51 protein-coding genes and 1 pseudogene (2 of these 52 only partly in view) are annotated in these 57671 nt (G+C 68.9%); 25 read left to right on the plus strand and 27 right to left on the minus strand.

The genetic code is table 11. The annotated features are described in order from the left end of the window. Positions 1–673, plus strand: the final stretch of a protein-coding gene (locus H074_RS28545) for a CehA/McbA family metallohydrolase domain-containing protein (RefSeq protein WP_039923630.1). It extends 941 nt beyond the left edge of the window; only the last 673 of its 1614 coding nucleotides appear in the window; the start codon falls outside the window, past its left edge; it ends in the stop codon at positions 671–673. Positions 674–721: 48 nt separating this feature from the next. Here H074_RS28545 and H074_RS28550 read toward each other — a convergent pair whose 3' ends face one another. From H074_RS28550 to H074_RS28565, 4 genes are all read right to left on the minus strand, one after another. Next, positions 722–1546 carry an aldo/keto reductase gene (locus H074_RS28550; RefSeq protein ID WP_007033548.1) on the minus strand — a complete coding sequence of 275 codons (825 nt, stop codon included), beginning with the start codon at positions 1544–1546 and terminating at the stop codon, positions 722–724. Between the two features lie 26 nt (positions 1547–1572). Next, positions 1573–2700 (minus strand): sensor histidine kinase, encoded by a 1128-nt coding sequence (locus tag H074_RS28555; RefSeq protein ID WP_007033549.1) that lies wholly within the window; start codon positions 2698–2700, stop codon positions 1573–1575. Beyond that, positions 2697–3374 (minus strand): response regulator transcription factor, encoded by a 678-nt coding sequence (locus H074_RS28560; RefSeq protein WP_007033550.1) that lies wholly within the window; start codon positions 3372–3374, stop codon positions 2697–2699. Before H074_RS28560 ends, H074_RS28555 begins: the two co-directional genes overlap by 4 nt. Before the next feature lie 120 nt (positions 3375–3494). Next, the gene (locus H074_RS28565; protein ID WP_007033551.1) at positions 3495–4979 is read right to left on the minus strand and encodes a PucR family transcriptional regulator; all 1485 of its coding nucleotides are present in this window, start codon (positions 4977–4979) and stop codon (positions 3495–3497) included. Between the two features lie 110 nt (positions 4980–5089). On the opposite strand from H074_RS28565, the gene H074_RS28570 reads away from it, so the two are divergent. The 4 genes from H074_RS28570 (at position 5090) to H074_RS28585 (ending at position 10701) form a co-directional block, all read left to right on the plus strand. Further along, positions 5090–6559 (plus strand): sodium:solute symporter family protein, encoded by a 1470-nt coding sequence (locus tag H074_RS28570; protein ID WP_007033552.1) that lies wholly within the window; start codon positions 5090–5092, stop codon positions 6557–6559. Positions 6560–6692: 133 nt separating this feature from the next. Continuing rightward, positions 6693–7646 (plus strand): agmatinase, encoded by a 954-nt coding sequence (gene speB / locus H074_RS28575; RefSeq protein WP_007033553.1) that lies wholly within the window; start codon positions 6693–6695, stop codon positions 7644–7646. Then, a complete protein-coding gene (locus H074_RS28580) occupies positions 7643–9298 on the plus strand; it encodes a thiamine pyrophosphate-binding protein (RefSeq protein WP_007033554.1) in 1656 nt (551 codons plus the stop codon). Before speB ends, H074_RS28580 begins: the two co-directional genes overlap by 4 nt. Continuing rightward, positions 9295–10701 carry an aminobutyraldehyde dehydrogenase gene (locus tag H074_RS28585; protein WP_007033555.1) on the plus strand — a complete coding sequence of 469 codons (1407 nt, stop codon included), beginning with the start codon at positions 9295–9297 and terminating at the stop codon, positions 10699–10701. The genes H074_RS28580 and H074_RS28585 overlap by 4 nt, the downstream gene beginning before the upstream one ends. 136 nt (positions 10702–10837) lie before the next feature. Here the strand turns inward: H074_RS28585 and H074_RS28590 are convergent, their stop codons facing one another. After that, entirely contained in the window at positions 10838–11653 is an 816-nt protein-coding gene (locus tag H074_RS28590; RefSeq protein WP_007033556.1) for an oxidoreductase, read from the minus strand. Between the two features lie 91 nt (positions 11654–11744). On the opposite strand from H074_RS28590, the gene H074_RS28595 reads away from it, so the two are divergent. Further along, on the plus strand, positions 11745–12272 hold the full coding sequence (locus H074_RS28595; protein WP_007033557.1) for a TetR/AcrR family transcriptional regulator: 528 nt from the start codon (positions 11745–11747) through the stop codon (positions 12270–12272). A 69-nt stretch (positions 12273–12341) separates the two neighbouring features. Here the strand turns inward: H074_RS28595 and dxs are convergent, their stop codons facing one another. After that, positions 12342–14246 (minus strand): 1-deoxy-D-xylulose-5-phosphate synthase, encoded by a 1905-nt coding sequence (gene dxs / locus H074_RS28600; RefSeq protein ID WP_007033558.1) that lies wholly within the window; start codon positions 14244–14246, stop codon positions 12342–12344. A gap of 254 nt (positions 14247–14500) precedes the next feature. On the opposite strand from dxs, the gene H074_RS28605 reads away from it, so the two are divergent. From H074_RS28605 to H074_RS28620, 4 genes and pseudogenes are all read left to right on the plus strand, one after another. Beyond that, complete coding sequence (locus tag H074_RS28605) at positions 14501–15988, plus strand: aldehyde dehydrogenase family protein (protein WP_007033559.1); 1488 nt, start codon at positions 14501–14503, stop codon at positions 15986–15988. 16 nt (positions 15989–16004) lie between these two features. After that, complete coding sequence (locus tag H074_RS28610; RefSeq protein WP_007033560.1) at positions 16005–17516, plus strand: APC family permease; 1512 nt, start codon at positions 16005–16007, stop codon at positions 17514–17516. Continuing rightward, positions 17513–19066, plus strand: coding sequence for a GMC family oxidoreductase (locus H074_RS28615; RefSeq protein ID WP_007033561.1), 1554 nt, complete (start codon positions 17513–17515; stop codon positions 19064–19066). Before H074_RS28610 ends, H074_RS28615 begins: the two co-directional genes overlap by 4 nt. Positions 19067–19300: 234 nt before the next feature. Continuing rightward, positions 19301–20556 (plus strand): annotated as a pseudogene (locus tag H074_RS28620) (HNH endonuclease signature motif containing protein). A gap of 594 nt (positions 20557–21150) precedes the next feature. Here the strand turns inward: H074_RS28620 and H074_RS28625 are convergent. The 3 genes from H074_RS28625 to H074_RS28635 form a co-directional block, all read right to left on the minus strand. Then, positions 21151–21507, minus strand: a complete 357-nt coding sequence (locus H074_RS28625; protein ID WP_007033563.1) for a hypothetical protein — start codon at positions 21505–21507, stop codon at positions 21151–21153. Positions 21508–21748: 241 nt separating this feature from the next. Further along, positions 21749–22954, minus strand: a complete 1206-nt coding sequence (locus H074_RS28630) for a class I SAM-dependent RNA methyltransferase (protein WP_007033564.1) — start codon at positions 22952–22954, stop codon at positions 21749–21751. Next, on the minus strand, positions 22951–24993 hold the full coding sequence (locus H074_RS28635) for an APC family permease (RefSeq protein WP_200865825.1): 2043 nt from the start codon (positions 24991–24993) through the stop codon (positions 22951–22953). The genes H074_RS28630 and H074_RS28635 overlap by 4 nt, the downstream gene beginning before the upstream one ends. Before the next feature lie 151 nt (positions 24994–25144). On the opposite strand from H074_RS28635, the gene H074_RS28640 reads away from it, so the two are divergent. Both H074_RS28640 and H074_RS28645 read left to right on the plus strand, forming a co-directional pair. Beyond that, on the plus strand, positions 25145–25810 hold the full coding sequence (locus H074_RS28640; protein WP_007033566.1) for a potassium channel family protein: 666 nt from the start codon (positions 25145–25147) through the stop codon (positions 25808–25810). Next, positions 25810–26466: a potassium channel family protein gene (locus tag H074_RS28645; protein ID WP_007033567.1), complete on the plus strand. Its 657-nt coding sequence runs from the start codon at positions 25810–25812 to the stop codon at positions 26464–26466. Before H074_RS28640 ends, H074_RS28645 begins: the two co-directional genes overlap by 1 nt. Here the strand turns inward: H074_RS28645 and H074_RS28650 are convergent. Both H074_RS28650 and H074_RS28655 read right to left on the minus strand, forming a co-directional pair. Further along, a complete protein-coding gene (locus H074_RS28650) occupies positions 26463–27110 on the minus strand; it encodes a DUF3159 domain-containing protein (RefSeq protein WP_007033568.1) in 648 nt (215 codons plus the stop codon). The genes H074_RS28645 and H074_RS28650 overlap by 4 nt on opposite strands. A gap of 9 nt (positions 27111–27119) precedes the next feature. Beyond that, positions 27120–27500 carry an OB-fold nucleic acid binding domain-containing protein gene (locus H074_RS28655; protein ID WP_005164535.1) on the minus strand — a complete coding sequence of 127 codons (381 nt, stop codon included), beginning with the start codon at positions 27498–27500 and terminating at the stop codon, positions 27120–27122. Positions 27501–27603: 103 nt separating this feature from the next. On the opposite strand from H074_RS28655, the gene H074_RS28660 reads away from it, so the two are divergent. Continuing rightward, on the plus strand, positions 27604–28311 hold the full coding sequence (locus tag H074_RS28660; protein ID WP_200865826.1) for an alpha/beta fold hydrolase: 708 nt from the start codon (positions 27604–27606) through the stop codon (positions 28309–28311). Here the strand turns inward: H074_RS28660 and H074_RS28665 are convergent. Beyond that, positions 28308–28967: a DUF3710 domain-containing protein gene (locus tag H074_RS28665; RefSeq protein WP_007033570.1), complete on the minus strand. Its 660-nt coding sequence runs from the start codon at positions 28965–28967 to the stop codon at positions 28308–28310. The genes H074_RS28660 and H074_RS28665 overlap by 4 nt on opposite strands. Continuing rightward, complete coding sequence (dut, locus tag H074_RS28670) at positions 28967–29449, minus strand: dUTP diphosphatase (protein WP_007033571.1); 483 nt, start codon at positions 29447–29449, stop codon at positions 28967–28969. The genes H074_RS28665 and dut overlap by 1 nt, the downstream gene beginning before the upstream one ends. A gap of 24 nt (positions 29450–29473) precedes the next feature. Between dut and H074_RS28675 the strand changes: the two genes are divergently transcribed. Further along, a complete protein-coding gene (locus tag H074_RS28675) occupies positions 29474–29968 on the plus strand; it encodes a DUF3093 domain-containing protein (protein ID WP_007033572.1) in 495 nt (164 codons plus the stop codon). A 105-nt stretch (positions 29969–30073) separates the two neighbouring features. On the opposite strand, the gene H074_RS28680 is transcribed toward H074_RS28675, so the two are convergent. After that, positions 30074–30382 carry a DUF4193 domain-containing protein gene (locus H074_RS28680; RefSeq protein ID WP_005164528.1) on the minus strand — a complete coding sequence of 103 codons (309 nt, stop codon included), beginning with the start codon at positions 30380–30382 and terminating at the stop codon, positions 30074–30076. Positions 30383–30836: 454 nt separating this feature from the next. Here H074_RS28680 and cei point away from each other — a divergent pair, with 454 nt between their 5' ends. After that, entirely contained in the window at positions 30837–31520 is a 684-nt protein-coding gene (cei, locus tag H074_RS28685; protein WP_007033573.1) for an envelope integrity protein Cei, read from the plus strand. A gap of 4 nt (positions 31521–31524) precedes the next feature. Here the strand turns inward: cei and H074_RS28690 are convergent, their stop codons facing one another. Then, positions 31525–32343 (minus strand): inositol monophosphatase family protein, encoded by an 819-nt coding sequence (locus H074_RS28690; RefSeq protein WP_007033574.1) that lies wholly within the window; start codon positions 32341–32343, stop codon positions 31525–31527. Positions 32344–32410: 67 nt separating this feature from the next. Here H074_RS28690 and ppgK point away from each other — a divergent pair, with 67 nt between their 5' ends. Then, entirely contained in the window at positions 32411–33172 is a 762-nt protein-coding gene (gene ppgK / locus H074_RS28695) for a polyphosphate--glucose phosphotransferase (RefSeq protein WP_007033575.1), read from the plus strand. Positions 33173–33418: 246 nt separating this feature from the next. Then, on the plus strand, positions 33419–34819 hold the full coding sequence (locus H074_RS28700) for an RNA polymerase sigma factor (protein ID WP_007033576.1): 1401 nt from the start codon (positions 33419–33421) through the stop codon (positions 34817–34819). A 273-nt stretch (positions 34820–35092) separates the two neighbouring features. Here H074_RS28700 and H074_RS28705 read toward each other — a convergent pair whose 3' ends face one another. Next, positions 35093–36292, minus strand: coding sequence for a hypothetical protein (locus H074_RS28705; protein ID WP_007033577.1), 1200 nt, complete (start codon positions 36290–36292; stop codon positions 35093–35095). 96 nt (positions 36293–36388) lie between these two features. Between H074_RS28705 and H074_RS28710 the strand changes: the two genes are divergently transcribed. Then, positions 36389–37186, plus strand: a complete 798-nt coding sequence (locus H074_RS28710; RefSeq protein WP_007033578.1) for a class I SAM-dependent methyltransferase — start codon at positions 36389–36391, stop codon at positions 37184–37186. Beyond that, positions 37183–38412: a hypothetical protein gene (locus H074_RS28715; RefSeq protein WP_007033579.1), complete on the plus strand. Its 1230-nt coding sequence runs from the start codon at positions 37183–37185 to the stop codon at positions 38410–38412. The genes H074_RS28710 and H074_RS28715 overlap by 4 nt, the downstream gene beginning before the upstream one ends. On the opposite strand, the gene H074_RS28720 is transcribed toward H074_RS28715, so the two are convergent. Continuing rightward, positions 38404–38613 carry a hypothetical protein gene (locus H074_RS28720; RefSeq protein WP_007033580.1) on the minus strand — a complete coding sequence of 70 codons (210 nt, stop codon included), beginning with the start codon at positions 38611–38613 and terminating at the stop codon, positions 38404–38406. The two genes, H074_RS28715 and H074_RS28720, sit on opposite strands and share 9 nt — an antisense overlap. Next, positions 38610–39197, minus strand: a complete 588-nt coding sequence (locus H074_RS28725) for a hypothetical protein (RefSeq protein ID WP_007033581.1) — start codon at positions 39195–39197, stop codon at positions 38610–38612. The genes H074_RS28720 and H074_RS28725 overlap by 4 nt, the downstream gene beginning before the upstream one ends. A 110-nt stretch (positions 39198–39307) precedes the next feature. Here H074_RS28725 and H074_RS28730 point away from each other — a divergent pair, with 110 nt between their 5' ends. From H074_RS28730 to H074_RS28740, 3 genes are all read left to right on the plus strand, one after another. Beyond that, positions 39308–40507, plus strand: coding sequence for a sensor histidine kinase (locus H074_RS28730; RefSeq protein WP_007033582.1), 1200 nt, complete (start codon positions 39308–39310; stop codon positions 40505–40507). Continuing rightward, positions 40504–41166, plus strand: a complete 663-nt coding sequence (locus tag H074_RS28735) for a response regulator (protein WP_007033583.1) — start codon at positions 40504–40506, stop codon at positions 41164–41166. Before H074_RS28730 ends, H074_RS28735 begins: the two co-directional genes overlap by 4 nt. Positions 41167–41235: 69 nt before the next feature. Next, positions 41236–42675, plus strand: coding sequence for an APC family permease (locus tag H074_RS28740; protein ID WP_007033584.1), 1440 nt, complete (start codon positions 41236–41238; stop codon positions 42673–42675). On the opposite strand, the gene H074_RS28745 is transcribed toward H074_RS28740, so the two are convergent. Continuing rightward, entirely contained in the window at positions 42650–43318 is a 669-nt protein-coding gene (locus H074_RS28745) for a DUF6885 family protein (RefSeq protein WP_007033585.1), read from the minus strand. The two genes, H074_RS28740 and H074_RS28745, sit on opposite strands and share 26 nt — an antisense overlap. 90 nt (positions 43319–43408) lie before the next feature. Beyond that, entirely contained in the window at positions 43409–44203 is a 795-nt protein-coding gene (locus H074_RS28750; protein ID WP_039923635.1) for an EamA family transporter, read from the minus strand. A 339-nt stretch (positions 44204–44542) separates the two neighbouring features. Between H074_RS28750 and H074_RS41715 the strand changes: the two genes are divergently transcribed. Next, positions 44543–44722: a DUF7455 domain-containing protein gene (locus tag H074_RS41715; RefSeq protein ID WP_016332937.1), complete on the plus strand. Its 180-nt coding sequence runs from the start codon at positions 44543–44545 to the stop codon at positions 44720–44722. Between the two features lie 83 nt (positions 44723–44805). On the opposite strand, the gene H074_RS28760 is transcribed toward H074_RS41715, so the two are convergent. The 5 genes from H074_RS28760 to H074_RS28780 form a co-directional block, all read right to left on the minus strand. Further along, complete coding sequence (locus H074_RS28760; RefSeq protein ID WP_051072030.1) at positions 44806–45987, minus strand: ROK family transcriptional regulator; 1182 nt, start codon at positions 45985–45987, stop codon at positions 44806–44808. 11 nt (positions 45988–45998) lie between these two features. Beyond that, positions 45999–47459, minus strand: a complete 1461-nt coding sequence (locus H074_RS28765; RefSeq protein WP_007033588.1) for a sugar ABC transporter permease — start codon at positions 47457–47459, stop codon at positions 45999–46001. Between the two features lie 23 nt (positions 47460–47482). Next, the gene (locus H074_RS28770; protein WP_007033589.1) at positions 47483–48256 is read right to left on the minus strand and encodes an ATP-binding cassette domain-containing protein; all 774 of its coding nucleotides are present in this window, start codon (positions 48254–48256) and stop codon (positions 47483–47485) included. Between the two features lie 79 nt (positions 48257–48335). Further along, positions 48336–49469 carry a sugar ABC transporter substrate-binding protein gene (locus H074_RS28775; RefSeq protein ID WP_007033590.1) on the minus strand — a complete coding sequence of 378 codons (1134 nt, stop codon included), beginning with the start codon at positions 49467–49469 and terminating at the stop codon, positions 48336–48338. Between the two features lie 610 nt (positions 49470–50079). Then, positions 50080–51834, minus strand: coding sequence for a DEAD/DEAH box helicase (locus H074_RS28780; protein WP_007033591.1), 1755 nt, complete (start codon positions 51832–51834; stop codon positions 50080–50082). 264 nt (positions 51835–52098) lie between these two features. On the opposite strand from H074_RS28780, the gene H074_RS28785 reads away from it, so the two are divergent. Together H074_RS28785 and H074_RS28790 are read left to right on the plus strand one after the other, a co-directional pair. Then, positions 52099–53223 (plus strand): YihY/virulence factor BrkB family protein, encoded by a 1125-nt coding sequence (locus H074_RS28785; protein WP_039923637.1) that lies wholly within the window; start codon positions 52099–52101, stop codon positions 53221–53223. A gap of 133 nt (positions 53224–53356) precedes the next feature. Beyond that, complete coding sequence (locus tag H074_RS28790; RefSeq protein WP_007033593.1) at positions 53357–56494, plus strand: efflux RND transporter permease subunit; 3138 nt, start codon at positions 53357–53359, stop codon at positions 56492–56494. 215 nt (positions 56495–56709) lie between these two features. Here H074_RS28790 and H074_RS28795 read toward each other — a convergent pair whose 3' ends face one another. Continuing rightward, on the minus strand, positions 56710–57546 hold the full coding sequence (locus H074_RS28795; RefSeq protein WP_007033594.1) for a hypothetical protein: 837 nt from the start codon (positions 57544–57546) through the stop codon (positions 56710–56712). Positions 57547–57669: 123 nt separating this feature from the next. Beyond that, positions 57670–57671: a 2-nt sliver of a DUF3039 domain-containing protein gene (locus tag H074_RS28800; RefSeq protein WP_007033595.1), read on the minus strand. 241 nt of this gene lie beyond the right edge of the window; a 2-nt sliver of its 243-nt coding sequence is all that appears in the window; the start codon falls outside the window, past its right edge; its stop codon straddles the right edge of the window (only 2 of its three bases are visible, at positions 57670–57671).

Here is a 57671-nt window from a genome sequence, read left to right on the forward strand (position 1 = left end):
CGGCGACACCCTCGTCCGGCCGGGCGTCCCCGACGGCTACTACGACGAGCACGGCGCGTACCCGGACCCGATCGACACCGGCGTCCCGCAGACTCTGCCCCCGTACGCGGACTTCGCCCCCGCTGAGTTCAGCCGGACGGTCGTCGGTGTGACCCGCCGCAGCCACGAAGGTGTACTGGAAGGCCTGCGCGCGGGACGCGTCTGGGTGGTGCACGGCGGGCTCGCGCAGGAACTGGAGTTCGGCGCGTACAGCGGCTGGAGCTCGGCCACGATGGGCGGCAGGCTCCGGGTTCGGCGCGGGGACGACGTCACGGTCGTCGTCTCGGCGAAACTGGCGTCACGACCGAACGGCGGCGGCGCGATCCCCCGGCTCGCGCGGCTCGACCTCGTTTCGGGACCGATGACCGGCCCGGCCGCCGACCGTGACGCGCAGACCGCCCCGGGCACGCGGGTGGTCCGTTCCTTCGAACCGCGCTGGGCGCCGGGGCGGCGGGTCGCCTTCCGGCACACCTTCCGCAACGTGCGCGAGCCGTTCTTCGTGCGGACGCGCGGGACGGACGGCAAGAAGCACGTGCCCGGCGGGATCGAGCCGAGCGCCGACGTGATCGGGCAGTCGAATCCGTTCGAAGACCTGTGGCTGTACGGGAACCCGATCTTCGTGGACGTGCGGTAGCCGTTGGGCCTCGTGAGTGGCTAGGACGGTTAGAACCGTCCTAGCCACTCACGAGCCGAGGGTGTCGGGATCCGGTCCCAGCCGCTTCCCCTGCTCCAGGGTCGCGATCGCGGCGGTGTCGTGCGCGTCGAGCGCGAAGTCGAAGACGTCCATGTTCTCCTTGATCCGTTCCGGCGTGACGGACTTCGGGATCACCAGATGGTTCATCTCGATGTGCCAGCGCAGCACGACCTGCGCCGGCGTCTTGCCGTGTTTCTCCGCGATCGTGGTGATCTTCTCGTCGGCGAGCAGTTCCCCGCCGCGCGCCAGCGGACCCCACGCCTCGGTGACGATCTCGTGCTTCTCGTGGAAGTCCCGGAGCAACGGCTGCTGCAGCCAAGGGTGGCATTCGATCTGGTTGACCGCGGGAACGGTTCCGGTCTCCTCGATCAGGCGCTCCAGATGCGGGATCTGGAAGTTCGAGACGCCGATCGCCTTCGCCCGGCCGTCGGAGGCGATCTTCTCCAGCGCCCGCCACGTCTCGACGTACTTGTCCTGGGACGGCAGCGGCCAGTGGATCAGGTACAGGTCGACGTAGTCGATGTCGAGTTCGCGCATGCTCGTGTCGAAGGCACGCAACGCCGAGTCGTAACCGTGCTCGGTATTCCACAGTTTCGTGGTGACGAACAGTTCCTCGCGCGGCAGCCCGCTGGTGCGGACGGCCTCGCCGACGCCGCGTTCGTTGGCGTACAGGGTCGCCGTGTCGATGGCGCGGTAGCCCGCCTCGATCGCGGTGCGGACCGCGCCGACGACCTCGTCGTCGCCGATCTTGTACACCCCGAAGCCGAGTTGCGGGAGGGACGTTCCGTTGTTCAGCCGAATACTGGGGACCATGCTCGAACCGTAACCCCAGCGATGGCTCAGGGCAGAGCAGGCAGGTGAACGGTCACCGAAAGACCACCGCCCACAACGGGTTCCGCCGACACCGTGCCGCCGTGCGCCTGGACCGCGGCCCGCACGATCGACAGTCCCAGCCCGGCGCCGGTACGGGCGGTCCTGGCGACGCCGGCACGGCGGAACGGCTCGAACAGTTCGGGGACCGCGGCCGGATCGAGCAGGCCGCCGGACGAACGCACCCGCAGCACGGACCACTGTGGACCGGCCTGGGTGACGACGTCGAGCCAGCCGCCCTCGACGTTGTGCCGCACGGCGTTCTCCAGCAGGTTGCCCGCGATCCGTTCCAGCAGCGCGGGATCGCCGAACGTCGCCGCTCCCGGGGTCGCGAATTCGGTGCGGATACCGCGTCTCTCGGCTTCGGCCCGCACCGCGCGCCACGCGGTCGCGACGATCACCGCGAGATCGACCGGCTCCCGGGCCACCAGCCCCGCGCCGTCCGTGCGCGCGAGCAACAGCAACGAGCCGACCAGCCGTTCGGCCCGCTCGGTCGCGTCGCGGACCACACCCGCCATCCGGCGTAATTCGGCTTCGTCGGCGTGCTCGTCGGCCAGCGTGACGTCGAGTTCGGTGCGGATGACCGCGAGTGGCGTCCGCAGTTCGTGGCTGGCGTTCGCGACGAAGTGCCGTTGCGCGTCGAACGCGGCCTGCAGCCTGTCGAGCATGTCGTCGAAGGTCTCGGCCAGTTCGGCGAGTTCGTCCTTCGTGCGGACCTCGCCGATCCGTTCCCCCATCGATTCGATCGACAGGCGCCGCGCGGTGCCGGTGATCTCGCGCAGCGGCTGCAGCACCCGCGCGGTGAACGTCCACGCGAGGATTCCCGCCGCCAGCACGACGAAACAGAACGCGACCGCGCCGAACAGCAGCACCCTGTTCCGGGCGTAGACCCGCAGATGCTCGGTGACGGCGGAAGCGTCGACGTCGACGCCGTCGACCCGCACCGTGGTGCCCGGCGGCAGCTGCGGCACGGCGGAAACCGCGTCGCCGACCAGATTCCAGGTCAGCCAGAGCAACAGGAGGCTGACCAGTGCCACCAGCCCGGTCGCGAGCAGCGTGACCCGCGCGCGCAGGCTGCGGGCGCCGGACAGGTTCACCCGCGCGCGGTCCCCTGCTCCGGCACCCGGTAACCGGAGCCGACGACGGTTTCGATGATGCCCGGCTCGCCGAGCTTCTTGCGCAGTGTCATCACGGTGACCCGGACGGTGGTGGTGAACGGGTCGGCGTTCTCGTCCCATACGCGTTCGAGCAGTTCCTCGCTGCTGACCACCGAACCGGCGGCCGACAGCAGCACCTCCAGCACGCCGAACTCCTTGCGGGTCAGCTCGACCGGGCCGCTCGCGCGGCGGACGGTCCGCCTCGCCGGGTCCAGTTCGACGTCGCCCGAAGTCAGCAGCGGCGGCGCGGCCGGGGTCGCGCGGCGGCCCAGCGCCCGCACGCGCGCGACGAGTTCGGGGAAGGCGAACGGCTTGGCGAGATAGTCGTCGGCGCCGAGGGAAAGCCCGTCGACACGGTCCGAGACGGAACTGCTCGCGGTGAGCATCAGCACGCGGGTCAGCTCGCCGGACGCGACGATCTCGCGGCACAGGTCGTCACCGGACATGCCGGGCAGGTCGCGGTCGAGCAGCACGACGTCGTACCGGGTGACGGCGGCCTTCTCGTGCCCGTCGTCACCGGTGAGCGCGATGTCCACCGCCATGCCCTCGCGCCGCAGGCCGCGTGCGATCGCGTCGGCGAGGGGTTCTTCGTCTTCGACTACCAGAATTCGCACAACCCTACGTTGCCACATTTACCTGAGAGTGACCTTATCGGTCTGTCGCGCGCTGAAGTCTCCGTCGGGCGCGGAGCGCCCTTGGGGAGACCCTGCACTCGCTTCCGCCAGAGCCTCCGTTCACGCCCAGCGCAGGGCGAACCACAGCCGCATCCGGATCTCCGGATCCGCCAGATCCACCCCCAGCGCCCGTTCGATCTGCCCGATCCTGTGCCGGACGCTGTTGCGGTGCACACCGAGTTCGGCGGCCGTCCGGTCCCAGCCGCCGTGGTGCGCCAGCCAGGTCCGCAGCGTGTCGACCAGTTCGCGGTCACCCTTCCGGTCCAGTTCGCGCAGCGGCGCCAGCGCCTGGGCGGCGAACCCGGCCGCCACGCCCGGGTCGATCAGCGCGTCCAGCCCGAGTTCGGCCGCTTCGGCCACAATCGGCCGTTCCAACGCGGCGGCCCGCGTCAGCAGCAACTCGACTTCGCCCGCCGCCTCGGGGAGCCGCGCGGGCGGGACAGGTGAACCCACGACCGCGAGCCAGCCGTCGGCGCGGAGCCGGTCGAGGTCGCCGATCTCCGGCGCCTCGCGGACGATCGCGGTGAACCGCGGCCCCGGCCGCAGCCGCACGAGCGGGGTGTCGAGCCGGGCGCGCAGCCAGTCGTAGCGGGCGGCGACCTCATTCGGGCCACGGCGGTAAGCGATCCCCGCGACCAGGCGGCGTTCTTCCCCGCCGACCACGTCGGTCTCCCCCAGCAGCAACGCCGTGGCGGTGGCGCCCAGCCCGGCCGCGTCCGAACCCGCGCGGCCCGCCAGCCCGAGCAGCGCCGCCCCGACCGACAGGATCGCGCGGTCCGCGCCGTCGAACCGCGCGACGCGGCCGACCACGACCAGATGCGACGCCGTCGCCTGCGGGTACACCGGTTGCGCGACGACGTGCGTGCCGTCGGCCAGTTCCGTAGTCGCGCTGCGGATCCCGCGGCCCGCCCGCAGCGTGGCGACCAGTTCCCGGACCTCGGCGGGCAGCGGCGACGGCGCGCCGTGGTCGGCGGCGAGGACGTCGCCGACGCCGACCAACGCCACCCACGCCCGCAACCGTCCGGCCAGCGCGCTCGCCAGTTCGCCGAGTCCGTCACCGGCCGCCCTGGTCAGCGCCTCGCGCGCGACCGCGATCCGCCGCTGTTCCCGCTGCCCCGCCTCGGCGAGCGCCACCGACACAGCCCGGCTGATCGCCAGGAACGGCGTCCGCGGCTGGACGATCAGCAGCGGGAGACCGTGGCGGGCACACGCCGTCCGCAGCGGCGGCGGCAGCGTCTCGTAGGCGCCGGGCGTGAGGCCGAACCCCAGCGCGGAGATCCCGCTGTCGGCCAGCCTCCGGACGTAACGGTCGATCTCGGCCGGTTCCGCCGGCAGATTCACCCCGGCGGTGAGCAGCAGTTCCGCGCCGAGCAGATACGGCGCCGGGTCTCGCAGCTCGCTGACGTGCGCCCAGCGCACCGGGGCGTCGAGCGCACCCGGCCGGAGTGTCTCCACGACCGGGTCGAGTGCCAGTTCCGGGTTGCCGACCACGGCCCGTAACGGGACATTCACATCCGAGTCGAGCGGATCGCGGCTTTGGGTCATTTCATCCTCGATCCTAGGCGACTTCGGATGGATCATCCCATGTCGTTCAAGGTGCGAACGAACCTACGGTGACCCGAACGAAGCGAACAGCCCAAGTCAAGGAGGACACCGTGGCCGGTGACTACGCGGTGATCACGCTCTACATAGCGGGCATGATCGGGGTCGGCTGGTTCGGGCTGCGGCTCGCCAAGACCAAATCCGACTACCTCGTCGCGGGCCGCCGCCTCGGCTGGTTCATGTACTCGGGCACGATGTCCGCGGTCGTCCTCGGCGGCGCTTCGACGGTCGGCGGGGTGAAGCTCGGCTACACCTACGGCATCTCCGGCGCCTGGCTCGTGATCGCGATCGGCGTCGGCATCCTGGTCCTCCACACGCTGTTCGCGCGGCGGCTGGTGAAACTGCGCGTCTACACCGTCGGCGAGATGCTCGACCTGCGCTACGGCGGCTCCACCAGCACCATCTCCGGTGTCGTCATGTGGGGCTACACGCTGATGCTGACCGTCACCTCGACGCTGGCGTTCGCCACCATCTTCAAGGTCCTCTTCAACGTCCCGAGCTGGGCGGGCATCGCCATCGGCGGCTCGATCGTGGTGCTCTACTCGGTGCTGGGCGGCATGTGGTCGATCACGCTGACCGACATCGTCCAGTTCGTCATCAAGACCATCGGCATCCTGCTGATCCTGCTGCCGGTCTCGATCGTCTCGGCGGGCGGTTTCGACGGGATGGCCGCGCGGCTGGACGAGAGCTACTTCGAACTGACCGCCATCGACGGCGACACGATCTTCACCTACTTCCTCATCTACAGCTTCGGCCTGCTGATCGGCCAGGACATCTGGCAGCGCGTGTTCACCGCGAGGACGCCGGGCATCGCGACCGGTGGCGGCGTCATCTCGGGCGTCTACTGCCTCGTCTACGGTCTCGCCGGCGCGCTGATCGGCACCGCGGCCAAGACGCTGTACCCGAACCTCGCCAGCGCGCAGGACGCGTTCGCGACCATCGTCGAGGAGCAACTGCCCGCCGGGATCCGCGGGCTGGTGCTCGCGGCGGCCCTCTCGGCGATGATGTCGACGGCGAGCGGCGCGCTCATCGCCTGCTCCACGGTCAGCACTTCGGACCTGTTTTCCAAGCTGGGCCTCAAGAAGGCCGTCAACGAGGTCACCAGGAACCGTGTCACCACGCTGGTCCTCGGCGTCGTCGCGATCGGCATCGCGATGGTCGTGGACGACGTCGTCAACGCGCTGACCATCGCCTACGACATCCTCGTCGGCGGCCTGCTGGTCGCGATCATCGGCGGACTGGCCTGGAAACGCGGCACCCGTCAGGGCGCGCTCGCGTCGATGGTCGTCGGTACCGTCGTGGTCATCACGTTCATGTTCGTCGACGGCGTCGAGGCCAACAGCCCGATCTACTGGGGTCTCGGGTCCAGCCTCGCGGTGTACCTGCTGGTCAGCTTCCTCACCCCGCGCACCTCGGACGAGATCCTCACCGTGTGGACCCGCCGCCTGAACGGCAGCGCGGCCGCCGAAGAAAAAGAGGCGGAACTCGCCGTGAGTCCGACCAAAGCGACCAAGGTCTTTTGATCTCTTGGAGTCGCGCGTTTTTGGCCGACAGGCCCCGCTATCGCGATGGCAGGGCGTCCATCCAACTCAACAATCAGTCGATCGCGACGTCGCGCCCTGGCAGCGCGATAGCGGTCGCGCGATAGGAGATACAGTGCCTGAGCAGCCCCCGATCGGACCCGTCGACTCTTCGAGGGTGCCCCGGTTCGCCGGTTTCGCGACCTTCGCGAGGCTGCCGCGGCTCGATCAGGTCGAGCGTGCCGACGTCGCCGTCGTCGGCGTGCCGTTCGACGCCGGGGTGTCCTACCGCCCCGGCGCGCGGTTCGGCCCCGCCGCGCTCCGTGAGGCCAGCCGGCTCCTTCGCCCGTACCACCCCGAACTCGACGTTTCGCCGTTCGCCGAAACGCAGGTGGTCGACGCCGGCGACATCGCGCTCAACCCGTTCAACATCGGCGAAGCGATCGAGACCTTGCAGAGCGAGGCCGAGGCGCTGACCGCGGGCGGGACGCGGCTGGTGACCGTCGGCGGCGACCACACGATCGCGCTGCCGCTGCTGCGGGCGGCGGCGAAGAAGCACGGACCGGTGGCACTGCTGCACTTCGACGCGCACCTCGACACCTGGGACACCTACTTCGGCGAGCCGTACACCCACGGCACCCCGTTCCGGCGGGCGTCCGAGGAGGGCCTGCTCGACACCGAAGCGCTGTCCCACGTCGGCACGCGCGGCCCGCTGTACGGCAAGCGGGATCTGGAGGAGGACCGCCGCCTCGGATTCGGCATCGTCACCTCCGGCGACGTGATGCGCCGCGGGGTCGCCGAGACCGTCGACGCGCTGCGCCAGCGCATCGGCGGCCGCCCGCTCTACATCTCGGTCGACATCGACGTGCTCGACCCGGCGCACGCGCCGGGCACGGGCACCCCCGAAGCGGGCGGCATGACCAGCCGCGAACTGCTGGAGATCCTGCGCGGGCTGCGGGACTGCAACCTCGTCGGAGCCGATGTGGTGGAACTGGCCCCGGCTTACGATCATGCCGAGATCACCGCCATCGCGGCTTCCCACGTCGCCTACGACCTGGTGAGCCTGCTCAGTTTGGGGAAGGGCGAATGACCAGCACTGAACGGATAGGCGGCGACGTAGTCGTCGAAAGTCTCCACGCGCTCGGCGCGGACACCGTGTTCGGCCTGCCGGGCCAGCACGCGCTCGGCCTGTTCGAAGCGCTGCGGCGCACGGACGACCTGCGCGTCATCAGCTCGCGAGTGGAGAACAACCTGGCGTTCGCGGCCGACGGGCACGCGCGCGCCCGGCTCGCGGCGGACCCCGAGGGCCCGGTCCCGGTGACGCCGATGATCGTGTCGACCGGTCCCGGCGCGTTGCTGACTTTGGCTTCACTGCAGGAATCCCGGGCGGCGTCGGTTCCAGTGCTCGGGATCTCCAGCCAGATCCCGGTGGCCGGGCTCGGCGGCGGGCGGCACGGGTACCTGCACGAACTGCCCGACCAGCAGGCCAGTTTCCGCGATGTGGTGAAGTCGGTGCACGTGGTGCGCACCGTCAGCCAGATCCCGACGGCGCTGCGCGAAGCCTGGGAATCGGCGGCGACCGCGCCGTACGGCCCGGTGTGGGTCGAGATCCCGCAGGACATCCTGCTGGCGCCGACGGATCTGCCGCGGATCACCTCGGTGACGGCACGGCCCGCACCGCTCGAACCCTTGCCGGAGCTCATCACCGAAGCCGCGAATCTCCTTGGCACGGCGACGAATCCGGTGATCCTCGCCGGTGGCGGCGCCCTGCGCTCGGGTGCGCGGGCGGAACTGAAGGCGCTCGCGGAGGCGCTGCGCGCGCCGGTGCTGTCGACGTTCGGCGGCAAGGGCGTCTTCGGCTGGGACCACGAGCTGTCCGGGCAGTCGTGGCTCGAAGACTGGCACAGCACCGAGTTCCTGTCGGCCGCGGACGTACTGCTCGTGCTGGGCTCCGGGCTCGGCGAGCTGTCCAGCAACTACCGCGAGTTCGCCCCGCGCGGCCGGGTGATCCAGATCGAGGCCGATCTCGGGAAGCTGGAGTCGAACTATCCGGCGCTGGGCATCCACGCCGATGTCCGCCTTGCCCTGCAAGGACTTCTGGAGCAGGTGCCGTTCCGCCAGGCTGACGGCGTCGCCGAAGCGACGGTGACGGATCTGCTGGCGAAGGTGCGCGAACGCCTCGACGGCCAGCCCCTGGAAATCGAGCGCAAGCTGATCGACGACATCCGCGCGGCGATCCCCGAAGGGACGCAAACGTTCTGGGACATGACGATCGCGGCCTACTGGGCCTGGTCGGCGTGGAATCCCGAAGGCGCGCCGATCCACACCGCGCAGGGCGCGGGCGGACTCGGTTACGGCCTGCCCGGCGCGCTCGGTGGCGCGGCGGCGACCGGCGGCCCGGTGCTCGCGGTCTCCGGCGACGGCGGCGCGATGTACGGCATCGCGGAACTGGCCACGGCGGTCCAGCACGGCCTGGACGTCACGTGGCTCGTCATCGACGACGGCGGCTACGGCATCCTGCGCGAGTACCTGACCGGCGCTTTCGGCCGGTCCACCGCCACCGAACTCGCACGGCCCGATTTCGCCGCGCTGGCGAAGTCTTTCGGCGTCGGCGCCACCGTGTCCTCTTTGGACACCGTCGGGAAGGACCTTGCCGACGCGCTCGGCACGCCCGGCCCGTCGCTGGTCGTCCTCCCCGCTCTGCTGAAGATGTTCGAGCCGACCCACCTGGAGAAGAAATGACTCAGGTCCTGAATTTCGTCGACGGCGCCGAGGTACCGGCGTCGGGCTCGCGGACGCTCGACCTGGTGGATCCCGCCACCGGCGAGGTCTTCGGCACCAGTGTCCTGTCCGGGCAGTCCGATGTGGACGCCGCGCTGGAGGCCGCCGAACGCGCGTTCAAGGTGTGGCGCAAGAGCACTCCCGCGCAGCGTCAGCTCGCGCTGCTGAAGATCGCCGACGCGGTCGAGGCCCGCGCGGAGGAGTTCGCCGACCTCGAGATCCGCGAGACCGGCAAGATCCGGTCCGTCGTGCTGGACGAGGAGATCCCGGAGTGCGTCAGCGCGCTGCGGTTCTTCGCCGGCGCGGCGCGGCAGCTCGAGGGCACCGCGTCCGGGGAGTACCTGCCGGGGCACACTTCGGCGATCCGCCGTGAACCGGTCGGCGTCTGCGCGCAGATCGCGCCGTGGAACTACCCGCTGATGATGGGCGTCTGGAAGATCGCCCCGGCACTGGCCGCGGGCAACACCGTCGTGCTGAAGCCCGCGGAGACCACGCCGTCGACGGCCGTGCTGCTGGCGAAGGTCGCGGCGGAGTTCCTGCCGCAAGGCGCCTTCAACGTGCTGTGCGGTGACCGCGACACCGGCCGCGCGCTGGTGAAGCACCCGATCACCGAACTCGTGTCGATCACCGGGTCGACCCGCGCCGGCATCGACGTCGCCACCGTCGCGGCGGCCGACCTCAAACGCACGCACCTCGAGCTCGGCGGGAACGCGCCGCTGCTGGTCTTCGGCGACGTGAACCTCGCCGAAGCGGCCGAAGGCATCGTCGGCGCGGCGTTCTACAACGCCGGGCAGGACTGCACCGCGGGCAGCCGGGTGCTGGTGGACGCGGCGATCCACGACGAGTTCGTCGCGGAGCTGACCAAGGCCGCCGCCGCGCGGAAGCCCGGCACGGACTTCGGCCCGCTCAACAGCGAGGCGCAGTTCGGCCGGGTCCGCGGACTGGCCGAGCGGCTGCCGTCGCACGCCCGCGTGGAGACCGGCGGGGTGCCCACCGGTGACCGCGGTTTCTTCTTCTCCCCCACCGTTATCTCGGGTCTGAAACAGGACGACGAGATCGTGCGGGAGGAGATCTTCGGACCGGTGATCACCGTCCAGTCCTTCGCGGACGAGGACGAGGCGGTGCGCCTGGCCAACGGCGTCCCCTATGGGCTGGCGTCGTCGATCTGGACCAACGACCTGTCACGCGCGACCCGCGTTTCGGGCGAACTCGACTTCGGCTGCGTCTGGGTCAACACCCACGGGCCGCTGGTCTCGGAAATGCCCCATGGCGGCTTCGGGCACTCGGGCCACGGGAAGGACCTCTCGTCCTACTCCTTCGCCGAGTACACCCGCGTCAAGCACGTCATGACCCGCTTCGCCTGACCCGCGATTCGGCACCGGATTGCGATAGTTCGCGAAGCCAACGACCGCAATCCGGTGCCGAATCGCGTACTCGGAGGTCCCGAAGTCGAGCAGCACGGTATCGCGCCGATCCCGCCGGAGGAGCAGACGTCGCGGTCTAGGCGAAGCGACGCAGCGCCCCGAGGAACAGCGCGTCGAAGGCGCGGTCCGGGAGCACCCGGCGCACGAACAGGATCGGCTTCGCCCCGAACCCCGCGGCGTAGCGGGTCTTCGGGCGCCGGGCCCGGACCGCCTTCAGGATGACGTCGGCGATCACCTTGGGGTGGGAGCCGCGCGCGGCCTGGTCGAAGAACTTCGCCAGTGCCTTGGCCTGCGGCGCGTACGCGGTGTCGCCCGAGGTCTTCATCAGGTTCTCGATGGCGATGCCGCCCCACTCGGTCTTGATGGCGCCGGGTTCGACCACCACGACGTCGATGCCGAACGGCTTGAGTTCCAGCCGCAGTGAGTCGCTGAGGCCTTCGACCGCGAACTTGGTCGAGTGGTACCAGCCGCCGAGCGGTTCGTAGATCTTGCCGCCGATCGACGAGATGTTCACGATCTTGCCCGAGCCCTGGGCGCGCATGTGCGGCGTGGTCAGCTGGACTAGCCGCGCGAGCCCGAACAGGTTGACCTCGAACTGGTACTTCCCTTCAGAGAGCGGCACGTCCTCGAAGGCACCGTACGAGCCGTAACCCGCGTTGTTGACCAGGACGTCGATGCGGCCGGACTCCTCGATGATCCGCTCGACCCCAGCGACCATCGAAGCGTCGTCGGTGACGTCCATTTCGAGGACCTTGACCCCGCGTTCGGCGAGCCCGGCCATCCGTTCGACGCGCCTCGCGGCGCCGTAGACCGTGTAGCCCGCCTCCTGCAGCGCGAGTGCCGTGGCTTCGCCGATGCCCGCGGAAGCGCCCGTGACCAGTGCGACCTTCATGCCCGTCTCCTAACTAACCGGTTGGTTGCCAACTCAGGTTGCCACGCGGCCTTACTGGATGTCAACCAACCGGTTAGTTAGACTGGGTCACATGGTCAGGGACAAGGAAGCGACCAAGCGGAAACTGCTGGACGCGGCGACGGTCGAGTTCGCGACGTACGGCATCGCGGGCGCCAGGGTGGATCGCATCGCGAAGAACGCCGGCGCCAACAAGGCGCTGATCTACGCCTACTTCTGCAGCAAGGAGCAGCTGTTCGAGATGGTCGTGCGGGAACAGGTGGACCTCGCCATCCGGTCCCTCACGATCACTCCCGATGATCTGCCCGGCTACGCGGGAAAGCTGTTCGACCGCTACCTCGAACACCCCCAGCTCCTGCGGCTCATGGGCTGGCTGCGACTGGAGAACGGCTTCGACGCGATGCCGGAGGCCGAGATCCGGGCGCACGCGGACAAGGTCACCGCGATCCAGGAGGCGCAACGTTCGGGTTCCGTGCCGGACCACTTCGACGCCGAGGAACTGCTGAGCCTCGTCGTGCACCTGTCGATCCTCGGGTTCTCGTCCCCCACCGCGACCCGCGACCTCGTCGTCCGCGCGGTCAGCCGGATCGTGGGGGGCTGAAAGGAGCTTTCCCCGCATGCCATGCGAGGAAAGCTCCCTTCACCGCGTCCTATGCGGGGAAAGTCCCCTTCAGCGGTGCGTGTCCTCCGGCGCCGGCGTCCGGCTCGCCAGCTTCGCCGACCACTCGGTCACCCGCCGCGCCACGTCCTGCGCGGTGAGCCCGACGCGGGCCAGCACCTCCTCGCGCGAACCATGGTCGTGGAACACCTGCGGCACCGCGAGATCGCGCAGCGGCACATCGCACTCGGCGTCGCGGAACAGCGCGGCCAGCGCGGAGCCGAAACCACCGTGCCGCCCGCTGTCCTCGACGGTCACGACGAGTTTGTGCTGCTCGGCCAGCGCCACCAGTTCGGCGGGCGCCGGGACGACCCAGCGCGGATCCACCACGGTCACGCCGACGCCCTGGTCGGCCAGCCGGTCCGCGGCGGCGAGCCCGAGCATCGCGAACGCGCCCACCACGACGAGCAGGACGTCGGCTTCACCGGCGGGTTTGCGCAGCACGTCCACCGTGCCGACGCGTTCCACGGCGGGCACGGAGTCGATCACGCCGCCCTTGGAGAACCGCAGCGCGGTCGGCCCGTCCTCGACCGCGACGGCCTCCCGCAGTTCCTCGCGCAGCGTGCCGGCGTCACGCGGAGCGGCGACCCGCATGCCGGGCACCATGCCCAGCAGCGAAAGGTCCCACATGCCGTGGTGGCTCGGCCCGTCCGGCCCGGTGATACCCGCCCGGTCCAGCACCAGCGTCACCGGCTGACGGTGCAACGCGACGTCCATCAGGACCTGGTCGAACGCCCGGTTCAGGAAGGTCGAGTAGACGGCGACGACGGGGTGCTTGCCGCCCATCGCGAGACCGGCGGCCGAGGTCACCGCGTGCTGCTCGGCGATCCCGACGTCGTACCAGCGGTCGGGGTACGCCTCGGCGAACTTGTGCAGCCCGGTCGAGCGCAGCATGGCCGCGGTGATCGCGACGACGTCCTCGCGATCGGCGCCGATCTTGACCAGTTCGTCGGCGAAGACCCCGGTCCAGCTCGGGCCCTTGACCGGCGGCAGGCCGGTTTCCGGGTCGATCGGGTCGGTCTGGTGCATCTGGTCGGCCTGGTTGGTCACGGCGGGCTCGTAGCCGTGACCCTTCTCGGTGACCACGTGCACGATGACCGCGCCGCCGAAGTCGCGGGCGCTCTGGAACGCCTTCTCCAGCGCGACGAGGTCGTGCCCGTCGACCGGGCCGAGGTACTTGAGGCCGAGGTCGGAGAACATCATCTGCGGGCTCAGCGCGTCCTTGAGGCCCGCCTTCGCCGCGTGCAGCGCCGCGTAGATCGGCTTGCCGACGACGGGCGTGTGCCGCAGCAGTTCCTTGCCGCGGTCCAGAACGCGTTCGTAACCCGGCTTGAGACGCAGTGACGCGAGGTGATCCGCGACGCCGCCGATGGTCGGCGAGTACGAGCGGCCGTTGTCGTTGATGACGATGACGACCGGGCGGCGCGGGTTCGCGGCGATGTTGTTGAGCGCCTCCCAGCACATGCCGCCGGTCAGCGCGCCGTCGCCGACGACGGCGATCGCGTGCCTGCCGCCCCCGCCGAGTTCGAACGCCTTCGCCAGGCCATCCACATAGGACAGAGCGGTCGAGGCGTGGCTGTTCTCGACGAGGTCGTGCTCGCTCTCGCCGCGCGCCGGGTAGCCGGTGAGGCCGCCGAGCTGGCGGAGCTTGCCGAAGCCGTCGTGACGACCGGTGACGATCTTGTGGACGTACGCCTGGTGACCGACGTCCCACACGATCGCGTCGTCCGGCGAGTCGAAGACCCGGTGCAGCGCCATGGTCAGCTCGACCACACCCAGGTTCGGGCCGAGGTGACCACCGGCGAGCCGCACCTTCTCGACGAGGAAGTCCCGGATCTCCGCGGCCAGCTCGCCGAGCTGACCCTGGTTCATCCGCTTCAAGTCGGCCGGTCCGTGCACGGACTCGAGCAACGTCACTCTCCCACCTCGCCTGGTTCCTCTTCCGCCGTTCCGGCCAGTCTACGGAGGGCGCCTGAGAGCCTTCCGTCCACCGCGTCACGCGTCACATGTCAGAAAATCACCACTCGGCACCCGACGGTGTGAACATGGTCTCTTTTGCCAAGTAGCGGTCACGTCGGGTGGCCACGATAATCGCTGATCGGCGGTCAGTTCGAAGTACGTTTTCCCGCTGAGAACTCATCAGCGCAGCAGGAGCCGGCTCGGAGGGCTTGATGGCGGACTTTTTCATCGGTGGCGAGTGGGTCGACGCGGTCGGCGGTGGTCGCCGCGAAATCCGCTGCCCCGCTGACGGGTCGCTGGTCGCGGAGGTCGCCGAAGGCACCCGAGAAGACACCGAAGCGGCCATCGCCGCCGCCAGGAAGGCGTTCGACACCGGCCCGTGGCCGCGGACTCCGGCGCCACAGCGCGGTGACCTGCTGCTGAAGGCCGCCGACCTGCTCGACCGCGACGCCGCGGCCTTCGCCCGCGCCGAGTCGCTCGACACCGGGAAACGCCTGGTCGAGAGCGAATACGACATGGCGGACATCGCCGCGTGCCTCCGCTACTTCGGCAAGCTCGCCGCGAACGACGCGGGCCGCGTGGTCGACACCGGCAACCCCGACGCGTTCAGCCGGATCGTGCATGAGCCGGTCGGCGTCTGCGGGCTGATCACGCCGTGGAACTACCCGCTCCTGCAGACCATCTGGAAGGTCGCCCCCGCGCTCGCGGCGGGCAACACGTTCGTCCTCAAGCCCAGCGAGCTGACCCCGCACACCTCGATCATGCTGATGAAGCTGCTGACCGAGGCCGGGCTTCCCGGCGGCGTCGCGAACCTCGTGCTCGGCGCCGGAGCGCAGGCCGGGGCGCCGCTGTCCGAGCATGCGGGAGTCGACCTCGTCTCGTTCACCGGCGGCCTCGCGACCGGCAAGATCATCGCCGCCTCCGCCGCGGGCACCATCAAGAAGGTCGCGCTGGAACTGGGCGGCAAGAACCCGAACGTCGTGTTCGCCGACTCGGACTTCGACACCGCCGTCGACTACGCGCTGACCGCGGTGTTCCTGCACTCCGGGCAGGTCTGCTCGGCGGGCGCGCGCTTGATAGTCCAGGAGGAGTGGCACGACAGGTTCGTCGACGAACTCGTCCGCCGCGCCGAACTGATCCGACTGGGTGGACCTTTCGACCCGAAGGCTGAAACCGGTCCACTGATCTCCGCCGCCCATTTGGAAAAGATCGAACGCTACGTCGCCGCCGCGCTGGAAGAGGGCGCCGTCCTGCGCACCGGCGGCAAACGTCCCGACGATCGCGCACTCGCGAAGGGGCACTACTACCTGCCGACCATCCTCGACAACGTGAAGCAAGGCAGCAGCGCCGTCGTCGACGAATCGTTCGGCCCCGTGCTCACCGTCGAGACCTTCACCGACGAGGACGACGCCGTCCGCATCGCCAACGACACCCACTACGGCCTCGCGGGCGCGGTGTTCACCTCGGACGCCTCCCGCGCGCAGCGGGTCGCGAACCGGCTGCGGCACGGCACGATCTGGATCAACGACTTCCATCCCTATCTGCCGCAGGCGGAATGGGGCGGCTACAAGCAGTCCGGGTTCGGGCGCGAACTCGGCCCGACCGGACTCGCCGAATACACGGAGGCGAAGCACATCTATCAGAACCTCAGGCCCGCACCACAGCGCTGGTTCTCCGGGGAGCCCGCCGCATCCAACTGAAGATGGGAAACTGCCGATGAGCACTCCTTCCGATGACGGCCTGGCCGGTTTCGGCTACAAACAGGAACTCGAAAGAACCCTCGGCAACTTCCACACCTTCGCCGCCGGGATCAGCTACATCTCGATCCTGACCGGCACCTTCCAGCTGTTCTACTTCGGCTTCAGTTTCGGCGGTCCCGCCTACTGGTGGTCGTGGCCGATGGTGTTCGTCGGCCAGCTGATGGTCGCGCTGTCGTTCGCCGAACTGGCCGCGCACTACCCGGTGGCCGGCTCGATCTACAACTGGTCGAAACGGCTCGGCAGCCCGCATGTGGCATGGCTGGCGGGCTGGATGATGCTCACCGCGTCGATCGTCACCATCGCCGCCGTCGCGCTCGCCTACCAGATCACGCTCCCCCAGATCTCGTCGTTCTTCTCCTTCTCCGGGGACAGCGCGGTGAACGCGGTCATCCTGGGCACCGTCCTGATCGTGTTCACCACGCTGGTGAACGCCTGGGGCGTCAAGCTGATGGCACGGATCAACAGCGCCGGGGTGTTCATCGAACTGATCGCCGCGGTCCTGCTGATCGTCGCGCTCGCGGTGAACATCACGCGGGGCCCCGAGGTCGTCATGCAGACCAACGACACCGGCGCCGACCAGCCGTGGGGCTATTTCGGGGCGTTCCTGGTCGCCTCGCTCGCGTCGACCTACGTCATGTACGGCTTCGACACCGCCAGCTCGCTCGGCGAGGAGTCCCACGACCCTCGCAAGAACGCGCCCAAGGCGATCCTGCGCGCGCTGATCGCGTCGTTCGTCATCGGCGGGCTCATCCTGCTGCTGGCGCTGATGGCCGTGCGCGACATCGACAACCCGGAGATCGCCACCGGCGGCCTGCAGTTCATCGTCCTCGACGTGCTCGGCAGCACCGTCGGCACGATCTTCCTGCTGGCCGTGGTCATCGCGATCACCGTATGCAACCTGGCCGTCCAGTCGGCGTCGATCCGGATGATGTTCGCGATGGGCCGCGACAACAACCTGCCGGCCGGGAAGCATCTGGCGAGGGTGTCGCCGAAGACCAAGACGCCCGTGATCCCCGCGATCGTCTCCGGGGTCATCGCGGTGCTGATCCTGGTGGTCAACGTCGGCCAGCCACAGATCTTCACGGTGATCACCAGTATCGGCATCATCATGATCTACCTGGCGTACCTGCTGGTCACCGTCCCGATGCTGGTCAAGCGCTTCCGCGGGCAGTGGCCGCCGCCGAAGGTGGCGGGCACCGAGTACTTCTCGCTCGGCAAACTAGGCCTGCCGGTGAACATCCTCGGCGTTCTGTGGGGCGGCGCCATCGTGGTGAACCTGGCCTGGCCGCGGCGCGAGGTCTACAACGCGACCGAGCCGTATCACTGGTACCTCGAATGGGGGGCCGTGTTGTTCGTCGGCGCGGTGGCGGTCGCCGGTTTCGCGTATTACTGGTTCGTCCTGCGGCACAAGAGCGGCGTCCTGGCCGATCACGCCGCGGAAGCACATCCCGAGGAGGCAGCACAGTGACCGGAGAGTTCGACTACATCGTCGTCGGCGGCGGGACGGCGGGTTCGGTGGTCGCGGCGAGACTCTCGGAAGACCCGGACGTCACCGTGGCGCTCCTGGAAGCCGGTCCGTCCGATGTGGACGATCCAGCGGTGCTGGAACTGACGAAATGGATGGCACTGCTGGAATCCGGCTACGACTGGGACTATCTGGTCGAACCGCAGGAAGCCGGCAACTCCTTCCTGCGCCACGCCCGCGCGCGGGTGCTCGGCGGCTGCTCGTCGCACAACTCGTGCATCGCGTTCTGGGCACCGGCGGAAGACCTCGACGAGTGGGCTTCGCTCGGCCTGCCCGACTGGTCTTCCCAGGACATCTTCCCGCTGTACAAACGTCTCGAGACCAACGACGGACCCGGTGACCACCACGGCCGGTCGGGCCCGGTGACCATCCGCTCGGTGCCGCCGAACGATCCGACCGGCGTCGCGCTGCTGCAGGCGTGCGAGCAGGCGGGCATCCCGAGGACGGAGTTCAACTCGGGCAAGACCGTGACGCACGGGGCGAACTGGTTCCAGATCAACGCGCGCGAGGACGGCACGCGGTCTTCGGCGTCGGTGTCGTACCTGCATCCGATCATCGGCAAGCGGCCGAATCTGGAGATCATCACCGGTGCCCGCGTCCGACGGCTGCTATTCGACGGCAAACGCTGCACCGGTGCGGAATACCTGGCCGACGACCTGATCCACGGTGTGCGGCTGCGGGCGAGGCGCGAGGTGATCCTGTCCTCGGGCGCGATCGACACGCCGAAACTCCTGATGCTGTCCGGGATCGGCCCCGCTGAGCATTTGCGCGAAGTCGGCGTGGAGGTCCTGGTGGACTCCCCCGGTGTCGGCGAGAACCTGCAGGATCACCCGGAAGGCGTCATCCAGTGGGATGCGCTCCAGCCGATGACGACCGAGTCCACGCAATGTTGGGAGATCGGCATCTTCACCACCACGAAGGAAGGCCTCGACCGGCCGGACCTGATGTTCCACTACGGCTCGGTGCCGTTCGACATGAACACCCTCCGGCAGGGATATCCGACCACGGAGAACGGTTTCTGCCTGACCCCGAACGTCACCCGGTCACGGTCGACCGGGACCGTGCGGCTGCGCAGCCGCGACTACCGGGACAAGCCGAAGGTGGACCCGCGCTACTTCACCGACGAGCACGACATGCGCGTGATGACCTACGGCATCAAACTGGCGCGCAAGATCGCCGAACAGCCCGCGCTGGACGAATGGGCGGGCACGGAACTGGCGCCCGGCAAGGACGTCAAGACCGACGACGAGATCGCGGACTACCTGCGCAAGACGCACAACACGGTCTATCACCCCTCGTGCACCGCGAAAATGGGCGGTGACGACGACCCGCTGGCCGTACTGGACGCCCGGCTGCGCGTGCGCGGCGTCGAAGGCCTGCGGGTCGCCGACGGTTCGGCGATGCCGTTCCTGGTCGCGGTGAACCCGTGCATCACGACGATGGCGATCGGTGAACGGTGCGCGGACATGCTGAAGGAAGACGCGCGCTCCTAGCTTCACAACTCCTCGACGTCTGTGGCAAGTCGTTGTTCTATTTGAGGGGTAAGGCAAACGTGGCGTGTCCCGGTCGCGGCCCTCGTGAGTGGTTAGGACGGTTAGAACCGTCCTAACCACTCACGAGCGTCACGATGCCCGACACCCTAATCACTCATCAGTGGCAAATGCACAATTACCGTTGTTGCTTAAAATTACGAATGATTTCCCGGAATATTTCGGTAATATGGAGACGTGCCCGAGACGACCATTCCAGAACTGCCGCAGGAGCTGTGGCGCGCCGGCAAGCTGGAGCTTGCCCACGGCGTGACGCACCTGCTGCAGGTGATGAGAGTGGCCTCTGCCGGGTTGGGCAAATACCTGTCCGAGATCGAGTCGCGGGGCGCGGAAGACTTGTTCGGCTATGGGAGCGCGGCATCATGGCTCGCTGATGTCGCCCGGATCTCCCGGGGTGACGCGCAAGACATGGTGAACCGGGCCCTGCCCCTGAACCGCACGCCGGGCGTCGGTGGTGAGGGTGCCGTGTTCGCGCCCGCGACGGCCGCCGCGGCCGACGACGGCGCGCTCGGAGAGCAGCACATCGACCTGATCCTGGAGATCCTCCGCAAAATCCCCTCCGACGTGCCCGCGGAGGAACGAGCCGGGGCGGAGAAGATCCTCGCCGATCTCGCCCGCGACGCCGGACCGAAAGAGATCGCCGAGGCCGGAGCCGACCTGCTCGCACACCTCGACCCCGATGGGAACGAGCCGAAGGATCCCGAACCCACCCCTCCGCGCCGCGAGGTGTTCGTCGAGCGTCGCAAGGACGGCTTCTGGAAACTGTCCGGACTCCTGGACCCCGAGACCGGCGCCCGCACCGCGGCCGCGCTGGACGCCTACGGGGCGAAGCGTCCGATCGACGAGTTCGGCCAGGCCGACCACCGCACCATGCCCCAGCGCCGAGGCGACGCGTGGGCCGACCTCCTCGACCTCGCCATCGCCTGCCCCGACCAGCCGGGCACCTCCGGCTACCGCACGCTGGTGCACGTCACCGTCGGACTCGATGCCCTGAAGACCGGGGTCGGGAAAGCCTGCCTGGACTTCGTCGGCCGGATCACGCCCGCGAAGCCCGTTTGGCCGCCTGCGACTGCTTGATGATCCCTGTGGTGCTCAGCGCCGCGGGTGAGCCTCTCGATGTCGGACGGATGAAACGCTTCGTCACTCCCGGACAACGCCGGGCCTTGAACATCCGCGACGGTGGTTGCGCTTTCCCTGGCTGCCATCGAGCGCCGAAGCACTGTCACGCCCACCATATTCGGCACTGGGCAGACGACGGGCCCACCGATCTGCGGAACCTGGTCCTGCTCTGCGGCTTCCACCACCGGCTCATCCACCACGGCGACTGGCAGGTTCGGATGGCGCCGGATGGGATACCGGAGTTCGTGCCACCCCAATACCTCGACCCGCTACAGGCGCCGCGGCGCAACACCCTCCACCGCGTCGTGACTTGACCCTGGCACAACCCGAGGAGCCCGCCGACCGCGCCGGCGACGGGCTCCTCGACATGCCCAGGTTCGACTAGGCGGGTCGTGAGCGGTAAGTCGCGTTCTAACGTCATATAAAACTGACGGAGATGGTCGACACTCGGGCCTCTTGATCACTATAGGAGACCGGGGCGGGTGAGCCCGGTTGGACCGCCGGACCTACTACACCTGGGTCCGCCGCGACGAAGCTGAGCGAGTTATTGAGGGGTAAGGCAATCGTGGCGTGGTGCTGGGGCGTGTCGCGAAAGCCACTTTCGCGACGCTGGATGTCCCGAAAGTGGCTTTCGCGACGTTGGCGGCGGTGGGGCGGATGGCCGGCCCAGGTGGACCATGGTGGGCTCGTGAGTGGTAAGGACGGTTAGAACCGTCCTTACCACTCACGAGGCTCGCCAACAGGACACGCCTCGTTTGCCTTACCCCTCAATAACGGGCTTCGGACCGCGGAAGATCCAGATGCGCCACAAGCGGCACGACCGATATTCACCTCTCACGACCGCCCGGCCGAACACTCACCACACCTCCACATGCGGCGAAAGCATCTTTCAGATCGTTGAAGAAACCTCAAATGGAAACGACGGCCGGAGTGCCCCGAATCCCGGTCATCTGCTCAAGCGCCCAAGCCTTGCCGAACTCGGCCAGCGCGGGACCCGACCAGCAGGCCGGAATACTCACCCCATTCCACAGCGGCATCTTCGGTCCGTTCAGGGTTCCATGACTGACCTGCACCTGGACCGCGCCCTCCACCCAGGTGAAGACGAAATGCGCGTACATGAACATCCACGCTTGCCTGCCCAGCAGATCGCGTGCGAGCACCGGCCCTTCAGACGGATAAGGCGCCGTGTAGATGACTTGTTTCCTGCCGTTGCGGTAGCTGATTTCCTGAGCGGTGACTCCGGGAGGAAGCATCAACGGTTCCACTCGGTCAGTCCTCCACGATGGTGATCGTGCCGTGCCCGTCGCAGCCGACACAGCCTTTCCCGTCGCAATCACCACATACCGAAGTAAGATAATCCATGATTCGGAATCCGTTCGCGTCGAATGGAAAAGTGTCCGAAGTACCCGCATTACCTCGTGAACACGAAACTCAAGTTAGCGAGCACGACGACACCAGGACAAGCCGAACGAAGCCAATCCATTCCGACGGATTACAAATCGCGAATCATTGCAGCAACGCAACGCATTCGACGTGGTGTGTCATCGGGAAAGCGTCGAAAGCGCGCAGGTCCACCAGCCGGTATCCGTGCTCCGCGAACAACGCGATGTCGCGCGCCAGCGCGGCCGGGTCACACGCCACGTAGACGATCCGGTCAGGCGAGCCCTCCACGATGGACTCGACGACGGCCTTGCCCGCGCCCTTGCGCGGCGGGTCGAGGACGACGACGTCGACCGGTTTCGGGGCGTCGGCCAGCAGGTGCTCGACGCGGCCGGAGCGCCAGCGGACCTGCGGGAGGTCGGCCAGGTTCTCCTCGCCGTCGGCGACGGCGCGGCGACCGGATTCGATGGCCAGGACACGCCCACGCGGGCCGACCTGCTCGGCGAGCACCGACGCGAAGAGGCCGACACCGGCGTACAGGTCCCACGCCACGCCGTCGCGCGGCGCCTCGGCCCATTCCGCGACGACGGCGGCGAGCGCGTCCGCGGCGGCCGGGTGGACCTGCCAGAAGCCGTGGGCGTCCAGGCGCCAGTCGCGACCGGCGGCGTGCTGCACGGCGACACCGCCCGCCAGCTGCCGCGAGCGGGTCTTCCCGTGGACCGTCGACAGGTCGCGAAGGTGCACCTGCCCCTCGCCGTCCTTGGTGACCTCGATTTCGCTGCCGGGCCGCCACTTCCGCGACACGACGTCGTCGAGCGCGCCGGGGACGGTGATCGGGCAGTCGTCGATCGCGATCACGCGGTGACTGTGGTTCGCCCGGAAACCCGCCCTGCCGTCCTTGCCCGCGACGAGCCGGACGCGGCTGCGCCAGTCCAGCGGGCCACCGTCGAGCGCCTCGACGACGACGTCGCGCTCGATCCCGGCGAGCCTCTTGAGCTGTTCCGCGACCACCGCGGCCTTGAGTTCACGCTGATACCCGGGCGTTGCGTGCTGCCAGTCGCAGCCACCGCACTCCCCCGGCGCCGCGAGCGGGCACGGCGGCTCGACGCGTTCCGGCGATGCCTCCAGGACCTCGATCGCGTCGGCGCGGCAGAACGAGCCGCCCTTGTCCTCGGTGACCGAGGCCAGGACCCGCTCACCGGGCAGCGCGTGCCGTACGAACACGACCCGGCCCTCCGTCCGTGCGACGCAGTGCCCGCCGTGCGCGACCGCGCCGACCTCCAGCTCGATCGTTCGTCCGAGCCAGGTGCCGGTCGACGCGTCCACACTCATTCTGCGTTGTCCTTCGTTTTTTCGGGCTGAGCTTTCTCGGGTTGCTTGACGACCGGGGAGAATCCTCGGCGCACGTCGCCGGCCGCCGGACGTGCCTTCCGGTCGCGTTTGATCGCCTTTTCCGACGATTCGAGCTGCCACGGCACGCTGGTCACCATGACGCCGGGCTGGAAGAGGAGCCGTCCCTTGAGCCGCAGCGCGCTCTGGTTGTGCAGGACCTGCTCCCACCAGTGCCCGACCACGTACTCCGGGATGAACACGGTCACCACGTTGCGCGGATTGTCGCCGCGGACACGCTTCACGTAGTCCAGCACCGGTTTCGTGATCTCGCGGTACGGCGATTCGATCACCTTCAGCGGCACCTTGAAATTGTGGTCGTCCCATTCCTGGACGAGTTTGCGCGTCTCGATGTCGTCGACGTTCACCGTGACGGCTTCGAGGACGTCCGGCCGCACGGCCTTGGCGTAGGAAAGCGCGCGCAGGGTCGGCAGGTGCAGTTTCGAAATCAGCACGATCGCATGGTTGCGCGAAGGCAATACGGCCGGTTTCCGGTCCATCTCGCGCAATTCCTCGGCGACCCGGTCATAGTGCTTCCGGATCGCGGTCATCAGCACGTAGATCGCCACCATCGCCGCGATCGCGATCCAGGCGCCGAGCAGGAATTTCGTGACCAGCACGATGATCAGCACGGTGCCGGTCATGGTGAGGCCGATCGCGTTGACCGTCTGCGAACGCCGCATCCGCCGCCGCACCGTCGCGTCGGTCTCCCTGGCCAGCAAGCGGTTCCAGTGCCGGATCATGCCCGCCTGGCTGATCGTGAAGGAGACGAACACCCCCACGATGTAGAGCTGGATGAGCTTGGTGACCTCGGCGTCGAACGCGATGATCAGCACCAGCGCGAAAGCGGCGAGGAACAGGATGCCGTTGGAGAAGGCCAGCCGGTCGCCGCGGGTGTGCAGCTGACGCGGCAGGTAACGGTCCTGGGCGAGGATCGAACCGAGCACTGGGAAACCGTTGAACGCGGTGTTCGCGGCCAGCAGCAGGATGATGCCGGTGGCGAAGGAGATGTAATAGAACGCGGGGGTGAAATCGGCGAACACCGCCTGGGCGATCTGCGCGACGATCGTCTTCTGCTCGTAGCCCGCCGGAGTGCCGGTGAGCTGCGTTTCCGGGTGTTCGGCGAATTTGACGTCGGTGATGATCGCCAGCGTGATGATGCCGATCAGCATCGTCACCGCGAGCACACCCATCATCAGCAAGGTGGTCGCGGCGTTCTTCGATTTCGGCTTCTGGAACGCCGGGACACCGTTGCTGATCGCCTCGACCCCGGTCAGCGCCGCCGCACCGGAGGAGAACGTGCGCAACAGCAGGAAGAAGAACGCGAAACCGGTCAAAGAGGCTTCTTCGTGCAACTGGAAGTCCGCGCTCTCGGCCCGCATGTCGGCTCCGGAGACCGCCTCGATCAGGCCCCAGATCACCATGCCGAGGATGCCGATGATGAAGCCGTAGGTCGGGATCGCGAACGCTTTGCCCGATTCGCGCACTCCGCGCAGATTCAGCGCGGTCAGCACGACCACGATGACGACCGCGGCGATCACCTTGTGCTGCGCCACCCACGGAATGGCGGAACCGATGTTCGCCACGCCGGACGACGTCGACACCGCGACGGTGAGCACGTAGTCGACCAGTAGCGCGCTGGCGACGGTGAGGCCGAATTTGCCGCCGAGGTTGGTGTTGGCGACTTCGTAGTCACCGCCGCCGCTGGGATAGGCGTGCACGTTCTGCCGGTAGGACGCGACCACCACCAGCATGACGAGCGCGACGGCGACGCCGATCCACGGCGCGAAGGCGTACGCGGACAAACCGGCGACGCTGAGGGTCAGGAAGATTTCCTCAGGCGCGTAGGCGACGCTCGACAACGCGTCGGACGCGAAAATCGGCAGCGCGATGCGCTTCGGCAGCAGCGTATGCGAGAGGCGGTCACTCCGGAATGGACGTCCGAGGACGAGCCGCTTCAATACGGTCGGGAACTTCGACACCACCGAAGAGTAACGGCGGCGCGCAGCGTCTCCGTTGAGGGTGGCGGTGGGGAGGAAGGTGGAGTAGCCAATGGCACGCACGGTAGGTTCGGCGCTGGTGTGTCTGGGTACCTGCGGACGGGTGAACGTCCGACGACGAAGGAGGCAGGGCGTGCACGTGGTGATCATGGGATGCGGCCGGGTCGGCGCATCCCTTGCCGCGGCGCTGGAGCGGCTGGGGCACGAAGTCGCCGTCATCGACAAGACCCAGCAGGCGTTCCGGCGGCTCGGCAGTGATTTCCACGGTCAGCAGGTGGTCGGCGTCGGATTCGACCGGCAGGTGCTGATCGAGGCCGGGATCGAACGCGCGGGTGCCTTCGCGGCGGTGTCCAGCGGCGACAACTCCAACATCATCTCGGCGCGGGTGGCCAGGGAGAACTTCGGCGTCGACAAGGTCGTCGCCAGGATCTACGACCACAAGCGCGCGGCGGTCTACGAACGGCTCGGCATCCCGACCGTGGCGACCGTGCCGTGGACGACCGACCGGTTCCTGCGCACCCTGCTCCCCGACGGCGTCGCCTCGGAGTGGCGGGACCCGTCGGGCAGCGTGGCGCTCCTGCAGCTGCCGTTGCACGAGGGCTGGGTCGGGCACAGCGTGCGCGATCTGCAGGACAACACCGGCGCGCGCGTCGCGTTCATCATGCGGTTCGGTACCGCCGTGCTGCCCGACACCAAGGCCGTGATCCAGGCCGACGACGTCGTGTACGTCGCCGCGAAATCGGGCACCGTCAGCGACGTGACCAGCGTCGCCGCTCGCGAACCGGAAGAGGAGAACTGATGCGGGTCGCGATCGCCGGGGCCGGCGCGGTCGGCCGGTCCATCGCCGCGGAGCTGATCGACGGTCGTCACCAGGTGATGCTCATCGAGCGCGAAGCCGACCAGTTCGAGCCGCATACCGTGGAGCAGGCGGACTGGGTGCTGGGCGACGCGTGCGAGGTGTCGATCCTCGAGGAGTCCGGGATCGAGCAGTGCGACGTCGTGATCGCCGCGACCGGTGACGACAAGGCGAATCTGGTGGTGTCGCTGCTGGCGAAGACCGAGTTCGCGGTGCGGCGGGTGGTGGCGCGGGTGAACAACCCGGCCAACGAATGGCTGTTCAACGACGCCTGGGGCGTCGACGTCGCCGTGTCGACCCCGCGGATGCTCGCGGCGATGGTCGAGGAGGCGGTGAGCGTCGGCGATCTGGTGCGGCTGATGACGTTCCGGCAGAGCCAGGCGAACCTCGTCGAACTCACCCTGCCGGAGGAGACGCCGCTGGCGGGCAAGGCGGTCAGCGAGATCAACCTGCCGCGTGACGCGGCGCTGGTGACGATCCTGCGCGGGGACCGGGTGATCGTGCCGCAGCCCGAGGACCCGCTGGAGCCGGGTGATGAGCTGCTGTTCGTGGCGACGTCGGACGTGGAACCGGAGATCCGGACCGCGCTGGGATATTAATTCTCCGAGGCGGGGGGGGNCTTGTCCGACCGCCGCACCGCCCAGACGACGGCGAGCAGGCCGAGGGCGTACAGCGGGTATCCCATCGCGATCTTCGCGAAGGCCAGCCAGCCGGTGTAGTCCTCGTCGTACAGCCAGCGCTGCACGACGAACCGGGCGCCGAAGATCAGCGCCATGGCGCCGGTCGCGATCGAATAGGCGATCAGCGACTTCTTGTCCTTGCGCCAGGCGTGGCCGCTGCCGTTGAGCGCGTTCCACACCACGCCGGCGAGTGGCCATCGGACGACGATCGACAGGACGAAGACACCGCAGTAGACCAGGCTCGTCCAGATGCCGAACAGGAAGAAACCCTTGGCCGAACCCGTCCGGTAGGCGATGAACGCCGCGATCGCGACGCCGAAGAACCCGGAGATCGCGGGCTGCAGCGGCTCCTTGCGGACGATCCGCAGCACGGTGATCGCCACCGCGCTGCCCACGGCGGCCCAGATCCCCACCATGAGCCCGAAGATCGCGTTCGCGATGACGAACACGATGACCGGCAGCGAGGAATAGAACAGTCCGGACAACCCGCCCATCTGTTCCAACAGGGTGGGCTGGGGCTTCTTGTCTTCGGTCTTCTCTTCGCCGCCGACGGGTTCAGTCACGATGCGGGATCAACTCACAGGGCTCTGAAGTTCGTAATAGGGGTTGTAAAGCACCTTCTGACCATCACGTTCGGCCATCCGGCCGCGCACCTTGATGGTTCGCCCGGGTTCGATCCCGGGGATCCGGCGGCGTCCGAGCCAGATTAGCGTCACACCCTGTGTGCCGTCGAACAACTCGGCCTGCAACGTCGCGGCCTCGTTGGTCGGGCAGAGTTCCACGCTGCGGAGTCTGCCGAGCACCGTCACCTCTTGACCCGACCGGCAGTCGCAGGCGCGCTGCGCTCCGCCGGCCTCGGATTTTTCGGACAGATCGTCGGCGTCGAGATCCTCGACGTCGCTGGTCAGCTTGCGGACCAGCCGGCTGAAGTAGCCGCCGTCTTTGGCGGGCATAACGGTGCTCCTGTGCTCCGGGGCCCCCGACTTGAACGGCCCGTGCGTAATCCAGCGTAACTGTGCTCGGACCAGGACAACGGGTTTGGGAGAAGATCGCAACGTGACCTCCGCTATTCCGCCTACGACGGCCGTAGTACTCCCCGGCACCGGGTCCGACGAAGTGTTCGTGCGCGGCGTGTTCTCCGGTCCGCTGCGGGCGCTCGGCATCCGGTTGATCGCCCCGCCGCCACCTCCTGGCGAGCGTCTCGCGGACGGCTATCTCGAGGAGCTGGACAGGCTGGCCGGCGAGCACGGTCCGCTGCTCGTCGGCGGCATCTCGTTCGGCGCGCACCTGTCGGCGGAGTGGGCGGCGCGCAATCCGGGCCGCTGCACCGGCCTGCTGGCCGCGCTCCCGGCCTGGAACGGCCCGGCCGGGCGAGCACCAGCGTCGCTCGCCGCGCGGCTGTCAGCGGATCTGGTGGCCGAAAACGGGGTCGACGGCGCGCTGGCGAAATCCTCCGACGGTGTCCCGGAGTGGCTTTCGGCGGAACTCGGCCGCGCGTGGCGGCGGCACGGTGCCGGGCTGGCGGCGAGCCTGCGGACGGCGGCGTCCCATCCCGCCCCGGCACTCGAGGATCTGAAAGGCCTCGACGTACCCGCGGGGATCGGCGCGTGCGTGGACGATCCGATCCACCCGGTGGAGGTCGCCCGCGCGTGGGCGGACGCCCTGCCGCGCGCCGAGGTCGGCGAGTCGACGCTCACCGCCCTCGGCGCGGACCGGGAATCCCTGGGCCGGGCGACCGTGCTGGCCTGGCTGAAAGCGCGCTAGCCCTGCTGCTCGGCGATGTGCTGCGCGACGGCGTCGGGCAGCGTGATGGTCAGCGGGGTGCGGACCGGCATCGGCGCGTCCCCGCGGTCGACGATGGTGTGCCGCACGATCTCCCGCAGCACGGCGGGCGCCTGCGACGCCTGCGACTGCGGCCCGGCGATGACGCCGCGGAGCATCCAGCGCGGGCCGTCGACCCCGACGAACCGCAGCGCGACGTCGCCGACGATCGCGGACAGCTCCAGCCCCCACTCCCCCATACCGACCGAGACCTTGGCGCCGTCGGCCCGCAGCTGTTCGGTGAGCTCGGTGCTGACGTCCTTCCACAGCCCACCGGACCGCGGCGCCGCGTAACCGCTGACGGTGATCTGGCCCTGTTCGGTGACGACGTGCACCGCGCGGACACCGCCACTCTCCGGGTCCATCTCGACCTGGACCTGCGAACCGTCGGGCACCGGCACCTTCACCGAACCGAGGTCGATCCGCGGGATGCCGTCCTCGGGCGCGTCGGCGAGGTCGAAGGGGCCGTCGGAGGTCTCCGACAGCTGCGGCTCGATCTCCTCGTCGGCGGCGTCGGTGACACCGGGACGCTCCTCGACCTCCGGCGCGGCGTGCCGTCCGCTCGGCTTCGCCGCGCGCTTGCGTCCGAAAATCCCCACTAGTTCTCCGTCCCTTCCCTGGCTCCGGCTCCCAGTGTGGCGTGTCCGCCCGTGGAGCCATACCCTCCCTCGCCGCGCTCGGACGGCTCGAGTTCGGCGACCTCGACGAACTCCGCCTGTTCGACCCGTTGCACGACCAGCTGCGCGATCCGGTCGCCGCGGGTGAGCACGACCTTCTCGGAGAGATCATGGTTGATCAGGCAGACGCGGATCTCACCGCGGTACCCGGAGTCGATCGTGCCCGGGGTGTTGACGACCGAGAGGCCGACACGGGCGGCGAGACCCGAGCGCGGGTGGACGAAGCCCGCGTAGCCGGGCGGCAGCGCGATCGCGACACCCGTTCCGACCACCCCGCGTTCGCCGGGCGCGAGTACGAGATCCGAGGTGGTGACGAGGTCGGCGCCCGCGTCGCCGGGGCGCGCGTAGGCGGGGAGGGGGACCGAAGGATCGATCCGGGAAAGCAGTACCTGAACGGTGGACACGGGCGGCGAGACTACCCTGAACGCGTGGGTGAAAGCGTGAACGCGGCCGAAGGCGGCGCCGTCAAGCATTCAGAGCGGCTCTACGTCCCTTGGTGGGGCTGGCCGTTGCCGCTGCTGGGCGGCGGGCTGCTGGCGGCGGAGATCGACATGGGCTATCCCGGGCTCCGCGGGTGGCTGCCGTACGTGGTGCTGATCCCCGCGGTGATCGCGCTGATGCTCTCGCTCGGCCGGTCGAAGGTGAAGGTGACCGGAGGCGCCGAGCCGGAGCTGTGGCTGCGCGACGCGCACCTGCCGCTCAAGTTCGTCGGCGACGTCGACGTCATCGACAAGGAAGCGAAGCGCAAGGCGCTCGGCCGCGACGCCGATCCGGCGGCCTTCGTGCTGCACCGGGGCTGGGTCGGCCCGGTCGTGCGGGTCTGGCTCACCGACCCGGACGACCCGACGCCGTACTGGCTGTTCAGCACCCGGCATCCGGAGAAGGTGGCCGCGCTGCTCCGCCACCCCGCCTCGAAGTCCTAGACAAAGGCTCGTGCTTCAAAGGAAAGGGGGCCGGCCATCCGGCCGACCCCCTTATTCCTGTTGACCCCTAAGCCCCCTGTCGCGCCGTCCCCTGTGCCCGTGGGCTCAGGCGCAGTCGCGACAGATGAGCCGTCCGCCACTCTCCTCCGCCAGCCTGCTCCGGTGGTGCACCAGGAAGCAGACGGAGCAGGTGAACTCGTCGGCCTGCTTGGGCACGACCTTGACGGTCAGGTCCTCCCCGGAAAGTCCGGAGAGGTCCGCGCCCGGCAGCTCGAAGTTCTCGGCGGTCGCGTCCTCGTCGACGTCCACGACGCCGGACTGGTTTTCGTTACGCCTTGCCTTCAGCTCTTCCAACGAGTCTTCGGCCAGCTCGTCGGCTTCGCTGCGGCGCGGAGCGTCGTAGTCGGTCGCCATTAGTCCCTCACCCCTGCGATGCTTTCGATGTCAGATGGCCCGGACCCGCGAGCCCGCGGCTCGTGAGTCCTTCGTGCCGCTGGTTAACGTCCCAGCGCCCCTGTTTGTGCCCGGCTGGGCAGTGAGCGAGGTCTCTCTTTTGCGCCTCTTACTGCCGCCTGAGCCCGCGAAGGGTAGCTCACGTCGATACCGGCTCTGCAACGAGTCAGACATTGACGGGATTACGTCACCCAACAGGGGGAACCCTGCTGTCAAGACGCCTGTCGTCCGAATGGGTTGCCCCCGCGTCGGGTACCTCACCCCTTGGGCTCGGCTGCTTGCCCGGAGTGGTCGTCGCGTGGTGCTATCCGGAGGCCCGCGCCGATCGCCTTCGCCGCAACGCATAGGCTGATCGGACACGATGGTGAGATGAAGCACCGTCCGGGGATCCGGGCTTTGGGGAAGGGACTGGCAGGTGGCGTCGGGGAACGGCATCGGGGACCGCGGGGCGAGGCCGTATCGCAAGCACAAGCCGCTGCCCGCGCTCATCGTCATCGGGGTGATGGCACTCGGCGCGGTCATCGTCTGGGTGAACGTCGTGGCGAGCAACGCCGACGTCGATGCCAAGGTCCGCTGCGATCCGCCGCCCCTCCCGCCGCAGGGTGTCACCTACACGCCGCTGGCGCACAACGGACTCGACGACCGCGCGCCGGTCCCGCCGGACAAGGTCGCCGTCCAGGTGCTCAACGGTTCCCAGGTCCGCGGCCAGGGCGGCATCGCCACCAGCACGCTCCGGGAACTCGGCTTCACCCAGATTCTCGAGCCGGACGTCGACCCGGCCTACAAGAACGCCGAAGCCAAGTGCCGCGGCCAGATCCGCTTCGGCGAGAACGGCGCCGCCGCGGCCCGCACGCTGAGCCTCGTGGTCCCGTGCGCGGAATTGGTCAAGGACAACCGCAAGGACGCTTCGGTCACGCTCACCACCGGCACCCTGCTCGGCGACATCCGCCCGAAGGCGGAGGCGCGCCAGGTCCTCGACCAGCTCACGCGGTGGTCGAAGGCGCAGCAGGGCAGCGGCGGCGGCGAGCAGTCGGCGGGCGGCGGTGCCCCGGTGATCGACCAGGCGCTGCTGAAGGCCGCCCGCGAAACCCCCTGCTGAACCCTCAGATCGCGCCCACACCCGAGTCGATCAGCGCCTGACGCAACGGAGCCCCGATCGACGGCGCCACCGCGAAGGTCGCGTCCGGCCCGAGTTCGGCGTCCTCCCCGGGAAGGGACACGTGGGCGCCCGCCTCGGCGGCGATGAGCGCCCCCGCGGCCCAGTCCCAGTGGCCGAGGCCGTGTTCGACGTAGGCGTCCAGCCAGCCCGCGGCGACCGCGCACAGATCGAGCGAGGCGGCCCCGTTGCGCCGGACGTCCCGCACCCGGGTCGCCAGTTCCGCGACGAACCGGGCCTGTTTCGTCCGCCGTTCCACCTTGTAGGCGAATCCGGTGCCGACGAGCGTCAGGTCGAGCCGCTCCGGGGCGTTGACCGACAGCGGCCGCCCGTCGAGGAACGCGCCCTGCCCGCGCGCGGCGGTCCAGCGGCGCCCGCTGACCGGTTCGACGACGGCGCCCGCCACCGACACCCCGCCGACCTGCGCGGCCACCGACACGGCGAACCACGGCAGCCCATAGAGGAAGTTCACCGTGCCGTCGATCGGGTCGACCACCCAGGTCACCCCGTCACCGGCGATCCCGCCGCCCTCCTCGCCGAGCACGGCGTCGTCCGGGCGCAGTTCGGCGAGCCGTGCGCGCACCAGCCGTTCCGACTCGTGGTCCACCGCGGTCACCACGTCGGTGTCGGCGGATTTGGTGTCCACCCGCACCTCGCGGCCCGCGTTCATCCCGGTCCAGGCCTCGTGGACCAGCTCGGCAGCCTCGCCCGCGACACGCTCGGCGACACTCTTCAGCAACGTCTCGTCAACTCCCACGTCCGTCATGTCACCACATCCGGTTAAAGTCTCCGAGGCAGGCTTCTGAATCGTGCGAGAAGGGACCACGTCCGTGGTGGAGGCGACCCGAGGTTTCGGTATCGACATCGGCGGCAGCGGGATCAAGGGCGCGCTGGTCGACTTGGCGCAGGGACAGCTGATCGGCGACCGGATCCGCATCGACACGCCGAAGCCGTCGACCCCCGAGGCGGTGGCGGACGTCGTCGCCGAGATCACCGGCCAGGCGGGCTGGGACGGCCCGGTGGGCGTCACGCTGCCCGCGGTGGTCAAGAAGGGCGTCGCGCACACCGCGGCCAACATCGACCACAAGTGGATCGGCACCGACGCCGACGCCCTGTTCGCCAAGCGCCTCGGCCGCGGCGTGGACGACATCGCGATGCTCAACGACGCGGACGCCGCCGGAATGGCCGAGATCCGCTGGGGCGACCCGATCGCGCGGCGCGGCGTGACGGCGCTGCTGACCTTCGGCACCGGCATCGGCAGCGCTGTCTTCCAGGACGGCAAGCTCGTGCCCAACACCGAGTTCGGCCACATCGAGGTCGACGGTTTCGACGCGGAGAAGAAGGCCGCGGCGTCGGTGAAGGACAACGAGGATCTCTCGTATCCCGAATGGGCGGAACGGGTGAACAGGTATCTCTCCGTGCTGGAAAACCTGATCTGGCCGGATCTGTTCATCGTCGGCGGCGGGGTCAGCAAGAAGTCGCACAAATGGGTTCCGCTGCTGGACATCCGCACACCGGTGATCGTCGCGTCGTTGCAGAACAACGCGGGCATCGTCGGCGCGGCGGCCGCCGCGGTGGAGGGCATCGAGCACTGACGCGCCCACGGTGACATCCGCGCCACGGATGTCACTTCGGCGGGTCGCACGGCGTGTCGCGCCCGCCGGGTGGTGGTCCGCGCCGCGACGCTGTCACGTATCGTCGTTACAATGGAACACGGCCCACGGCGGCGGCACCCACGAGAACGAGGGAAACCGCAGGCCGAGGGGTGTTCCCCGAAGTTTGAGGCAGCCGAGACCATCACGCCTCGGCTCGTCATGATCGACCGCTGCGAAAGGGCGTAAGTGGCAGCCGCAAGAACCGCAACCCGAAGCGGGACGAAGACAGCGACCGCAGCCGGCGAGCCGGCCGACGAGGCAGCCACCGACGCGGCGAAGCCCGCGGCGCGCAAGACCGCCGCCAAGGCGGCCGGCGCGAAGAAGGCCCCGGCGAAGAAGGCTCCGGCCAAGAAACCCAGCACCAAGAGTGCGAAGACCGAAGACGGCGACCCGGAAGACGGTCCCGGCGACCTCGACGAGGCCGACCTCGAGACCCCGGATCTGTCCGACCTCGAAGAGGTCGAGGTGGACGTCGTCGACGCTTCCGTCACCGAGGAGACGGAAGAGGACGCGGAGTCCGACGAGGACGTCGAAGAGACGCCCGCCCGCGGGCGCCGCACGTCGACCGACAAGAACGCCGGGAAGTCTTCCGACAACCCGGACTTCGTCTGGGACGAGGAAGAGTCCGAGGCGCTGCGCCAGGCCCGCAAGGACGCCGAGCTCACCGCTTCGGCCGACTCGGTCCGCGCGTACCTCAAGCAGATCGGCAAGGTCGCCCTGCTGAACGCCGAGGAGGAGGTGGAGCTCGCCAAGCGCATCGAGGCCGGGCTCTACGCCGCCGAGCGCGTCCGCAACGCCGAGGAGGAGGGCGAGAAGCTCGTCACCCAGATGCGACGCGACCTCAAGTGGATCGTGCGCGACGGTGAACGGGCGAAGAACCACCTCCTGGAGGCGAACCTCCGGCTCGTGGTCTCGCTGGCCAAGCGTTACACCGGCCGCGGCATGGCGTTCCTGGACCTGATCCAGGAGGGCAACCTCGGTCTGATCCGCGCGGTCGAGAAGTTCGACTACACCAAGGGCTACAAGTTCTCCACGTACGCCACCTGGTGGATCCGTCAGGCGATCACCCGCGCGATGGCCGACCAGGCCCGCACCATCCGTATCCCGGTGCACATGGTCGAGGTCATCAACAAGCTCGGCCGCATACAGCGCGAACTGCTGCAGGACCTCGGTCGCGAGCCCACCCCCGAAGAGCTCGCCAAGGAAATGGACATCTCCCCGGAGAAGGTCCTCGAGATCCAGCAGTACGCCCGCGAGCCGATCTCGCTCGACCAGACCATCGGCGACGAGGGTGACTCGCAGCTCGGTGACTTCATCGAGGACTCCGAGGCCGTCGTCGCGGTCGACGCGGTGTCGTTCACGCTGCTGCAGGACCAGCTCCAGTCGGTGCTGCAGACGCTGTCCGAACGTGAGGCGGGTGTGGTGCGGCTGCGGTTCGGCCTCACCGACGGTCAGCCGCGCACGCTCGACGAGATCGGCCAGGTGTACGGGGTGACCCGTGAGCGCATCCGGCAGATCGAGTCGAAGACGATGTCGAAGCTGCGTCACCCGTCGCGTTCGCAGGTGCTGCGCGACTACCTGGACTGAGCCCAGGGTTCACGGAAGACCCCGTCACCGTTTCGGTGGCGGGGTTTTTCGCGTCCGGTGCCATCCGCGGGCCACCCGCTGGGACCCGTGACTCGCGTGATCAGACACGGGACTCGCGTGATTGAGCGCCGAACTCGGGTGTGCGGCGTCTGATCACGCGAGTTCCGGCTCTGGTCACGCGAGTTCCGGCTCTGATCACGCGAGTTCCGGCTCTGATCACGCGAGTTCCGGCTCTGATCACGCGAGTTCCGGCTCTGGTCACGCGAGTTCCGCTCAGGGCCGGCCAGTCAGGGTCGCCCACGGGACGTGCACGGTCACCCGCTCCCGCAGCTGTTCGTTCATCAGCCATAGCTCCCCTGTCGCCGGCCAGTACGACAGGTTCTGCGAGTTCACCGGCGCCCGGCCGCTCAGCCGCGACGTCGACGTGCCGCCGACCCCGCCGTGCAGGCACGACGGATGATCCCCGGCCACCCCGGCGTACTCGGGACACACGCCGGTCATCACGAAATACCCGTTGCGCGCCACGGCTCCCTGCATGCCCCACACCGGCGACACGAACCCTTCCTTCGCGTGCACGGTGCCGTCGGCCGACAGCTTGGGCAGACCGGTCGCGCGGTCGAACGGCCATCGCAGTACCCGGCTCCCGGCGGCGTCGGACACGTGTTCCGACGTGACGATCGAGCCGTCGCCGTGGTCGAAGGACATCGTCGACAGACACGGCCGGGTCCCGATCGCGGTGGTGCAGCTTCCGCCTCCCGGGTACCAGTACGCGCCGATCTGCGGCATCGCGTAGTCGTAGAACGCCGCGTGGTACTTGCCGTCCGGTCCCTTGCCGACGACGCCAAGGCTGTCGTCGACCTTCCAGAAGTGCGTGGTGTCGAAGACCCGCACCACTCCCCCGGTGGTCGCGACGAACAGCCGGTTCCCGATCCAGGTCATCCCGTGCCCATGTCCTTGCACGACGGCGAAATTGTCGTTCGACGTCGGTTCGACGAGCAGCACGTGCCGGTATCCCAGCCCAGTGGCGTCCACAAAGGACAGCCGGACCATGGTGTCGCCGGGAGTGTGCCAGGACGTCGCCACGACCCGTTTGCCGCCGACCTTCCCGGTCACCGCGTCGGCGTCGCCGGAGCCGGTCAGTCCCTGCGGGATCCAGTCGTTGGTCTTGTCGTCTCCTGCGTCCTCCCAGCAGAATCCCGCCGGGTTCAGTGCCGCCGCGAGATAGGTGGCGTGGCACAGCGGCCGTGCCTTCCGGTTGGCCGCCGCCAGGATGTCCGGCAGGGCCTTCGGCGGGAGGTGTTTCTCCAGCGCGGCGATCCGCGTGCCGTAGGTGCCGAAGGTCGAACCGGACGTCCAGCGGAAACCGTCGACCGTGGCCGAGTCCATCTTCGGGAAGGCGGCCGCGGCGGACGCGACCCCGGGGATGAGCGCGAAAACCAGCAGGAGTGAAGCGAGAAGTCCCAGCCTCTTCATGCCGCGAGCCTTCCGGTCGCGCGCATACGTTCGATACAAACCGCGTCAGGACACGGAAACTCGGAGAATCCGCGAATCCGGGCTATATTCGCGACTGTGCTGACCGAGAGCTATCGCTACCCGGACACCGGCGACCACGTCACCGGGATGTTCATCCGACGGCACGAACCCTACGACGGCTACTGGGCGGCCAGCGAGGACCGCGCGCTCGGGAAGGTCGCCGAACAGCTCACCTCGATCCTCGGCCCACGCGAAGGGGTCAAGGCGCTCGACGCCGGCTGCGGCGAGGGCCGCCTCCTCCCCTGGCTCGCCCGGTTCTCCGCGCGCGTCACCGCCGCGGACCCGGACCCGGACAGGCTGGCCAAGGCACGCGAGACCGTCGTCGAGGACACCGAGTTGTCCTTCGCCGTCTCGCCGATCACCGAACTGGACGGGGGACCGTACGACCTCGTTCTGTGCAGTCACGTCGTCCAGCACGTGCCGACGTCGGACGTCGCGCCGATTCTGCGGCGGCTGGCCGGGGTCACCGCGCCCGGCGGCGCCCTGGTGCTGGCCTACAGCCGGTCGCCGATCGGGCGGGGCGCGTTCAGTCTCGACAGCGTCGAAGCCGGCGGCGAGGTCCGCTCGCGCCGTGTGCCGCGCGAAGAGTTCGACAAAGCGCTACGCGACGGAGGCCCGGCGCTCCCGGTGCGCTACCTCGACCCGGAGGAGGTCGCCGCCGACGCGGCCGAAGCGGGCTGGCGCACCGGGTGGGAGTGGACGTACCACGTCCTCGACGATCTCGGTCCGGCCGACGAGCACATCGACCGCGACGAACTGGTCAACGCCTCCGGCCCGCTCCGCCGTCATCTCGGCCGGGACCTGATCACCCTGCTGCGCCGCGAACCCGCATGACCGCGGTGCTCCTCACTTTCGCCTGGGCGGTCCCCCTGTCCGAGCGCGAGGCGGAGAAGGTCCTGGACGGCGGCCGCGACCGAGGGCGGCTGGTTCACCTCGACGGGAAACTCGGCGAGGAGTGGACGGCCGCGGAGAACTTCCTGGCCAGTTACTCGGAGCCGCCGCGACGCCGGGTGCTGCGCAAACGCACCGGCGGCTCCCGGCTGTCGATTCGCATCGGCGCGGTCAGCCTGCCGTGCGAACTCGTCGTCACCTGGCATCCGGCCTATCACGCGATGACGCTGATCCTCGCGACCACGATCACCGGCGGGGCGGCCGGACCCGCCGCCGAGTTCGACCTCGCCATCGCCGTCCTGCAGAGCCTTCAAGGCCGCGAGACGGCGAACGAGGAGAACGGGCTGCACGGCGGCTACGGGGAGAAGTCCTTCCCCTCGCTGCTCAAGGCCGTCACCCACATCTTCGAAGACCTGACCAAGGGCTGCGGCCTGACCGAGGGGCTCAGCCGCAAGGGCTGGTGCGTCGAACTGCGGTCCCACGACGGACATCCGCCCGCCCAGCGGGTCGCCGCCGATCCCCGGCCGTTCTACGGACTGGCGACCAGCGACGAGGGCTGGCGGTTCGTGCCCCGCGAGGTCGCCAGGGACGCGCTCGGCCCGTCGTGGGGCACGCGCTCGTTCGTCTCCGCCTACACGATGGCGGGCGGGATCGTCTGCCTCAACAGCAAGGATTCCGACTACGTCGAGCACCAGGACGAGCTGATGCGCGGCCCGTTCGGCGCGGCCGAACCGTACTTCGGCATCGACAGCGACGTCGGCGGGCTCGACCACGGGATGCTCTTCATCCTCGAACGGGTCCTGATCCGGATGGCGCTGGCCGATCAGTGGCTGCGCACCGCCCAGCGGGAAATGCGGGCGCTGACGGAGGAAAAGAAGTCGCCGAACCGCACCCGGCTGCTCCGGGGCTCGCTCGACGACATCCTCGAAATGCTGCATTCGGTGCTCCCGCCCGAGATCGATTCGCTGGAACGCCGCCTGGTCACCAGCATGGGCGTGGAGCGGATCATCGCCCAGCTCGACCGCCAGGCCGAAGCGATGGACGAGGAGACCCGGTACGCCTACGAGAGCACGGTGAGCGCGCGGGTCACGCGGCTCACCGTGGTGACCGTCGTGCTGACGGTCGTCACCATCGTCCTCGGCGTCCTGCAGGTGCTCGTCTCACTCTGACCGGCGGCGCTGCTTGCGGGCACGCTCGCCGAACAGCACCCCCACGCCCGCGGCCACCATCAGCGCGCTCGCCACCACGTGCGTCCCCGGCGGGAGCAGGTGGAGCTGCACGAACCAGCTCGGATCGGTGCTGCCCAGCAACCGGTTGATCAGCCCGCCGCCGCCCTGCACCAGCAACAGGATTCCCAGCAGCTCGATCATCGTCGCGCCCCTTCCTCGACCCTGTCGCCCTTGGGTGAAAGTTCCTGCCACAGCGGCCCGGTGGCGAACCAGATGGCCGTCACGACCCCCAGCCTCGGCAGCCAGCCCCACAACGGATCGACCTGCTCGGTGTCGCCGACCATGAAGATCAGCAGGAGCAGCACCCCCGCGGCCAGCCCGCAGGCCAGCACGCATTTGAACCAGTCACGCCATTCGGCGCGCAGCTTCTCCCGCCCCCGCGGCTTGGGCGGCGGTGGAGGCCCGCCCGCGAACCGGTGGGCGAACCGCACGTCGGCCCACTTGATCATCGAATGCCCGAACACCACGCTGAAGCCCAGGTACACCGCGGCGAGGCCGTGCACGAAGTTCGCCGTGGCGCCGTTGCGCAGGTCGATGACCGTCGCGACCAGCACGACGAGGTCGATCACCGGGGTCAGGAGCAGCAGCACGACGCTCGTCCGCTTCAGCTTGAGCAGATAGCGGGCCACGAGGCCGGCGACGATGGCGACCCAGAAACCGATCTCCCCTCCGGCGACCACGGCCGCCATGGGGTTTTCCGCGATGAAGTCCCAGATCTTGTTCACGGTCCGAGTCTGTCTCGCGGCCCGGGGATTCCGCGTCGGCGTACGGCACGAGATCACCGTCATCAGTTAGTAGGACCCCGCGGCGCGTCCCGGTGTGCTGGGATGGACGGGTGCCCACGTTCGTCCCGCGTCTGAACCACCTCGCCGAATGGAAACAGGACCTCGTCATCGCCTTCGGCACGTGGGTCCTCGGCGTGCTGGTCTACGTGAGCGGGATGCAGGTGCTGCTGGCGGGCCCCGACGAAACGCCACTGTGGATCCGGCTGAGCGAACTGACCGTGCTGTGCGGCCTGGAGATGTTGCGCCGCAAGATCCCGCTGGCGCTGATCTGCGCGCTGGCCGTGCTCGCCGTCGACGTCGCGTTCGGTCCCTCGCTCCCGATCCTCATCGTCTTCACCGATTTCCTCTACGCGACGACGCTCTACGGTTCGCGGCGCACCAGCAGGCTGATGATCGGCGTCGCGGCGATCGGCACCATCGCGGTGGTCTGCCTGGCGCTCATCTTCTCCGCACAGTGGCGCACGGCGGTCCTCGCCGCGTTCGCCCTCCTGCCGTTCCTGGTCACCCCGGTGTGGTGGGCGGCCAACGTCCGTCAGCAGCGGGACATCGCCGAAAGCGAACGGGCGAACGCGGTCCAGCTGGCCACGATCGGCGAACTGGACCGGAAGGCCGCTGTGGCGGGGGAACGCTCGAAGATGGCGCGGGATCTGCACGACGTCATCGCCGGGCATCTCTCGGCGATCGCGATCCAGTCGGAGGCCGCGCTGTCGATGGCCACCGCCGACCCGAAACTGTCCAGGAAGGTCCTGGAATCGGTGCGGGAGAACAGCGTGAGCGCGCTGGACGAGATGCGCGCGATGATCGGGCTGCTGCGCGCGGATCCCTCCACAGGGGACACCGAGATCGAGCCGACCGCGCCCGCCCGGCTGGCCGAACTGTCCAAACTGGTCGAATCGGCGCGGGCGAGCGGGCTGGAGGTCGAGATCGGTTCCGTACCGGACCAATCGCCCCACCTCCCCGCCGCGGTCGACCTGACCGCGTACCGGATCGCGCAGGAGGCGCTCACCAACGCGGCCAAGCACGCCGCGGGCGGGCGGGCCGTGCTCGACATCCGCGCCGACGGAGGCATACTCACCGTCGAAGTGCGCAACGATCTCCGTCCCGGCTCCGGCTCGGGTGACGACGGCGGGACCGGACTCGGCCTGCTGAACATGCGGGAACGCGCCGCCGCGGTGGGCGGCACTCTCGCCGCCGGGCCGTCCGGCGGTGGCTGGCTGGTCCGCGCCGAACTGCCTCTGGAGGGGTCTTGAGCGACGGGAACATCAAGGTGCTGGTCGCCGACGACCACGGCGCGATCCGTGCCGGGTTGATGATGATCCTCGGCAACGCCGAGGGCATCGAGGTGGTCGGCGAGGCCGCGGACGGCGCCACCGCCGTCCGGCAGGCGAAGGCGCTGAAACCGGACGTCGTGCTGATGGACGTGCGCATGCCCGGTGTCGACGGCATCGCGGCCACGCGGGAACTGACCGCGGAGGGGTTGTGCGAAGTCCTCGTGCTGACCACCTTCGATCTCGACGAGTACGTCCACGCCGCGCTGCGGGCGGGCGCGGCCGGCTTCCTGCTGAAGTCGGTGGAGGCGTCACGGCTGATCGAGGCGGTGAAGCTGGTCGCCGCGGGCGAAGGAGTGCTCGCCCCGCAGGTGACACGGAAGCTCATCGCCGCGTTCGCCGCCGGGACCCGCGAACCTTCTCTCGTCCCCGACGGGCTCGAAGACCTGACCGAACGCGAGCGCGAAGTACTGGCCTGCCTGGGCGGCGGCCTGTCCAACGCGCAGATCGGGACGCGGCTGCACATCGGCGAGACCACGGTGAAGACGCACGTTTCGCGGGTGCTGACGAAACTGGAACTGCGGTCGCGGGTGCAGGCGGCGATCCTCGCGCAGGAGAACGGCGTCGTGCTGGAGGGGTGAAGGCTTCCACCGATCTGCGAGGTGGGCGGCGATCTTCTAGCGTGAGCCTTCATGCGGCGAACTCTGGACGTGGACGAGGTCCTGAAACGGCAGGATTCGGGTGAGCTGAAACGCCGCCTGCACGGGCGCGACCTGATCGGATTCGGCGTCGGCATCATCATCGGCACCGGCATCTTCACCCTCGCCGGGGTCGAGGCGAAATCCCACGCGGGCCCGTCGGTCACGTTGTCGTTCGTGCTCGGCGCCGTCGTGGCCGGGATGGCCGCCCTCTGTTACGCCGAACTGGCCTCCAGCGTGCCGACGGCAGGAAGCGCCTACACCTACGCCTTCGCCACCCTCGGCGAGACCTTCGCCTGGATCATCGGCTGGGATCTGCTGCTCGAGTTCGCCCTCGGCGCGGCCGTCGTGTCGCGCGGCTGGTCCGGCTATCTCGCGAATCTGATGGGGCTTTCCCCCGACTGGTTCGGCGAAGACGCGAAGGTGAACATAGGCGCGGTCGCGATCATCGCCGTGCTGACCGTGATCGCCGTCCTCGGGATCAAGGAGTCGGCGCGGGTGACGAATCTGCTCGTGCTGGTCAAGGTCGCGGTATGCGTGCTGATCCTCGCGGTCGGCGTGTTCTACATCCGCGGCGAGAACCTCACCCCGTTCATCCCGCCCGCCCAGGCACCGGCGGAGACGGCGGGCACCCTGCACCAGCCGATCGTGCAAGCCGCGCTCGGACTCGAACAGTCCGTCTACGGAATCGCCGGGATGGTGACGGCCGCCGCCGTCGTCTTCTTCGCCTACACCGGTTTCGAGGCGCTCGCCAACCTCGGCGAGGAGACCGTGAACCCCAAACGCGATCTCCGGGTCGGCATCCTCGGCGCGCTCGGGGTCTGCGCGCTGCTCTACATCGGGGTCTCGCTCGTGCTGACCGGCATGGTGCCGTTCGCCGAGATCGACGCGGGTGCCCCGCTCGCCGACGCCTTCGACCGGGTCGGGCAGCATTGGGTGGGCGCGCTGATCTCGCTCGGCGCGGTCACCGGGCTGACGTCGGTGATGATGGTGGAACTGGTGACGATCGGCAGGATCGGGTTCGCGATGGGCCGCGACGGCCTGCTGCCGAAGAAGTTCGGCACGGCGCATCCGCGCTGGGGCACCCCGCACCGGATGACCATCGCCGGGGCGGTGCTGATCGCGGCCCTGGCCGCGTTCGTGCCGATCTCCGAACTCGCCGACATGGTCAGTATCGGCGCGCTGTCGGCGATGATCATCGTCGCGCTGGCCGTCCCGGTGCTGCGGAAGCGGCGCCCGGACCTGGAGCGCCCGTTCACCGTGCCGTTCTCGCCCTACCTGCCCATCGTGGCGGCGCTGGCGTGTTTCTACCTGATGCTGAACCTCGACGTGATGACGTGGCTGCGGTTCGCCGCGTGGCTGCTGCTCGGCCTGCTGATCTATCTCTTCTACGGCCGCAAGCATTCCCGCTTCGCGAAGGACGACCTCAGCTCCACAAACCGGCCGTCGTGATCGCGGCGACGGCGGCCTCGGCGTCGCCGTCGTCGACCACGACCAGCGTCCGCTTCAGCGCCGCGGCCACCCATTCCACCGGCTGGTCGTGCAACCCGTTGTCCCCCAAGGACGGATAACCGTCCATGATGGACACCAAGGTGCCTTCGGCGCCGATCCGCATGCCGGTCGCCAGTACGAAATGCCCGCCCGGCGGACGCCAGCGGGACGACCACAGCGGCGGGACGCCCGTGTCGAGGTAGTCGAGCAGCGCCCGCGCCGGGGTGTCGTGCGCGCCGAATTCGGCCGGGTCGACCTCCGCGATCAACGCGAGCCTCGGCAGCCGCCACAGCGCCGCCAGGAGCATGAACAACGACCGCGGGGACCGGTTCCCTTGGGCGGGCACCGCGGCCAGGCGTCCGCCCGACAGCGCCCCGATCGCCCGCGCCAAGCCTTCCGGTGTGGTGCCTGCCAGCGCCGCGACCTCGTCCTGGCCCGCGACGTCGAACCCCGCCGCGCGCAGGGCGGCCAGCGCCGTGAACGGCCCGGCGAGCCCGTCCTTCTGCGGGAGTTCGGCCCGCGCGACGGCGACGAGGTGCTCGCCGCCGGGCAGCCAGCGGCGGCCGGACAGGCCCGTCCGGTCGCCGTCGATTCCGGAGGACATCAGTCTTCGAACGTCCACGACCGCATGATGAACGGTCCGGCCACGTGTCCTCCCGGTGCTCGCAGCGCCACAGACTGGTCAGTATCCCGCTCAGGGAGGCGCCGGGCCATCGCGTTTCCCCGGCGAGCGCAGCGCGACCCCGGCGACGACGGCCAGCGTGCCGAGTGCCTCGGGCAGGGCCGGGACCTGCCCGAGCCAGAGGAAGCCGATCATCCCCGCCGTGACCGGCAGCAACGCGAGCAGCAGCGCGAACCGTGCCCGCCCGGCCTTGCGCAGGACCACCTGGTCGAGCGCGTACGGCACGACGGTCGCGAGTACACCCACCCCGATGCCGAGAAGCAGCAGACGTGGCGAACCCCACACCGCGCCGGTGCCGAACGCCAGCGGCGACAGCACCACGGTGCCGACGGCGAACCCGACGGCCAGCCCGTCGATCCCGTTCCCGCCGACCGCGACCCGCTTCCCGAGCAGGATGTACCCGGCCCAGGCGGCCGCCGCGCCGAGCGCGAACAGCACGCCGAGCAGGCTGCCTTCGAGCCGGACGTCCGCGATGGCGACCACCCCGGCCACCACCAGCAGCAGCGCCAAGACGTCCCGGCGGGTCCGCGAACCGAACGCCGCCACCACCACGGGTCCGGTGAATTCGAGCGCGACCGCGGTGCCGAGGGGTAGCCGCGCGATCGCCTCGTAGAAGAGCACGTTCATCCCGGCGGTGACCACACCGAAAGCGCCCGCGAGCAGGAACGTGCGCCCGGTCCACGCCGAGCGGGGTGGCCTGCGCCACGCCAGGAGGACCACCGCCGCCCCGAGACAGCGAAGCCAGGCCACCCCCGCGGGGGAGGCGACCGAAAAGAGACCTACGGCGATGGCCGCACCGGCGTACATCGAAATTCCGCTGAGAACGAACAAGAACGGCGCCGGCACGCCCTGAAGGCGGTTCCGGACGACTGCGATACCCACCCCCGCATGGTGCCTGACGTGGGAAAAGGCGGTTCGCCGGGGAGTCTTCTCCCACGTTGCGTGATTACGCTACGGCATCCGAGGTAATTAGCAGTGACAAACGAGACACCCGCGCGGGAACACTTGCGGGCCGCCAAACGTCTGGAAGAGTGGAAGCACGAACACGGCGGGGCCGGGAACGAACGTTGCCGGCATCAGTGCCGAAGTGGTCGTAGCTGGATCGATGGCACCGGGCCACCGGTGCCGGGACGGAGGGAGACTCCAATGACTTCACCGACGCTCACCCGCCCCGAACTGACCGCTGCCGACCGATGCGACCGGTGTGGAGCTGCGGCACAAGTTCGAGCCATTCTCAGCACCGGTGGCGAGTTGCTCTTCTGTGGTCACCACGCCCGCGCACACGAGACGAAGCTCAAGGAAATGTCCGCGGACATTCAGCGGTAGCCCACCAGTCCACGACCACCGGCGGCCGGCCGCTCCCCCATGGAGCGCGCCGGCCGCCCTGTTTTCGCCTTGGGTCTCGTGCGCTAAACCGTGTCCAGGATCATCTCGAAGGCCGCCTCCGCGGCGCCCAGCAGCTTCACGTCCGCCCCGAGCGCCGAACTCACGATCTGCGTCCCGCCCACGGCCCGGCTGACCAGGCTCCGCCGCCGCACCTCGGCCGCCACCGACCGCACGACCGAATCGGGCAGCACGGTGAGCAGGTCACCCAGCACGACCAGCTGCGGGCCGAGCAGGTTGACCACGTTCACCAGGCCCAGTGTCAGCCATTCCGCGAACTCCGAGAGCCGCTCCTCGGCCGCGTGGGGATCCCGGCCCAGTTCGCGCAGTTCGAACAGGATCGCCCCGCGCGGGGTGTCCTCGGGCAGATCGAGCGCTCGGCACAGCGCCGCTTCGCCGACCTCGGTCTCCCAGCAGCCACTGGACCCGCAGTAGCAGGGACGGCCGCCCGGCCGGATCGCCATGTGCCCGATCTCGCCGACGTAGCCCGCGCCGCCGCGCAGCGACGAACCGTCCGCGATGATCCCTCCCCCGACACCGACGTCGGCGGAGACGTACACGGCGTCGGACGAGCCCCGCGCGGCGCCGCGCAGATGTTCGGCGATGGCGCCGAGTTCGGCGTCGTTGCCGACCAGGATGGGAATGCGCAGCACACCGCCGAGCCGTTCCCCCAGCGCCACGTCGGTCCAGCGCAGGTTGGGCGCCTCGTGGACGTGCCCGTCCGCCCGGCGGACGACGCCGGGCACGGACACCCCCGCGGCGATCGGCTGCACACCGAGGTCGCCCGCCAGCACGGTGGTCGACTCGATCACGTGCGTGATCACCTCGTCGGCCTCCCGCATCCGGCCGCGGAGGTTCCAGCTGTTGCGCCCGAGGATCTGGCCGCCGAACCCGACCAGCGCGATCGCCACGTGTTCGACCTGGAGGTCGACCGCGAGCACCACCGCCGCGTGCGGCTGCGGCAGGACCAGGAGCGAGGGGCGGCCCGCCCCTCGTCCCGGCCTCGGGACCCGCTCCTCGACGACCCCCGCTTCCGCGAGGCCGTCGACGAGGGTCTTGATGGTGCTGCGGTTGAGCCCCAGCTCGGTGGCGAGGGTCGCCCTGGTGCTCGGGCCGCTGACGTGCAGCAACCGGAGCAAGGTCGTGCGGTTGTGCCTGCGCACCTCGTCGGGTCGTGCAACGGGTGTGCTGGTCACGGACTTCATCATTCCATGCGGACTCAGCGCGGCGACGCAGCCGCGCGGCGCCGGGACAGCGCGTCCACCGTGGCCGCGAGAAGCAGCACCAGGCCGGTGACGATGTTGACCACCGCCGCCGACTGCTTCAACAGGCCGAGTGCGTTCTCGACGACCGCGAGCACGAGGCCACCGATCACCGCGTCGACGACCCGGCCCTTGCCGCCGAACAGCGACGTACCACCGATGACGGCGGCACCGACCGCGAACAGCAGCGTGTTGAGTCCACCGGCCTGCGGGTCGACCGAACCGACCTTCGACGAGTAGACGATCGCGCCGACCGCCGCCACCGCCGAGCAGATGACGAAGACCGAAGCGCGGATCTTCTCGACGTTGATACCGGCGCGGCGGGCCGCCTCGCGGTTGCCGCCGACGGCGTAGATGTGGCGGCCGTACTGCGTGCGGTTGAGCACGTAGGTGCCGAGCACCAGCAGTCCGAGCACGATCGGCACGACGTACGGGACGCCGGAGATCACGATGTTCGGGTTGGGCGCGCGGTTCAGCGTCAGCAGATAGGTCGCGATCGCGGCGACCACGCCGATCGCGCCGACCTTGAACAGCACCATCGGCGTCGGCTGGGTGACCAGGCCGCGCTTGAGCCGCGAGAAGTGCTGGCCCAGGGTCACCGCGGCGAACCCGCCGGCGGCGATCAGGAACAGGATCCAGCTCCCCAAAGTGGACAGATTGCCGTTGGCGACCTTGAACAGCACGTCCGAGGTGCTGATGCCGAGCGTGCCGCCCTCACCGATGAACTGGAGGATGACACCTTGCCAGGCGAGGAAGAGCGCCAGCGTCACGACGAACGAAGGCATGCCGATCTTCGAGACGAGGAACCCGGTGAGGACACCGATCGCGCCACCGACGCTGATCGCGAGCAGCATCTCGATCCACGCGTTGGCCGCGGTTCCCGACAGCACGAGCGCGATGGCGAGCACGGCGAACCCGACGCCCGCCCAGATCCGCAGGATCACGCCGAGCAGAGCGGCGATCGCGAGCACCACGAGGAACGCGATGAACACACCGTTCCCCATACCGCCCAACAGGTTTCCGTTGCGCACGTAATGCATCGCGAGGACCGCGGCGGTGACGCCGGAGGCGGTACCCGCCGACAGGTCGATCTCACCGAGCAGCAGCACGAACACGATGCCCATCGCGATGATCGCCTTGCCGGCGCCCTGCGCCATCAGGTTCGCGATGTTGTTCATCGTCAGGAAGGTGTCCGACAGCGAGGCGAACACGATCACCAGCACGAGCAGGCCGAGCAGCGCCGGGAGCGAACCCAGCTGTCCCGCCTTGAGCCGGGAGAGGTAGTCACCGACGGCCTCGCGCGTTGACATCGATGTCGTGTCGATGCCGAAGTCCGTGATGGCCGCCGACGGGTTGAGCGCGGCGGCCGCCGACTTGCCACCCTCCGGCGAAGCGGGCTTTGCAGGTGTCTCAGTCATTTCCGGTTCTTTCTCGCCTCGTTCTAGAGGACGGCGGCTTCGGGGCGGGCAAGGCCGAGGTCGCCGGAGCGGCCGGCGGTGATCAGTTCCACGACCTGGCCGTGGGTGACGTCCTTGGTGTGCACCTCGGCGACCAGACGGCCGAGGTAGAGCACCGCGATACGGTCGGCGACCTCGAAGACGTCGGCCATGTTGTGGCTGATCAGCACCACACCGAGGCCCTGTTCCGCGAGGCGGCGGACGAGGTCGAGCACCTGGCGGGTCTGCGCGACACCGAGCGCGGCGGTCGGCTCGTCGAGCAGGACCACCTTCGAGTCCCACAGCACGGACTTGGCGATCGCGACGGTCTGCCGCTGCCCGCCCGAGAGCGCCGAAACGGGCGTGCGGACGGACTTCACGGTGCGGACCGAAAGCGAGGCGAGCGTCTCGCGGGCGGCCTTCTCCATGCTGGCTTCGTCGAGCAGCCATTTGCTGCCGCGTTCCCGGCCGAGGAACATGTTCTGCACGATGTCGAGGTTCTCGGCCAGGGCGAGGTCCTGGTAGACGACCTCGATCCCCAGATCCGCGGCGTCGCGCGGGCCCTGGATGTGCACCGGCTTGCCCTGGAACTTCACCGTTCCCGAGTCGTAGCCGTGGATCCCGGCGATCGACTTGACCAAAGTGGACTTACCGGCGCCGTTGTCGCCGACCAGTGCGGTGACCTCACCGGCGCGCACGTTGAAGTCCACGTCGTGCAGGACGTGGACCGGCCCGAAGCTCTTGTTCAGCTGCTTCAGTTCGAGGATGGGTTCACTCATGGGGTTCTCCCGGCTGGATACCGGGCCGGAGCGCGCTGTGTCCGAGTGCGCCCCGGCCCGGTCGTCTGGATTTAACGGGTCAGGAGATACCGAGCTGCGTGCACGCCGCGGCCAGGTCGCCGCCGCAGATCTCGGCCGCCTTGACGTAGCCCTGCGTCACGACCTCCTTGACACCGTCCTTGGTGGTCAGCTTCGGCTCGAGGAGCACGGACTTGACCTCGCGGTTGCCCTTCGGGTCCTTCGCCTTGCCGGTGGCCAGCGCGTCGGCGCCCGCCTTGTCGCCCTTGGCCAGCAGGACGGCGAGCTTCGCCGCGGCTTCGGCCTCTTCCTTGATCGGCTTGAAGACGGTCATGTACTGGTCGCCGCGCAGGATCGCCATGAGGCCGTCCGCGGTGGCGTCCTGGCCGGTCACCGGGACCTTGCCGTTGAGGCCGTTCTTCTTCAGCACGGTGATGACCGCGCCGGCGAGACCGTCGTTCGCGGCGACGACGCCGTCGACCCTGCCCTTGTTGTCGGTCAGGATCTGCTCGAAGGTCTGGCCGCCCTTCTGGTTGTCCCAGTTGTCGATGGCCTGCTCGCGCACGAGCTTCAGGTCGCCGCTGGCGAACTTCGGCTGCAGGACGGACTTCTGGCCGTTCGCGAACAGCGTCGCGTTGTTGTCGGTCGGGGCACCCTCGATCATGACGACCTCGGCGCCCTTCTTGTCCTTCAGCGCGTCGGCGAGGCCCTGGCCCTGCAGCTGGCCGACCTTCTCGTTGTCGAACGAGACGTAGTAGTCGGAGCTGCCGCCGAGGTTGAGACGGTCGTAGTCGATCGTCGGGATGCCCGCGGCCTGCGCCTTGCGGGCGACCGCCGCGCCGACCTCGCCGTTGATGGCGGCGATGATCAGGACCTTGACGTTCTGCGCGATCATGCCGTCGGCCAGCGTGGTGAACTTCTGGACGTCGCCCTGCGCGTTCTGGACGTCGGCGTCGAAGCCCGCGTCCTTGAGCGCCTTGGTCAGGAACGGCTTGTCGAAGGACTCCCAGCGCGCGGAGGTGGCGGTCTCCGGCAGGATGACACCGACCTTGCCGCCGGCGGCGGCACCGCCCGGGGCGGGAGCGGACTGCGAGGAGTTGCTGCTGCCCGAGTCGGCGGTGTTGGCGCCACAGGCGGAGAGCACCAGGCCGGCGCCCACCGTCGCGGCGAGGAGGGTAAGGGTTCTGCTGCGCATCCTCGTTCCTTCCGGATCTTGCTCGCGGGCGGCGATCCTGGCGGACCGGTCGCACCATCGCGCATATGTTGTGGGCGACAACATATGCCGCCGAACGTGTTTCGCGGAAGACGGCTGAATCGATTAAGCCTCATCAAATGGACACGGTTTGGCAACGTGGCCGTAGCAAAGCCTCCGAAGTTTAAATCCGCTGACGATGTGACCGCCACCACTCACTCAGCGTGACGACAGAGGCGTCGCGGTCCGGTGACCGGGGGGTTTCGTGCCTCGCGTGCCGTCGCGACCGGACCAGTCACGCGGGACTGTGTGGGTTTTGGGACGTCAGATGACCCGAAATCCACACAGTCGGTGTCGTGGGCCCGGCGTCGCGCCGGGTCACCCGAACCCAGGCGGCAGGTGAGTGGTCCGGTGTTCCAGAGGTGACTCCGGAGCCGCGAGTTTCCTTCGCTCAGCCGAGGGGCCTTCACGCGCTTCGGACCCGGCGTGGGACGACAGTGACCGGTGTGACTCCTGGGGTTACGGCAAAGTCCGTGAAGGCCTCCTTCGCTACCTTGAGAGTAGGCAAGGAGGCCTTCACGACCTCGCGCTCTCCCCGCGTGCGATGAAGGGGTCACCAGGAACGCAGGGTGACGATCCGCTCTTCGAGCTGCTCCACCGAAGCCATCGCGGTCGGCGGTCCGCCGCAGACCCGGCGCAGTTCGTTGTGGATCGCGCCGTGCGGCTTCTTGGTCCGGTGGTGGTGCACACCCACCAGTGCGTTCAGCTCCTTGCGCAGGCTGCCGAGCCGTTCGCTGACCGACTGCGGCCGCGCGACCGGCGCGGCCTCCTCGGCCTTGGGCTTGCGCCGCTTCTCGTCGGAGAGCTGCTCCTCCTGCCGCTTCCGCAGCAGGGCGCGGACCTGGTCCGGTTCCAGCAGACCGGGCAGGCCGAGGTACTCCTGCTCCTCGTCGGAACCGGAGAACACCGCGGTGCCGAAGGAGTTGCCGTCGTAGATGACCTGGTCGAGTTCGGCGGAGGCGCCCAGCGAGGTGAACGCCTTCTCCTCTTCGCCCGGCTCGTCCTCGGTGCGGTTGGCCTGGGCGAGGAGTTCGTCGTCCCAGCCGTCCTTCTCGCGGTGCGGTTTGCCGAGGACGTGGTCGCGCTGCGCCTCCAGCTCACTGGCCAGTTCCAGCAGCACCGGCACACTCGGCAGGAAGACCGAAGCCGTCTCGCCGGGTTTGCGCGAACGCACGTACCGGCCGATGGCCTGCGCGAAGAACAGCGGGGTCGACGCGCTCGTGGCGTAGACACCGACGGCGAGGCGCGGCACGTCGACGCCTTCGGACACCATCCGGACCGCGACCAGCCAGCGGTCGGTCGAATCGGAGAACTCCTTGATCCGCCCGGACGCCTTGGGATCGTCGGAGAGGACGACCGTCGGGTTCTGGCCGGAGAGGCGCTGCAGGATCTTGGCGTAGGCGCGCGCTGAATCCTGGTCGGTGGCGATCACCAGCCCGCCCGCGTCCGGGATGCCGTTGGCGCGAAGCTGCGTGAGGCGCGTGTCCGCGGCCTGCAGCACCGACGGGATCCACTCGCCCGCCGGGTCGAGTGCCGTGCGCCAGGCCCGCGCGTTCTGCTCGGCGGTCAGCGGCTCGCCGAGCCGCGCGGTGAACTCCTCCCCCGCGCTCGTGCGCCAGGAGGCCTCGCCGGAATAGGCGAGGAAGACGACCGGCCGGACCACGCCGTCGGCGAGCGCGTCGGCGTAGCCGTAGGAATGGTCGGCCTTGCTGCGCTGGAAACCCGAGCCGTCCGGCTCGTAGGTGACGAACGGGATCGGCGAGTCGTCGCTGCGGAACGGCGTCCCGGTCAGCGCCAGACGGCGGACGGCGGGTGTGAACGCCTCGCGGACCGCGTCGCCCCAGGACTTCGCGTCACCGCCGTGGTGGATCTCGTCCAGGATGACCAGGGTCTTGCGGTTCTCGGTGCGCACGCGGTGCAGCGTCGGATGCGCGGCGACCTGCGCGTAGGTCAGCGCGACACCTTGGTAGTCACGCGAGGTGACGCCGGTGCCGTTGCGGAAGTTCGAGTCGATCGCGATACCCGCGGCCGCGGCCGAGGCGGCCCACTGGTGCTTCAGGTGCTCCGTCGGCGCGACGATGGTGATCTTCTCGACGGTCCGGTCGCTCAGCAGCTCGGCGGCGATCCGGAGACCGAACACCGTCTTGCCCGCGCCCGGCGTCGCGACGGCCAGGAAGTCCTGCGGTTTCTTCGTCAGGTACTTCGTCAGCGCGCGCCGCTGCCAGGCACGCAGCGGGCGGGCGGTGCTGTCCTTCGCCGCGGGAGGCGCACCCAGCTCGCCTCGATCACGTTCAACCGTTTCCGCCATGCCGGTTCCCCACCTCCCTCACCGAAAACCCCTGGTCAATCGCCCTGCCACAAGCGAAAACCCCCACTTGGGTATCCGGCCGCGACGCCGGCGCCTGAGGTGAGGGCACTGCGAGGAGCCTACCTCCCGGGCCCGTGGAACGCCTGAAGCGCCACCCCCGTTGTCGGGTTACTCACCCGAAAATCCAGGGGTGACGAGCCGAATGCCGCAGCATGGACCATGCTGGACACCGTCAAGGGCGCCCGGCGCCGGCGGAGGAGCTGCATGAGCGAGGAGAACGGCCGTCCCGAAACGGCCGCCGAGGTCGCGAAGGCCCGCAGAGGTCCGTTGCGCCTGCTCAGCCGCACGCTCAACAAGGCGTGGGAAGGCAACATCTTCTCCGAGGCCGCCGAAGCCGCGTTCTGGCAGACGCTGTCCCTGCCGCCGCTGCTGCTGGGGCTCCTCGGCTGCCTGGGCTTCGTCGGCGACTGGTTCGGCCAGGAGGTCGTGACCGCGGTCCACGACCGGATCATCACCTTCAGCAAGACGATCTTCAGCGACAACGCCGTCCACGACATCATCGAACCGACGGTCAACAGCATCCTCACCGTCGGCAAGGGCGAGATCGTCTCCGTCGGCTTCCTGATCTCGCTCTGGGCGGGTTCGTCGGCGATGTCGTCGTTCGTCGACGCGATCACCGTGGCGCACGACCAGTACGGCGTCCGCAACGACGTCTGGCAGCGGATCTTCGCGCTGCTGCTGTACCTGGCCGGGCTGGTCATCCTGGTGGTCGGGCTGCCGCTGCTGGCGATCGGGCCGGATCTGCTCCCCCAGTTCTTCCCCACCCACTGGCGCGGCACGGTGTCGTACTGGGTCGGCACGCTGTACTACCCGGTACTGGCCGTGATGATCGTGCTGGCGCTGACGACGCTGTACAAGCTGGCCCTGCCGCGCCGACTGCCGTGGCACCGAGGGCTGCCGGGCGCGATGCTCGCCATGGTCGTCTTCCTGCTCTCCAGTATCGGGCTGCGGATCTACCTGAACTGGATCACCAAGACCGGCTACACCTACGGCGCGCTCGCCGCGCCGATCGCGTTCCTGCTGCTGATGTTCTTCATCGGGCTCGCGGTGGTCGGCGGCGCGTACTTCAACAGCGCGATCCAGGAACTGTGGCCCGCCAAGGCGACGAAACGCCAGCGCCGGAAATGGCGGCGGCTGGAAATGGAACGCGCCAGCGAACGGATCCGCGCCGAAGAGGGCCGCAAACTGTGGGAAAGGACGACGGTTCCGCTCCGCCGTCCCCGCCAGAACGGCGATTCCCCGGACAGTGACACCCAACACGTGTCGGAACGATCGGTGAACGAAGAAACGCAGAGCGAAGCCGATCAGGTGACAGAACGGCGAAGTTGACACCGTTCGGGGAAGATCTCATCCCGAAGTCGTACTCCGATTCCACCCGTGGTGTGAATCCAGTCCACCCCCCGCCATGAAAAGCTCGCGGTAATCCGTACGCACCCGAGTTGCCTTTCTGGGGGATCCCGCCATGTCCACGCTGGCCAGACTGAGCCTGCGCAACCGAAGTCTCATCGGGTTGCTCGCCCTGGTGGTGATCGGCTTCGGTGCTTTCGCCCTGCCTCAGCTGAAGCAGCAGCTGTTCCCGTCGTTGCAGTTCCCGCAGGCGCAGATCATCACGCCCTACGCGGGCGCGTCGCCGGACGCGGTCGACCGGCAGGTCACCGAGCCGCTCGAAGGCGGACTGCAGGGGTTGAAGGGGCTCGAAGAGCTGAGCTCGACCTCGTCGGAGGGGCTGTCGCGGATCACCGCCCGGTTCGAGTTCGGCACGGACATCGACGCGGCCGTCGGCCAGATCCAGCGCGTCGTCGACGGGGTCAAGGCACGGCTGCCGCAAAACAGCGAGCCGTCGGTGTCGGCGGGGTCCACCGACGATCTGCCGGTCGTGCTGCTCGCCGCCGGGACCACTGGTGACCCGCAGGCGCTCGCGCCCGCGCTGACCGGGGAGGTCGCGCCGGAACTGCGCAAGATCGACGGCGTCCGCGAGGTCGAGGTGACCGGCGCGCGGCAGCCGCGCGTCACCGTCGCGCTGGACTACGCGAAGCTGGCCGCCGCGGGGGTCGACCCGTCGTCGATCTCCACCACGCTGCAGACCGCCGGCGCCGCCGTCCCGGCCGGGACGCTGACCGAAGGCGACAAGACGCTCACCGTCCAGGTCGGCGGCGGACCGACCACAGTGGACACGATCAGGAACCTCTACCTCACACCGTCCGCCACACCGGCGTCGCGTGGGGCCCAGGCGCCGAAGCCGGTCAAGCTCGGTGACGTCGCGGACGTCCAGGCAGGATTCGCACCAGCGACGTCGATCACGCGCACCAACGGCAAGCCGAGCCTCGGGCTCTCGATCACCATGGTGGAGAACGGCAACGCGGTCGCGATCTCGGAGTCGGTGCGGGACAAGCTGCCCGGACTGTCGAAGAAGATCGGCGCCGAGATGAGCGTCGTGTTCGACCAGGGCACCCCGGTCAAGGACGCGATCAGCGGCCTGACCACCGAAGGCCTGCTCGGGCTGGCGTTCGCGGTCGTGGTGATCCTGCTGTTCCTGATGTCGGTGCGCTCGACGCTGGTGACGGCGGTGTCGATCCCGCTTTCGGTGGTCGTGGCGCTGCTGGCGTTGTGGACCGGCGATCTTTCGCTGAACCTGCTCACCCTCGGCGCGCTCACCATCGCCATCGGGCGGGTGGTCGACGACTCGATCGTGGTGCTGGAGAACATCAAACGACATCTGGCCTATGGCGAGGAGAAGCAGCGCGCGGTCCTCGATGGCGTGCGCGAGGTCGCGGGCGCCGTGACGTCGTCCACCCTCACCACGGTCGCGGTGTTCCTGCCGATCGCCTTCGTGGGCGGGTTCGTCGGCGAGCTGTTCTCGCCGTTCGCGATCACGGTCACCGTGGCGCTGCTGGCGTCACTGCTGGTGTCGCTGACGATCGTGCCGGTGCTCGCGTACTGGTTCCTCAAGCCGCCCAAGACCCCGGCGAACGAGCACGAGGCCGAGGTCACGCGTCAAGCCGCCGAAGACAAGGAACGCCGCGGGCTGTTGCAGCGCGGGTACGTTCCGGTGATCCGGTTCGCCACCCGGCGCCGCGTCACCGTGGTGCTGCTGGCGCTGATCATCTTCGGTGGGACGGTCGGGCTGGCTTCCCAGCTGAACACCAACTTCCTCGACCAGTCCGGTTCGACGACGCTGAGCCTTTCGCAGAAGCTGCCGCCCGGCACCAGTTCCGAGGCCAAGGAGAAGGCCGCCGGCGCGGTGGAGCAGGCGCTCGCCGCCGAACCCGCCGTCGAGACCTACCAGGTGAGCATCGGCGGGGGCAACTTCTTCGGTGGCGGCGGGACGGCGACCAGCATCTCGGTCACCGTCGCCAAGGACACCGACCTCGACGCGCTCTCGGAGCGCTTGCGGGGCAAGCTGGACAAGCCGGAACTCGGCGAGGTCAAGATCGGCGCGGAAGCGAGCGGGTTCAACTCGGACCAGATCTCGATCACCGTCACCGCCCCGGACGAGGCGGCGCTGAAGCCCGCCGCGGAGCAGGTCCGTCAGGCGCTGTCCGGCGTCCCGGACCTCACCGAGGTGACCAGTGACCTCGCGCAGGGCTCGCCGCGCGTGCAGGTCGAGGTCGACGCCGCCAAGGCCGCCGCGAGCGGGCTTTCGGCGACCACGATCGGCCAGATCGCGAATCAGGCCATCGCCGGCCGCACCGTGACCCAGCTGCCGGTGGACGGACAGCGCACGGACATCGTGCTGCGCGCGGGCACGGCGCCGGTGTCGGTCGACGCGGTCAAGGCGCTGCCGATCCCGAGCGCGACGGGCGTCGTCCGGCTGGACTCGGTCGCGAACGTGTCCACCGTGGACGGCCCGGCCGCGGTGCATCGCACCTCGGGCGAGCTGAGCACCACGGTCACCGCCAAGAACACCGGCGCGGATCTGGCCGCCACCACGCGGGCCATCCAGTCCAAGCTGGACGGACTGACCTTCACCGGTGGCGCGGCGTACAAGCTCGGCGGCGTCAGCGAGGACCAGCAGGAGGCGTTCGGGAACCTGTTCCTCGCGCTGCTGGCCGCGGTCGCGATCGTGTACCTGATCATGGTGGCGACGTTCCGCAGCCTGATCCAGCCGCTGATCCTGCTGGTGTCGATCCCGTTCGCGGCGACCGGCGCGATCGGGCTGCTGCTGGCCACCGGGACCGCACTGGGCCTGCCCGCGCTGATCGGGATGCTGATGCTCGTCGGCATCGTGGTGACCAACGCGATCGTGCTGATCGACCTGATCAACCAGTACCGGGCTTCGGGGATGAGCGTCGCGGACGCCGTCGTCGAAGGCGGCAGGCGGCGGCTGCGGCCGATCCTGATGACCGCCGCGGCGACCATCTTCGCGCTGGTCCCGATGGCGCTCGGCCTGACCGGCCAGGGCGGGTTCATCGGGCAGCCGCTGGCGATCGTGGTCATCGGCGGGCTGGTCAGCTCGACCCTGCTGACGCTGATCCTGGTGCCGACGCTGTACACGATGGTCGAGACGCGGAAAGAAAAGCGTCGCGCGAAGAAGGCGGCCCGCCGGGCTCCTTCGGAAGCGCCGTCCTCCGAGACGCTGACGCCGGAGCCGAGCGCGTAGACCTGGGGGCGGGGGAGGAAGGCGCGCCGGGGCCGGGGTGGGCGCCCGGCGTGCCTTCCAGTACTCCGCACTTAGCCGGCTAAATGCCACCGGTCACGTGCTTGGAGCCGGAACTCACGTGCCGGAAACCGTGACTCACGTGATCGGACGCGTGACGCGTTCAATCACGCGAGTTGCGCCTTCAAGCACGCGAGTTCCGGCTCCGAGCACGGGTGTCACGCCTTCCGGAACCGCCAGGTCTTGCTGTCGAAAGCCACGCACCACGAAGGCGAAAGCACGACGACCCGCAGGGTCCCGTCGGCGGCGACATCGATCCCTTCGGTCTCGAAGTTCCCGCTGCAGGTGCTCTTCAAGGGCAGCTGACCCAGCGAGCTCACCCGCCCGGTCACGTCCGAACCGGACAGCGCGCCGGAAAGATCGACCTGCAGCAGCGGCTTCGTGGTCCCGAAAAGCGAGCCCTCGGGATCGTCGGACGAGCACAGCAGCCGGGTCGCGGTGACGAAGTCGCAGCCCTGGATGTCCCGCACCGGCTTGTCGAGCCGGATCGCGGACGAGTACGGCAGGTTCGCCGACGGGTTCGTGTGAACGACGCCGGGCATCGGATGCACGAGGAGCCGGTCCATCGTGCCCCATTCGCCCGCCACCATCCAGCGCGCGTCCGGGGTCACGGCGGCGAACGAGTTGTTGTTCGCTTCCCACGATTCCAGCGTGTGCGTGTAGTTCGCCCAGGTCCCGTCGGGCGACTCGACACGGAAGAGCTTCGCTCCCCTGTCGTCGCGCTGGTACGGCTCGACGTACCACCCTTGCGCCGAGCCCGGGTCGCCGACGTGGTTCCAGCCCTGGGACGACAGGTTCACGGGAACGGTCGCGATCCCGGTGTAGCGGTAGATGGTCCCGGACGGCCGTTCGATGGTGGCCAGGCCCTGGCCCTCGTCGAGCGGGCGGGCGTTGTCCGAGCCGACCGTGGTCCAGCCTGTCACGGCTTGGGCGGCGGCGGGTGAGAACACCGCGACCAACGCGGCGATGGCGAGCACGATCCCGGTTCTACGCATGAAGGCTCCGTCCCGGCGGGTTTTCGCTGGCGGGTACTGATTACCAGCGAAGACCGGGACGGGCAGCCACCATGTGAAGGATTTTCAGATTTTGTCCGGTTTCGGACACCGGACGGCCAGGTGTC

Origin of the sequence: Amycolatopsis decaplanina DSM 44594, assembly GCF_000342005.1 — a bacterium.
GTDB classification, from domain to species: domain Bacteria; phylum Actinomycetota; class Actinomycetes; order Mycobacteriales; family Pseudonocardiaceae; genus Amycolatopsis; species Amycolatopsis decaplanina.

Excerpts from the sequence above, each read along its gene's own strand:
- H074_RS28690 (WP_007033574.1), bottom strand. The coding sequence starts at position 32,343 with ATGACGGACGTGGGAGTTGACGAGACGTTGCTGAAGAGTGTCGCCGAG.
- H074_RS28745 (WP_007033585.1), bottom strand. The coding sequence starts at position 43,318 with ATGTCCTCCGGAATCGACGGCGACCGGACGGGCCTGTCCGGCCGCCGC.
- H074_RS28550 (WP_007033548.1), bottom strand. The coding sequence starts at position 1,546 with ATGGTCCCCAGTATTCGGCTGAACAACGGAACGTCCCTCCCGCAACTC.
- H074_RS28780 (WP_007033591.1), bottom strand. The coding sequence starts at position 51,834 with ATGGCGGAAACGGTTGAACGTGATCGAGGCGAGCTGGGTGCGCCTCCC.
- H074_RS28765 (WP_007033588.1), bottom strand. The coding sequence starts at position 47,459 with ATGACTGAGACACCTGCAAAGCCCGCTTCGCCGGAGGGTGGCAAGTCG.
- H074_RS28590 (WP_007033556.1), bottom strand. The coding sequence starts at position 11,653 with ATGAAGGTCGCACTGGTCACGGGCGCTTCCGCGGGCATCGGCGAAGCC.
- H074_RS28795 (WP_007033594.1), bottom strand. The coding sequence starts at position 57,546 with ATGCGTAGAACCGGGATCGTGCTCGCCATCGCCGCGTTGGTCGCGGTG.
- H074_RS28785 (WP_039923637.1), top strand. The coding sequence starts at position 52,099 with ATGAGCGAGGAGAACGGCCGTCCCGAAACGGCCGCCGAGGTCGCGAAG.
- H074_RS28580 (WP_007033554.1), top strand. The coding sequence starts at position 7,643 with ATGACCAGCACTGAACGGATAGGCGGCGACGTAGTCGTCGAAAGTCTC.
- H074_RS28715 (WP_007033579.1), top strand. The coding sequence starts at position 37,183 with ATGACCGCGGTGCTCCTCACTTTCGCCTGGGCGGTCCCCCTGTCCGAG.
- H074_RS28770 (WP_007033589.1), bottom strand. The coding sequence starts at position 48,256 with ATGAGTGAACCCATCCTCGAACTGAAGCAGCTGAACAAGAGCTTCGGG.
- H074_RS28610 (WP_007033560.1), top strand. The coding sequence starts at position 16,005 with ATGAGCACTCCTTCCGATGACGGCCTGGCCGGTTTCGGCTACAAACAG.
- H074_RS28750 (WP_039923635.1), bottom strand. The coding sequence starts at position 44,203 with ATGTACGCCGGTGCGGCCATCGCCGTAGGTCTCTTTTCGGTCGCCTCC.
- H074_RS28585 (WP_007033555.1), top strand. The coding sequence starts at position 9,295 with ATGACTCAGGTCCTGAATTTCGTCGACGGCGCCGAGGTACCGGCGTCG.
- H074_RS28775 (WP_007033590.1), bottom strand. The coding sequence starts at position 49,469 with ATGCGCAGCAGAACCCTTACCCTCCTCGCCGCGACGGTGGGCGCCGGC.
- H074_RS28645 (WP_007033567.1), top strand. The coding sequence starts at position 25,810 with ATGCGGGTCGCGATCGCCGGGGCCGGCGCGGTCGGCCGGTCCATCGCC.
- H074_RS41715 (WP_016332937.1), top strand. The coding sequence starts at position 44,543 with ATGACTTCACCGACGCTCACCCGCCCCGAACTGACCGCTGCCGACCGA.
- H074_RS28565 (WP_007033551.1), bottom strand. The coding sequence starts at position 4,979 with ATGACCCAAAGCCGCGATCCGCTCGACTCGGATGTGAATGTCCCGTTA.
- H074_RS28630 (WP_007033564.1), bottom strand. The coding sequence starts at position 22,954 with ATGAGTGTGGACGCGTCGACCGGCACCTGGCTCGGACGAACGATCGAG.
- H074_RS28605 (WP_007033559.1), top strand. The coding sequence starts at position 14,501 with ATGGCGGACTTTTTCATCGGTGGCGAGTGGGTCGACGCGGTCGGCGGT.
- H074_RS28705 (WP_007033577.1), bottom strand. The coding sequence starts at position 36,292 with ATGAAGAGGCTGGGACTTCTCGCTTCACTCCTGCTGGTTTTCGCGCTC.
- H074_RS28595 (WP_007033557.1), top strand. The coding sequence starts at position 11,745 with ATGGTCAGGGACAAGGAAGCGACCAAGCGGAAACTGCTGGACGCGGCG.
- H074_RS28760 (WP_051072030.1), bottom strand. The coding sequence starts at position 45,987 with ATGATGAAGTCCGTGACCAGCACACCCGTTGCACGACCCGACGAGGTG.
- H074_RS28680 (WP_005164528.1), bottom strand. The coding sequence starts at position 30,382 with ATGGCGACCGACTACGACGCTCCGCGCCGCAGCGAAGCCGACGAGCTG.
- H074_RS28790 (WP_007033593.1), top strand. The coding sequence starts at position 53,357 with ATGTCCACGCTGGCCAGACTGAGCCTGCGCAACCGAAGTCTCATCGGG.
- H074_RS28655 (WP_005164535.1), bottom strand. The coding sequence starts at position 27,500 with ATGCCCGCCAAAGACGGCGGCTACTTCAGCCGGCTGGTCCGCAAGCTG.
- H074_RS28720 (WP_007033580.1), bottom strand. The coding sequence starts at position 38,613 with ATGATCGAGCTGCTGGGAATCCTGTTGCTGGTGCAGGGCGGCGGCGGG.